Source organism: Nonomuraea sp. SYSU D8015 (genome assembly GCF_008065375.1).
Lineage (GTDB): Bacteria > Actinomycetota > Actinomycetes > Streptosporangiales > Streptosporangiaceae > Nonomuraea.
In genome coordinates this window covers 57,672-115,342 of record NZ_VJYI01000026.1, presented here as the reverse complement: position 1 = coordinate 115,342, position 57,671 = coordinate 57,672, and the positions used below count along the sequence as shown (strand labels likewise).

At 67.7% G+C, this 57,671-nt stretch carries 49 protein-coding genes and 1 pseudogene (1 of these 50 only partly in view); 24 read left to right on the top strand and 26 right to left on the bottom strand.

The window, feature by feature from the left end:
• Positions 1-801: 801 nt before the first annotated feature.
• On the top strand, positions 802-1,950 hold the full coding sequence (locus ID574_RS49920; RefSeq protein WP_223167890.1) for an alpha/beta fold hydrolase: 1,149 nt from the start codon (positions 802-804) through the stop codon (positions 1,948-1,950).
• Positions 1,951-1,960: 10 nt separating this feature from the next.
• Here the strand turns inward: ID574_RS49920 and ID574_RS62545 are convergent, their stop codons facing one another.
• Entirely contained in the window at positions 1,961-2,560 is a 600-nt protein-coding gene (locus tag ID574_RS62545) for an NUDIX hydrolase (RefSeq protein ID WP_336245630.1), read from the bottom strand.
• 293 nt (positions 2,561-2,853) lie between these two features.
• On the opposite strand from ID574_RS62545, the gene ID574_RS49910 reads away from it, so the two are divergent.
• On the top strand, positions 2,854-5,991 hold the full coding sequence (locus tag ID574_RS49910) for an NACHT domain-containing protein (RefSeq protein WP_188196119.1): 3,138 nt from the start codon (positions 2,854-2,856) through the stop codon (positions 5,989-5,991).
• Positions 5,992-6,291: 300 nt separating this feature from the next.
• Here the strand turns inward: ID574_RS49910 and ID574_RS49905 are convergent, their stop codons facing one another.
• The 4 genes from ID574_RS49905 to ID574_RS49890 all read right to left on the bottom strand — a co-directional run bounded on the left by ID574_RS49905 (position 6,292) and on the right by ID574_RS49890 (position 8,179).
• Entirely contained in the window at positions 6,292-6,453 is a 162-nt protein-coding gene (locus tag ID574_RS49905; RefSeq protein WP_188196118.1) for a hypothetical protein, read from the bottom strand.
• A gap of 106 nt (positions 6,454-6,559) precedes the next feature.
• Positions 6,560-7,612, bottom strand: a complete 1,053-nt coding sequence (locus ID574_RS49900; protein ID WP_188196117.1) for a hypothetical protein — start codon at positions 7,610-7,612, stop codon at positions 6,560-6,562.
• The gene (locus ID574_RS49895) at positions 7,591-7,947 is read right to left on the bottom strand and encodes a hypothetical protein (protein ID WP_188196116.1); all 357 of its coding nucleotides are present in this window, start codon (positions 7,945-7,947) and stop codon (positions 7,591-7,593) included. Before ID574_RS49895 ends, ID574_RS49900 begins: the two co-directional genes overlap by 22 nt.
• A gap of 4 nt (positions 7,948-7,951) precedes the next feature.
• Positions 7,952-8,179: a hypothetical protein gene (locus ID574_RS49890; RefSeq protein ID WP_188196115.1), complete on the bottom strand. Its 228-nt coding sequence runs from the start codon at positions 8,177-8,179 to the stop codon at positions 7,952-7,954.
• Positions 8,180-8,693: 514 nt separating this feature from the next.
• On the opposite strand from ID574_RS49890, the gene ID574_RS49885 reads away from it, so the two are divergent.
• Entirely contained in the window at positions 8,694-9,149 is a 456-nt protein-coding gene (locus tag ID574_RS49885; protein ID WP_188196114.1) for a hypothetical protein, read from the top strand.
• Here ID574_RS49885 and ID574_RS49880 read toward each other — a convergent pair.
• The gene (locus tag ID574_RS49880; protein ID WP_188196113.1) at positions 9,146-9,694 is read right to left on the bottom strand and encodes a hypothetical protein; all 549 of its coding nucleotides are present in this window, start codon (positions 9,692-9,694) and stop codon (positions 9,146-9,148) included. The two genes, ID574_RS49885 and ID574_RS49880, sit on opposite strands and share 4 nt — an antisense overlap.
• A 336-nt stretch (positions 9,695-10,030) precedes the next feature.
• Here ID574_RS49880 and ID574_RS49875 point away from each other — a divergent pair, with 336 nt between their 5' ends.
• Positions 10,031-10,573, top strand: a complete 543-nt coding sequence (locus ID574_RS49875; protein WP_188196112.1) for a hypothetical protein — start codon at positions 10,031-10,033, stop codon at positions 10,571-10,573.
• A 146-nt stretch (positions 10,574-10,719) separates the two neighbouring features.
• Here ID574_RS49875 and ID574_RS49870 read toward each other — a convergent pair whose 3' ends face one another.
• Positions 10,720-11,280, bottom strand: coding sequence for a hypothetical protein (locus ID574_RS49870; protein ID WP_188196111.1), 561 nt, complete (start codon positions 11,278-11,280; stop codon positions 10,720-10,722).
• A gap of 402 nt (positions 11,281-11,682) precedes the next feature.
• Between ID574_RS49870 and ID574_RS49865 the strand changes: the two genes are divergently transcribed.
• Positions 11,683-12,147 (top strand): spore-associated protein A, encoded by a 465-nt coding sequence (locus ID574_RS49865; RefSeq protein WP_188196110.1) that lies wholly within the window; start codon positions 11,683-11,685, stop codon positions 12,145-12,147.
• A gap of 179 nt (positions 12,148-12,326) precedes the next feature.
• Here ID574_RS49865 and ID574_RS49860 read toward each other — a convergent pair whose 3' ends face one another.
• From ID574_RS49860 to ID574_RS60950, 5 genes are all read right to left on the bottom strand, one after another.
• Positions 12,327-12,449: a transposase gene (locus ID574_RS49860; RefSeq protein ID WP_188196109.1), complete on the bottom strand. Its 123-nt coding sequence runs from the start codon at positions 12,447-12,449 to the stop codon at positions 12,327-12,329.
• A gap of 89 nt (positions 12,450-12,538) precedes the next feature.
• On the bottom strand, positions 12,539-12,733 hold the full coding sequence (locus ID574_RS49855) for a hypothetical protein (protein ID WP_188196108.1): 195 nt from the start codon (positions 12,731-12,733) through the stop codon (positions 12,539-12,541).
• A gap of 162 nt (positions 12,734-12,895) precedes the next feature.
• Complete coding sequence (locus ID574_RS49850) at positions 12,896-13,888, bottom strand: winged helix DNA-binding domain-containing protein (protein ID WP_188196107.1); 993 nt, start codon at positions 13,886-13,888, stop codon at positions 12,896-12,898.
• 312 nt (positions 13,889-14,200) lie between these two features.
• Positions 14,201-14,461, bottom strand: coding sequence for an MFS transporter (locus ID574_RS49845; protein WP_188196106.1), 261 nt, complete (start codon positions 14,459-14,461; stop codon positions 14,201-14,203).
• A complete protein-coding gene (locus tag ID574_RS60950; RefSeq protein WP_223167889.1) occupies positions 14,458-14,823 on the bottom strand; it encodes an alpha/beta fold hydrolase in 366 nt (121 codons plus the stop codon). The genes ID574_RS49845 and ID574_RS60950 overlap by 4 nt, the downstream gene beginning before the upstream one ends.
• 71 nt (positions 14,824-14,894) lie before the next feature.
• Between ID574_RS60950 and ID574_RS49835 the strand changes: the two genes are divergently transcribed.
• From ID574_RS49835 to ID574_RS49820, 4 genes are all read left to right on the top strand, one after another.
• The gene (locus tag ID574_RS49835; RefSeq protein WP_188196105.1) at positions 14,895-16,043 is read left to right on the top strand and encodes a pentapeptide repeat-containing protein; all 1,149 of its coding nucleotides are present in this window, start codon (positions 14,895-14,897) and stop codon (positions 16,041-16,043) included.
• Between the two features lie 430 nt (positions 16,044-16,473).
• Complete coding sequence (locus ID574_RS49830) at positions 16,474-17,112, top strand: hypothetical protein (RefSeq protein WP_188196104.1); 639 nt, start codon at positions 16,474-16,476, stop codon at positions 17,110-17,112.
• 7 nt (positions 17,113-17,119) lie between these two features.
• The gene (locus ID574_RS49825; RefSeq protein WP_188196103.1) at positions 17,120-18,445 is read left to right on the top strand and encodes a J domain-containing protein; all 1,326 of its coding nucleotides are present in this window, start codon (positions 17,120-17,122) and stop codon (positions 18,443-18,445) included.
• A 723-nt stretch (positions 18,446-19,168) separates the two neighbouring features.
• A complete protein-coding gene (locus ID574_RS49820; RefSeq protein ID WP_188196102.1) occupies positions 19,169-22,231 on the top strand; it encodes an AAA domain-containing protein in 3,063 nt (1,020 codons plus the stop codon).
• Between the two features lie 249 nt (positions 22,232-22,480).
• Here ID574_RS49820 and ID574_RS49815 read toward each other — a convergent pair whose 3' ends face one another.
• The 7 genes from ID574_RS49815 to ID574_RS49785 form a co-directional block, all read right to left on the bottom strand.
• Positions 22,481-26,914, bottom strand: a complete 4,434-nt coding sequence (locus ID574_RS49815) for a WD40 repeat domain-containing protein (protein WP_188196101.1) — start codon at positions 26,912-26,914, stop codon at positions 22,481-22,483.
• Between the two features lie 18 nt (positions 26,915-26,932).
• Positions 26,933-27,334 carry an effector-associated constant component EACC1 gene (locus ID574_RS49810; RefSeq protein WP_188196100.1) on the bottom strand — a complete coding sequence of 134 codons (402 nt, stop codon included), beginning with the start codon at positions 27,332-27,334 and terminating at the stop codon, positions 26,933-26,935.
• A gap of 391 nt (positions 27,335-27,725) precedes the next feature.
• Positions 27,726-28,187 (bottom strand): hypothetical protein, encoded by a 462-nt coding sequence (locus ID574_RS49805; protein WP_188196099.1) that lies wholly within the window; start codon positions 28,185-28,187, stop codon positions 27,726-27,728.
• Between the two features lie 417 nt (positions 28,188-28,604).
• On the bottom strand, positions 28,605-29,141 hold the full coding sequence (locus ID574_RS49800) for a hypothetical protein (protein WP_188196098.1): 537 nt from the start codon (positions 29,139-29,141) through the stop codon (positions 28,605-28,607).
• A gap of 666 nt (positions 29,142-29,807) precedes the next feature.
• Positions 29,808-31,730, bottom strand: a complete 1,923-nt coding sequence (locus ID574_RS49795; protein ID WP_188196097.1) for a copper-translocating P-type ATPase — start codon at positions 31,728-31,730, stop codon at positions 29,808-29,810.
• A gap of 47 nt (positions 31,731-31,777) precedes the next feature.
• On the bottom strand, positions 31,778-32,428 hold the full coding sequence (locus tag ID574_RS49790; RefSeq protein WP_223167888.1) for an alpha/beta fold hydrolase: 651 nt from the start codon (positions 32,426-32,428) through the stop codon (positions 31,778-31,780).
• A 235-nt stretch (positions 32,429-32,663) separates the two neighbouring features.
• A complete protein-coding gene (locus tag ID574_RS49785; protein WP_188196096.1) occupies positions 32,664-33,503 on the bottom strand; it encodes an alpha/beta hydrolase in 840 nt (279 codons plus the stop codon).
• 128 nt (positions 33,504-33,631) lie between these two features.
• On the opposite strand from ID574_RS49785, the gene ID574_RS49780 reads away from it, so the two are divergent.
• Positions 33,632-34,594, top strand: coding sequence for an AraC-like ligand-binding domain-containing protein (locus ID574_RS49780; RefSeq protein WP_188196095.1), 963 nt, complete (start codon positions 33,632-33,634; stop codon positions 34,592-34,594).
• 88 nt (positions 34,595-34,682) lie between these two features.
• Positions 34,683-37,196 (top strand): helix-turn-helix transcriptional regulator, encoded by a 2,514-nt coding sequence (locus ID574_RS49775; RefSeq protein ID WP_188196094.1) that lies wholly within the window; start codon positions 34,683-34,685, stop codon positions 37,194-37,196.
• A gap of 43 nt (positions 37,197-37,239) precedes the next feature.
• Here the strand turns inward: ID574_RS49775 and ID574_RS49770 are convergent, their stop codons facing one another.
• The 5 genes from ID574_RS49770 to ID574_RS49750 all read right to left on the bottom strand — a co-directional run bounded on the left by ID574_RS49770 (position 37,240) and on the right by ID574_RS49750 (position 44,906).
• On the bottom strand, positions 37,240-38,148 hold the full coding sequence (locus ID574_RS49770; RefSeq protein WP_188196093.1) for an alpha/beta hydrolase: 909 nt from the start codon (positions 38,146-38,148) through the stop codon (positions 37,240-37,242).
• Positions 38,145-38,837, bottom strand: coding sequence for an alpha/beta hydrolase (locus ID574_RS49765; protein ID WP_188196092.1), 693 nt, complete (start codon positions 38,835-38,837; stop codon positions 38,145-38,147). Before ID574_RS49765 ends, ID574_RS49770 begins: the two co-directional genes overlap by 4 nt.
• 55 nt (positions 38,838-38,892) lie before the next feature.
• Positions 38,893-40,206 (bottom strand): MFS transporter, encoded by a 1,314-nt coding sequence (locus tag ID574_RS49760; RefSeq protein WP_223167887.1) that lies wholly within the window; start codon positions 40,204-40,206, stop codon positions 38,893-38,895.
• 47 nt (positions 40,207-40,253) lie between these two features.
• Entirely contained in the window at positions 40,254-43,139 is a 2,886-nt protein-coding gene (locus ID574_RS49755) for an AfsR/SARP family transcriptional regulator (RefSeq protein WP_188196091.1), read from the bottom strand.
• Positions 43,140-43,346: 207 nt separating this feature from the next.
• Positions 43,347-44,906 carry a serine/threonine protein kinase gene (locus ID574_RS49750; protein ID WP_188196090.1) on the bottom strand — a complete coding sequence of 520 codons (1,560 nt, stop codon included), beginning with the start codon at positions 44,904-44,906 and terminating at the stop codon, positions 43,347-43,349.
• 475 nt (positions 44,907-45,381) lie between these two features.
• On the opposite strand from ID574_RS49750, the gene ID574_RS49745 reads away from it, so the two are divergent.
• Positions 45,382-45,528, top strand: a complete 147-nt coding sequence (locus ID574_RS49745) for a hypothetical protein (protein WP_188196089.1) — start codon at positions 45,382-45,384, stop codon at positions 45,526-45,528.
• A 131-nt stretch (positions 45,529-45,659) separates the two neighbouring features.
• On the opposite strand, the gene ID574_RS49740 is transcribed toward ID574_RS49745, so the two are convergent.
• Positions 45,660-45,938: a hypothetical protein gene (locus tag ID574_RS49740; protein ID WP_188196147.1), complete on the bottom strand. Its 279-nt coding sequence runs from the start codon at positions 45,936-45,938 to the stop codon at positions 45,660-45,662.
• On the opposite strand from ID574_RS49740, the pseudogene ID574_RS49735 reads away from it, so the two are divergent.
• Positions 45,892-46,074: pseudogene (locus ID574_RS49735) on the top strand (hypothetical protein); the annotation flags it as partial. The gene ID574_RS49740 and the pseudogene ID574_RS49735 sit on opposite strands and share 47 nt — an antisense overlap.
• Here ID574_RS49735 and ID574_RS49730 read toward each other — a convergent pair.
• Positions 45,993-46,487, bottom strand: a complete 495-nt coding sequence (locus ID574_RS49730; RefSeq protein WP_262496159.1) for an NAD(P)/FAD-dependent oxidoreductase — start codon at positions 46,485-46,487, stop codon at positions 45,993-45,995. The pseudogene ID574_RS49735 and the gene ID574_RS49730 overlap by 82 nt on opposite strands.
• 125 nt (positions 46,488-46,612) lie before the next feature.
• Here ID574_RS49730 and ID574_RS49725 point away from each other — a divergent pair, with 125 nt between their 5' ends.
• The 11 genes from ID574_RS49725 to ID574_RS49680 form a co-directional block, all read left to right on the top strand.
• Positions 46,613-47,002, top strand: coding sequence for a hypothetical protein (locus ID574_RS49725; protein WP_188196087.1), 390 nt, complete (start codon positions 46,613-46,615; stop codon positions 47,000-47,002).
• An 83-nt stretch (positions 47,003-47,085) separates the two neighbouring features.
• Positions 47,086-48,396: a response regulator transcription factor gene (locus ID574_RS49720; RefSeq protein WP_188196086.1), complete on the top strand. Its 1,311-nt coding sequence runs from the start codon at positions 47,086-47,088 to the stop codon at positions 48,394-48,396.
• A 145-nt stretch (positions 48,397-48,541) separates the two neighbouring features.
• A complete protein-coding gene (locus tag ID574_RS49715; RefSeq protein ID WP_188196085.1) occupies positions 48,542-49,726 on the top strand; it encodes a nitroreductase family protein in 1,185 nt (394 codons plus the stop codon).
• Positions 49,727-49,947: 221 nt separating this feature from the next.
• Positions 49,948-51,558 carry a TOMM precursor leader peptide-binding protein gene (locus ID574_RS49710; RefSeq protein WP_188196084.1) on the top strand — a complete coding sequence of 537 codons (1,611 nt, stop codon included), beginning with the start codon at positions 49,948-49,950 and terminating at the stop codon, positions 51,556-51,558.
• A complete protein-coding gene (locus ID574_RS49705; protein ID WP_188196083.1) occupies positions 51,555-53,414 on the top strand; it encodes a TOMM precursor leader peptide-binding protein in 1,860 nt (619 codons plus the stop codon). The genes ID574_RS49710 and ID574_RS49705 overlap by 4 nt, the downstream gene beginning before the upstream one ends.
• Before the next feature lie 276 nt (positions 53,415-53,690).
• Positions 53,691-54,995 (top strand): glycosyltransferase family 2 protein, encoded by a 1,305-nt coding sequence (locus ID574_RS49700; RefSeq protein ID WP_188196082.1) that lies wholly within the window; start codon positions 53,691-53,693, stop codon positions 54,993-54,995.
• Positions 54,986-55,282 (top strand): ATP-binding cassette domain-containing protein, encoded by a 297-nt coding sequence (locus ID574_RS62095; RefSeq protein ID WP_262496157.1) that lies wholly within the window; start codon positions 54,986-54,988, stop codon positions 55,280-55,282. The genes ID574_RS49700 and ID574_RS62095 overlap by 10 nt, the downstream gene beginning before the upstream one ends.
• Before the next feature lie 2 nt (positions 55,283-55,284).
• Positions 55,285-55,983, top strand: a complete 699-nt coding sequence (locus ID574_RS49695) for an AAA family ATPase (protein ID WP_262496156.1) — start codon at positions 55,285-55,287, stop codon at positions 55,981-55,983.
• Positions 55,980-56,762, top strand: coding sequence for an ABC transporter permease (locus tag ID574_RS49690; RefSeq protein ID WP_188196081.1), 783 nt, complete (start codon positions 55,980-55,982; stop codon positions 56,760-56,762). The genes ID574_RS49695 and ID574_RS49690 overlap by 4 nt, the downstream gene beginning before the upstream one ends.
• Position 56,763: 1 nt before the next feature.
• Complete coding sequence (locus tag ID574_RS49685; RefSeq protein WP_223167886.1) at positions 56,764-57,552, top strand: ABC transporter permease; 789 nt, start codon at positions 56,764-56,766, stop codon at positions 57,550-57,552.
• 65 nt (positions 57,553-57,617) lie between these two features.
• Positions 57,618-57,671, top strand: the 5' portion of a protein-coding gene (locus ID574_RS49680; RefSeq protein ID WP_188196079.1) for an AfsR/SARP family transcriptional regulator. The gene runs 1,752 nt beyond the window's last position; only the first 54 of its 1,806 coding nucleotides appear in the window; it begins with the start codon at positions 57,618-57,620; its stop codon lies beyond the right edge, outside the window.

The following is a 57,671-nucleotide window of genomic DNA, read 5'->3' as shown; positions in this document are numbered from 1 at the left end:
TTCTGGCATCGCCTCGTCTCCTGACCGATCACATCGCCTGGGCTGACTTCTGCGTAGCCAGGCTGGGACGCTGCTGGCGTGCGACTTCTTTGAGGTCCGTACGCTCGCCGGTGCGCGGTCGCATGTCTTCGCGTACCCCGTCCGCACCCTCGGCCACCCGTACCTCGACCGCTGGCGCGGCCGGGAGGCCGACCTCGCCGCCGATCCCCAAGCCCTTCAGGACTACCAGGACGACGTGGCACGCGGCGCGATCCCCCCGCAGCCGGTTTGGGCGGGAGAGGCCGTCGATCTCATCACCGACCTGCCCTCGGCGGAGGACTTGGTCACCGCGATGGCTGCCCAGGCCGAGGATGCACTGACTCGAGCGGGACGCCGCTGACCCACCGACCGTCAGCACCGTTTCGGTTCGTTCGTCACTATCGCGGTGAAACTACCGAGCCATAGCGGTCACTCGGGCCGCTGAGACCCGTTTATGATCGTTTGCTGCGCTGCGTCGGCCGATTCATGCACCAGGAGCCGGCGCTGCGCTGTGCCCTACGCACTCGGCGGCGCCCGTACGGGCGCCGCTGCGTAACAGCATGCAAGAGATGCGTCGCCCTCGGTCCTGTGTCCCCGCGCCTGACGGCGATGTGGTCTGGCCTCCAGGGCGGGCGAGGCCGAAATTTGACCGACGACCTCCGACCCAAAGGTAAAAATTTCGGTCTGCTGCTATGCCCGTGACACACCTGGCCGTTAACGTTGCCGAAACTTTGGTGCACCTATGACCGAAGTAGGGGAGGGATGGGCGAACGCCCTGTCACGATGTTGAACGTCCTGTCGTTGTCCTCAGTGGCATCTGCGTTCACGCCCATCACTCATCTTGGGGCCGATGTGCTCCAGGCAGGGACGCAGGTCGTCGGGAAGATCTGCGACTGGGCGGGTGGACTGCCGGCTGCGGTGCTGGCGATGCCCGTACCGCTGGTCAACCGTGGCAGGACCGTTCCGCCTGCGGTTTCCTCCGCTACGGGATCTTTTGTGGAAGTACGCTCGGCGGATCTGGCCCCGATGACCGTGGCGTACGAGCGGCGCGGAACCGGAGAGCCGGTGGTCTTGCTGCACGGCCTCGGGTCGAACCGGCAGGCGTGGGACGCGGTGGTGCCGTTGCTGACGGTCGAGCGCGACGTGATCACGGTAGATCTGCCGGGCTTTGGTGAGTCCCCCGATCTCCCCGACGGTCAGCCCCGCGACCTGGCCACCCTGGTGGCTGGGCTGGGCGCGGTGTTCACTGCGCTCGGGCTGGAGCGGCCGCACGTGGTCGGGCATTCCCTGGGCGGGTTGATCGCGTTGCGGCTGGGCCAGGCAGGTCTGGCCCGCAGCGTGACCGCGGTGGCCCCGGCCGGATTCTGGAGCCAGACCGAGCGGTGGTACGCCTTTGCCGTACTGAACGCGGCCCGTCAGATCGCGCGCCTGCCGGAGCCGATCACGGCATGGCTCTCGCAGACGATCCTGGGGCATGCGGCCTTGACCGGCACCCTGTATATGCGCGCTGACCAGTCAGCGCCGGAGGCAGTGGCGGCGTCGCTGCGTGCGCTGCGCCAGGCGGTCGCCTTCCAGGCCACCATGCGCGCCGGGCGCGCACGGGACCTGTTCGTCGGGGATATCCCCGATCTCCCGGTGACCATTGCCTGGGGCACGGCCGACCGTGTGCTGCCGGCGCGTCAGGCGGCACGTGCGGCAGCCATGATCCCCATGATGCGGATGGTGTGGCTGCCTGGATGCAGCCATGTGCCGATGAACGATGCGCCCCAACTGGTCGCGCAGGTCATCATGCAAGCTACCGCCCTAAGCTCCACGACAGAGCGGCGTGGCGCGGACTCCAGGGCGAAGATCGCCATACCCCGCCAGTCGACGGGCACTTCCTCATCGGTGCGCCACGTACGTTCCGCGGTTGATGGCCACACGGGATCATGAATCTGGGGCATCACCTGTGAAAACGCGGATATAGGGCGCTGGGGTGGCCGATGCCTCGTTCGGCTCGCGACGTTACAGGATGTCGAGGGCATGTCGCGTTTCTGAGACTCCGGCGACCTCGCGCTACCGATACAGGCCATGGCCCGGCTCGTCGACTCGCGAACGAAACCAGTTCACAAAGTTCACACTGTTCTGTCGCTGGTTCAGCGATGTGAGCGCTGCCTCCGTGGAGGTAGTGGCTGATCCTCAGCTGCATGGAGCGATGCATGCCGTAGTTGTCGAGCCCGTGCCGGGGTACCCAGCGGACTTCCCGAGGTTCCGTGCTCGGTGTTGGTCGGCCGCTGATGGCTCGGGCGGTGAGGACGAGGGAGAACGCCTGCCGGACCTCGCCGTTGCTGTTGTAGTGGATGACGTGGCGGGGGTCGCTAGAGGTGCCGACCAATCCCGTGACCTCGCAGGGGGATCCCGGTCTCTTCGACGGTCGCCCGGAGGCCGCCTGCGGGATCGACTCACCCAGGTCGATGGCGCTGCCGGGTAGGGCCCAGTTGTTGTCGTTGGAGCGGCGGATCAGCAGCACGTCGCCGGCCTCGTTGGTGACTACGGCGTTCACGGAGGGAACGAGGCTGTTGGCGGCGGGCGCGCTCGGGTCGTTGTAGTAGCCGATCCGCTGGCTCAGGTCCCAGGAGCCTACTCCGTCGTGGGCTCCTCCTTGGGGTCGTCGGTGCTCTTGCCAACGGGCGAGCGGAACTCAGCGGTTCAACCACTGGACATGGCTACTGCGGTGTGACTATGGAGCCCTTGCCCGGCCGGCGGCGGCAAGCGACGTCAGCGAAGCCAGCCTCTGTACGAGCCCCGCGGAGTCCGCGAGCATGATGGCACACGCGAAGGGCGAGGGAGGCTTCGGTGCCGAACGGTCTGAGCTACGCCGACGCCGTGAAGCTACTGGGCGGTTCCGACACCGGGTTGGTAGCCGCATTGGATCGGCTGACCGGCGGTGTCTTGCTGGCGGCGACCGGCGGCGGCTCCGACTTCGTGCTCAGCCTGTTCGACGCCAAAGGAGAGCTGGCACGGCTGAGCGGCGAGCTCGTGAGCGGCTTGGGCGACCGGTTGCGCGGTCTCGGCCGTTTCGACAGGACCGAGCGGCTCACCGCCGCCCACAAAGTGATCGTGCTCACCGGCTTCTTCGAAGCGTTGAACGCTGCCACTCCCGCGGAGCTACGGCTGGACAAAGCGGCGCAGGTGACCGTGGCGGGCAGTGCGCCGTCTTCCTCCAACCGGCTGCGCGACCTCGCCGGAGTGCTGCTCGATAGCGACATACCAGGCGACCCGCTGAAAGTCGGCGAGCACACCATGCATCCAGTGCTGCGGGAGTTCTACACCTCCTTGAGCGAGCGTCTCGTCGCGTACCTCCGGGAGACGGACGCCTGGGCCCAGGTCGGCTCCGTGGATGAGATGGAGCGATATCTGGAGATCGACGTACCCGACGCGGCGATACGGCGGTACGAGGAACACCTGCGACGCCTGGCCGGCGAGTTCCCTGAGGTGGCGTTCTGGGCGAACCGGCTTCACCACACCGCCACCCACGAGCAGTTGGTGCGGCTGCACGCCGGGCTGGAGGGGCTGGGACGGGTCCTCGGCGACATCGCCGCAGGCACGACGGTCGCCGATCATCGGCGTCTCGCGCTGACGAGGCGCTACCAGCGCGTCCTCGACCGGCCGATCCTGGCCACCGACGACGTGCCGGAGGGATTGGTCATTCCGTCACTGGCGGCGGCATACGTGAACCCCCGCTTCCGGGCCGCGGAGGTCACCCATGCCTCTCCGCTCGATCAGGAGCAATGGTGGCACCAGCATCCGGTCCGGGACGACCTCCAAGGGTTCTTGATCGGGTATCTGACGTCGATCAGGGCCACCCATGGCCCCCTGATCGTCCTGGGCCAGCCCGGTTCGGGCAAGTCGGTGCTCACGCAGGCCCTGGCGGCCCGCCTGCCCGCCGCGGACTTCCTGACCGTGCGGGTGGCGTTGCGCGACGTACCGGCCGACACCGACCTGCAATCCCAGATCGAGTACGCGATCAGGGACGAAACCGGCGAAACCCTGACCTGGCCAGCGCTGGCCAGAACGGCCGGCGGCGCCCTCCCGGTCGTCCTGCTGGACGGGTTCGACGAGCTGCTCCAAGCCACCGGCATCGGTCAGACGGACTACCTGGAGCAGGTCGCGCGCTTCCAGGAACGCGAAGCCGACCAGGGACGCCCGGTCGCCGTCATCGTCACCAGCCGCATCGCGGTGGCCGACCGAGCCCGCATCCCGCGCGGCGGCGCCACCGCCATCAAGCTAGAGCCGTTCAGCGACCGGCAGGTCGAACAGTGGCTCACGGTCTGGAACGACCACAATGCCGCCAGCCTGGCGGCGCGCGGGCTGCGGACGCTGTCCCTGGAGGCGGCGCTGCGCCAGCCCGCGCTGGCTGGGCAGCCGCTCCTCCTGCTGATGCTCGCCCTCTACGACGCCGCCGAAAACGCCCTGCAGCAGCCCGGCCAGCGGCTCAACCAGGCCGACCTGTACGAACGGATCCTGCGGCGTTTCGCCGAACGCGAGATCCACAAGACCAGGCCAGAGCTGGCGGGCGGGCCGCTGCTGGACGCCGTCGAACAGGAACTGTTGCGCCTGTCCATCGCCGGCTTCGCCATGTTCAACCGGGGCCGCCAGTGGGTCACCGACGACGAGCTGACCGCCGACCTCACCGCCCTCCTCGGAGAGTCCCCGAGCAACCATCGGGTGGCGGGCTTCCACGCCCCGCCAACGCCCGCCCAGCAGGTCATCGGCCGCTTCTTCTTCATCCACCAAGCTCAGGCGCTCCGTAAGGACGCCAGCCTCACCACCTGTGAGTTCCTGCACGCGACGTTCGGCGAATTCCTCGTCGCCAGGCTGACCCTTCGGGAATTGGCCGACCTGGCCGCCGCGACCGCGGCACGAAGTCGGCATTCCGTCGACGACGGTTTCGTGCGGGCGCTGCTGTCCTTCGCGCCCCTGACCACCCGTGGGCAGGTCGTCGACTTTCTCTCCGTACTCACCAGGCAGTTCACCGGTGATCAACGGCGGTCGCTCCGCGGCCTGCTGCTCACCATCTTCCATGGAGCTCTCGAGTCCCCCATGGACACGAGCCATGACAGCTACCAGCCTGCGCTGTTCACCCTGCCGGCACGTCATGCCGCCTATTCCGCCAATGTGCTGTTATTGATCGCGATGATCAGTGGTCCGGTGACGGGCCGAGAGCTGTTCCCCCGAGCGCTCTACCCGGCCTCGTCATGGCGGCGTCGTGCGTTGCTCTGGAGATCCGAGTTCAGCGCCGAAGCCTGGAGGAATCTGGCCGCCATCCTCTCCTTGGAGCGGATCTGGTACAGGGGCGATCGCGACGTGTCCATCGACGTGGCGCCGGAACAGGCCTGGAACGCCCCCGAACTCGACCCCTACTGGATCTTCTACGGGTCTGCGCACGCCATCAGCAGGGAATGGGAGGGTTGGCACGTGGTCCAGACCCAGCACCTGCTCCGGGAGAGCCATTTCACCTGTGACTTGGGGGCGGACATCGCCTGGCACGCCCTGGAGGCGATCAACCGCGAGTTGGACGGCGCCGACAGCGGGGGACCGGACGACTTGGATGCCACGAGCGCATTCGGCGTCCCCTCGCAGGGCCGGGCGCTTTCCGTCACGAACGCCATCACCAGAGTGTGGCTCGCCTCCAGCCGTCCCACCGGGGACGGCGATCTACAGCAGGCATACGAAGACTGCCTCCTGGTCATCCTCCGCAGCCGCGAGGACGGCGACACGGTGAGCCGCAACGCCTATCTGGCGAGGGTCCTTCGCCAACTCGCCGCCGATCGCGACCGCCTCTCCCTCGACTACCGCGCCCACGTCCTCGGCTTCCTCAGCTCGCTCAACGAATCGATCTTGGACGAGTCTTATCTGATCAGATTCCCCGTCGTACGGCGCTGGGCCGAGCAAGCCTTCGAAGACGTCGGCTGGCTGACTGCCTCCGAGTGAGGTGCTCAGGCCTTGCGATCTGCCGCAGGACAGCCTCGATCATCGGAAGGCTTTACAGGAAGCCAAGCTTGTGGAGGTAGGTGATGGCGGCGAAGTCGAAGCGGGGTGCGGCGGTCCCGTGCTGAGCGGGTTGGCGTTGACCATGAACAAGGCCGAAAACGCCTCTTGCGGGCGGTTCTCACCCGCCGACCGGGCCCCCAAGTCGATCCGGGCCACTGGCACCTGCTGGCCGTGCTCGGCCATCCAGCAGTTCGGGGTCAGGGGCGCCGTGAGCACCTTTGTCGGAGGTGAACTCCCTTGTTACTGCTCTCCGCCGCCGAACCTCTGCCGGAACCGCTCCATGACTCGCACTGCCTCTGCCTCGCTGATCTCGACTAGTTCTTCGCTCGACTCGCCACGGCGCCATTCTCCGATCACAGTGTCGGGATGCCATTGCAGGTCTTTTTGGAAGGTCTCGTCCACGATCCCTCCATTCGCCAGAATTCGCCGACGAGCCAACCCGCCAGGCTTCTCGCGAGTGTCACCGCTTAGCAAGAGCCCGTAGTACGTCACCTGCTCGTCCATTGGATCAGCCATCCTTCTTCAGTGTGGGGATTTTGGTCGCGCCAGGTGGTACGGGGACGGCCTTGAAGATCTCCTTCTCGTACTTCTCCAAACGCTCCACGTCCTCGGCTCCTAGGTAGCCCTTGTACTCGTACACCTCGTGCGTGACCTCCTTTGCCCACAGGCTCTGCGGCGTGTGGATCTGCACCTCTAACAGGTGCCCGTCAGGACTACGCCATCGCATATTGACACCTTTGTACGCAGATGGATCATCCCATGCCGGCTTCTGTAGCACCAATTTGAACCCCTGCCCCTCCATGGCTGTCTTGACATTCGCGACGCCATCGGCGTAGCGATCTTCGCTGAAGGTGAAGGTGTACCGGATGCCGTCGTGCATTTCCTTGCGAATGAGCTCCTCCGGCGTCCTGTTCGGAAAGCGCTTGATGAGCTTCGCAAGCTTCTCCTTGTAGCGGTCAGGGCCCTTGAGCACGTGTTTCGGGAATCCTGCCATTTCCGCGCCCACTTCCCGCCCAGCGGCCTGGACTCCGCGCGAAATATCAGGTTCAGCCTTTCGCGCCCTGGCAATCGCCTGGTCCGCCAGCGCATTGACATCCCGATCTAAACTAACCCCCTTCCACTCCCACGTCCCATCCGGCCTGATGCGTGCGGGAGCGACCTGTGGCCCCGCCTTCGCTTTGGCAACCTTCAGCAGGTCGGTGATCTTGTCGAGGGCGGTGACGGCTTTGCTCGCTCCCGATGCCGCGCTGCTCCCGCCCGCGGTCGCGGCGGCTGCCAGGAGGTCGGGGACGAGGCGGCCGAAGGCGCGATCGGGGTTGGTGGCCCAGGTGTCCCAGTCCGTGATGGCCTTGAGCATTTCGAGTGGGTTCTTGATCCCGTAGAGAATGCCTTTGGCGCTGTCTTCGACCTGCCGCTGCCAGCCGTCGGGGTCGATGGTCTTGCGTACCTCCGAGAACTCCCACAGCATCCCCGCGAGCCCGGTCGTGGTCTCCCAGGCTCCCTTGGCTACCTCGGCGGCGTGGTTTCCCGAGTTCTGGTTCAGATCGAAGGTGGATTGCACGCCTTGCCAGAGCCGGTCCCAGAACCCCCGACCGTGGGGATCGGCTTGCCGGGAGCGAACACCTCGGAGTTCACGAACACCGGCTGGCCGGGCCGGACCGCCGGGTCGTGCGCGACCAGGCGTTCCAGCAGCACCACGCGCCGGTGAATGTCGGGGATCTGCTGGCCGGCCCAGCCGGCGATTCTGCGGATGGTGTCGGCATGAGTAGTGGCCAGGCCCGCATGACGCAGCAGGCTCCACAACTCGTTCCCGCCGGAGTCCAGCATTGACTCCGCCTTGCGTAGCTCGTCCTGCAACGCCCGGACGCCGTCGGGCACCATGCCGTCGATGTCCACGGGGCTATCTCTCCGTTCGGGCGAGTAGGGCACGGAGTTCGTCCACCGCGGACGTGCAGGCGTTGAGCAGGACCTGTCGTTGTGCGGTCAGTTCGCCACCGAACCGGTCGGCCGCCGGTCCTGTCCAGACGCGCTGGCCCATCAACCCCACGGCGCGGTCCAGGCTGCCTCTGATCTGGCCGGTCAACTCCTCAGCCCGCCGTAATGCCTGCTCTATCTGCTCCCTGGTCATCGGCGTACTCCCCTCACGTGGAGGAATGAGGCTGCCGTGGTCGCGGCTCAACGAGGCTGAGACGTGCTCGGCAGGTGTAGAGCTCTTTCTGCTTTGCCGTCATCCGGGGATCCTCGGGTCGTTGGAGATCTGTTATCCCTGAGATCGCCGTGACGATAGATGGGCAGGGGGAATGCCGTCGCGGAGAACTGCCGAACCGGCATAGTGCCCATAGAGAGACCGAGCCACTGCATCCTCGCCTCGGGTCCCACGCTGGACGGGTGAAACATCATGACGGGATCCGAACAAGATCTGTGCCGTCATGAATGACCGTTTCAGCTGTAACGACTGTTGCGTAAGTGTCAGCGACAAAGGAGGTTGCGTGTCTTGGAACGGAATGACAAGCCGCAAATGAGCGTGGCCCGAACATGCACGTAACCTCGGCACAAAAGGAAGCGGTTCGACCGTATATCGATTTTCTGCATGAGGATGGCATCCCTCGACACGCCGGATGCAGGGGACATACCGTCAATCCATGCCAGAGTTGCACCCGGCGCTGGCCGAACAGGGGCGTCGAATCATCGAACACGGACTGGACACTCCGCACGATGCCGATCTGGTGCCCTTGTCCTGTGATGTCATCGAAGGCGACATCGCGGCGGTGCTGTTCTCTCACGGGGATGCTCTGGAGTGGGTCGTGTTCGAATACGACACTGATTGGCTTTCACGGGGCCTGACCGCGCTCCGAGTCGAGGACTCTCCTCTGCACGGGCAGGAGGCGCAAGTCGCCATACGATTCGAGACCTGGACGCGCAGCCGGACCAGACGCTGGAGTCCGAAGGGCCGGCACCTCGTCCACACGCGTGTCCTGCGCGCTCACCGGATCGCCCAGCTGCGCGTGGCCACACGAACCATCGCGACGCCGCACGGCTGGGCGATCATGGTATGGCGAGGTCGTAGAGCGCCCGCCATCTCGGTCGGGAACGCTTAGCAGATGACACGCAGGTAGTTCAGCGAGTAGGCATTCTTCCTCGCCCGCGAGACGCCCTGAGCGAACCCGTCGACCACCCAGCGGTACTCCTCGCTGCCCGTACCGGTACATTCCCACGCTGTACGGGTCTCCGCCCACCCTCCGCGAGACCAGGCGATGGTGGTGCGGAACACGTTCCGCCAGATGCCGAAACCCAGATAACGCTGCAGGGTCAGCCGTGGCCCTTGCGGGGCGTAGCCGGCCCCGTTGCACGATTGCCGGCCAGTGCCTTCGATGTGCCACCGGCCGTCGTGCTTCTCGAATTCCGGATCGCTGACGTACAGGAAGCAGCGCCACCTCGGCGCCGCGGCGCGCTGGTCTTCGGCCGTCGGAGAGCCGTCCTCATAGGTGGTGCGGCCTTGAGGCCCTGGCCTGTCCCAGGCCGGCACGAGCTCCGCCTGCGGCTCGGGGGCGGAACCGGCGTGTGCGGCTGCGGCCGGAGCGATGAGCCCTGCCACGGTCAGACTGAGCACCGCCATTAAGGCGATCTTGCCTTGGATGCGCATGGTGCCTCCATGGGTCGATGGGGCTACGCATGACCCAGGCGGCTGATGGGCCTGCAGAAGCAGATTCCTCCTTCCGATGACAACCGATTCGAGGGGCGGGTATCAAGACAGGTGGAAAACTCTGTATAGGCCCTGGTCGCTGAACGGGGTCCCGCACTCCGCCTCCGCCACTCTCGATCAGCTCGGCGCGCTGATCCGCACCCGGCTCTAGCGGATGCGGTATCGATCCAGTTCGCTGGACGCCTTCGTCACCCACACCGGCCTTCCCTCGCCTCCACCATGAGCCCGCTATGAACCCTGACCTCTCAACCTCTGTAGCGGGTTAGGGTCTGGCGTGTGGGTGTTTACCTCACCGAAGTCACGTTCGAGACGTGGAACAGCGAGCGGTTCCTCAAGCTGGGATCAGCGTTGGACCTCGCGCTCGCCGATCGTGGGCTGGCGCCGTTCATGCCCGAGCCGCGTATCCCTGAGCGGACGTTCGAAGAGAAGCTGATCTGGTCCATGGACGGCTTCGTAGACCTGTGTGAGCGTGAGTTGAGCCAGGAGGACATCGATGCGGTGTTCGACTGGAACATCCTCATCCCCGTCGAGTTCGACAGTCCTATCACCCTGCCCGTCCCATCGATGTACGGCGACACCACGACCGTCCGCAGTGCACATCGTGCCCAGGAGGTGATGCGGTCGTTCGTTGCGAAGGTCGGTCTTCCGCCAGGTGTGCCCATCGACCCCACTGGTCTAGAACTCACCACATGGTTCGATTCAGCCTCACCGCTCGACGCTCGCCGACAGGACGATCGCACCATCGTGTTCTACACGGCCTTGTTCCTTCGCGCCGCGGAGTACAGCCTCCGGCACGCCTGTGCCATCAGCGAAGCTTGATGGCGATCTGGGCGCGTCCCTCCAGGCCCTGGCCGCCCACGTCCCGGCCCTGGCCTCCCGCCGGAGCCGCCCGCCCGGCCGAGCAGAGCCGAACGTGAAAGGGCCGCGGCGACCCCGGGCCCTTCCCCCATTCTCGGTCGATCACATCAGCCCACGGCGTAGGCACGGATGACGGTCTGCTTGGCGGTCGTCCCCAACGTGTCGGTCGCCGTGGCCCTCAGGGAGACGAATCCGGGCGTGCGCGGGTCGGGCACGGCGGCCGTCCAGCCGGATCCGGTCGGAACGGTCGGCACGGGCAGCCAGTTCGCGCCGTCGTCAGCGGACATCTCCAGCCTGAGCGACGTCACCTTGGCCTGCGACGCGCCAGTGTTGCGCTCCACCCGGACGGGCACCCTGGTCACCGTGCCGGGACGGGCGCGGTTGAACGAGTCGAGACCGGCCGGGGCGTAGCGGACCGCGAACAGCGGGAGCGGCTTCGCCTCGGACGTCCGCCCGGATGTGAAGGTCCAGGCTGATTCCACGCTCGACGACAGCGCCGTGTGCGGCACCTGCCTGCGCATCGAGGCGGTGAGCGTGTACTGGCCCCGCCGCGAGGGCAGCGCGGCGGTGAGCTCGCAGGTCTTGAGCAGGCAGCCGGCGCGCGCGGTCTCGGCGATCGTCCGGCCGTGGCGGGTGAGGCTCGCGGTGCCGGTGGCGGCGTCGTCCACGCCGGTCCGGCCCTCGACGCTGTCGGCGAAGCAAGGCTTGCTGGTCGGCCACCATCCGCGGGTGGACGGCGTTTGCCCAGGTTGGAGGCATGAATGATGCCCTGTGGGCGAACTCCGGTGTGACCCCTTGATCTGGGCGGCCTCTCGCTTATGGGTGCCGCCCGGGTCTCGGAATCGGCGAGCGACTCCTGTCGGTCGGGGCGATCTGACGGGGCCGGACGGCAACTGGGGCGCCACGTTCCCCGTCCGGGATGAAGAGTCGAGGCGCTCGCCAACGTTCGCTGCCGCCGATCACCGGGTTCGACACGCCAAGTCGAGATTCTGAACGGAAACCCGGAGAACTTCTTGATCGGATGCGCTCTCTAATCCGGTGTTCGATCTATGAAGGGAACCCACGTGTCCATGTCCGCGAAGACGATCGTCGCCGCATATCTCCTTGTCGCTGGAACGCTCGCCACCGCCGCGCCCGCGCAGGCGGCCACCGAGACGCCGCAGAGCGTCTGCGGCAGCGGCTTCCGCGTGGTGAAGGACGGCGTCCGGACGATCAAGGACAGGCAGGGCGTCGAGCTCGGCAAGGTCTTCCTGCTCTACAACAGGAGGACCGGCTACAACTGCGTAGTGACGTTCCGGACCCTGTTCGACACGGGCCACGCCAAGACCCGGATGAGTGCCACGCTCACCGTCCAGACCACCACTCCTCCGCTGACCTCCTCCAAGACGACCTCGGGCGTCTACAGCAGGCACACCAAGCCGGTGAAGCTGTTCGCGCGTGGCCTGTGCGTCAAGTACTCGGGCACCATCCAGAGCGTTACCCCCGCCTGGGCGGGGAAGGGCGGTCGCGACAAGTGGGGTAACTGCGGCAGGTGACCCTGTTCGGGGCGGTGTGCTCTCACCGCCCCGAACGATCGGCCGTGAGTTGGCTTGCCCGGTGGATGGCCTGCAGCTCGGTCTCCAACTCGGCGACGCGCCATTGCGCAGCGGCTAACTCGACCTTCTCCCTGCTGGTCGGGCCCGGGCTCCAAGCCGCGGTCGATGCAGTCTTGCCGTCAGGTGTAGAGGGTCTGGGTGCTGATCTCCAGATCACGGGCCAGCTCGGTGGCCGTGCGACCTGCTTCGAGCAGGTCCAGCACCTTGCGCCGGAACTCCGGCGGGTAGCCCCGTCGTCCCATGCCACTTTCCTCTCATCAAGTGGCACAAGAATCCAGAAATCCGCCTCCACTCAACCCGGGGCACACCACTCCAACAGACCCGGCGCGGTTCACTTCGCGCTGACGCAGCTCTTCTGTCCCTGCGCATGCGTTAATCCCTGTTGCAGCAGGGCGATGAGGATAGCCACGATGACCCCCAGGATCGTGGCCAGGGCTCCGATGCCTTGCCATTGGGGGAGGTTCAGGAAGCGGTGGCCGGCGTTGCCGAGCTGCTCTTCGGGCTGCTTGCTGCGCGGTTCGCCCATATCGCCCCCTGTGCAGCCCCCCAGGCCACGGGTGCCGCAAGCTCGTGCTGCGCGACACTCACAGATTCTCATGGGAGGCTTGCGCGTCACCGAGTGCGAGCGGCGGCGTGCTGTCCAGAACCGGACACGCAGGAAAGGCCGGACTGCCCTGGTCGTGGCGGTTTACACGATCTTGGCGGTGTGCGCATCGATGAAAGGCAGCATGCGTTCCGCCTCTGCGAGCACCGCCTCCGGGTCGGTCAGTGGCCGGAACGGTGAAACGAGCACGGTGCCGCCTTTCAGCGCCCAGGTGCCGCCGACGAAACCGTCCACAAGGAACGTCGCAACGCCGCCCGAGGCTGCCGGAGCGATGCGTTTGCGATCCTCCTCGCTGATCATCCGCCTCCGATCCTGATGACCGAGCAGAACGTTGTCGAACGCAGGCAAGAACCGCACCGGGGCCGGCAGGTCGGGATCCGCGAGCGTCGCTTCCAGCACGTCGAACAGTTCCTTGCCGTCTTCGTTCCGGTAGGCGCGCAGGCGCGGTCTGAGCCGCTCCATCACCTCGCCCAGGCGCGTCACACCGGCCCAGGCCTGTACGTCCATGACGCTCGCCGGCCCGAACGCTGCCAGGTAGCGCATGATCATCGTCTCGAGCCGCCGTTCCGCGGCCATGGGGATGCCCGTCCAGTCCTCGGCCAGGGTCACCTCGATCGAGGACCGGTTCTTCCACTTTCCCCAGACGCCGGCCGATGGGCCGTGGACGAGGGGCTCCAGCAGTTCGACCGCATCGGCGAGTCGGCCCGCATGGCGTCCGGGGAACCGTTCGCCGAGTAACCGGCCGAGGTCTCGCCTGGTGAGTGTTCGGCCGCCGAGCACCTCCCGGCCGAGCTGCGCCAGCTTGCCGAGGTCGAGTCCTTCGATCTCCCGGGCGTAGTAGGCGTGCCTCAGTGCGACGCTGACGATGGGCTCGACCGCGGGCCGCAGCCAGGCGAAGTCGTCGGCGCACACCAGGTGCACGGTCCTGCGGATCACCGTCGAACGCACCACGCTTCGGTCGTGGATCAACTGTTCCAGCTGTTCGTGCCGGAAGTCGTCGATTCGTGTCCACAGTCCGACGTACGGCCAGTTCGGTTCCTGTCCTTGAACGGCGACCAGATGCCGGACCACCTCCATCGGCGTGCGAGAGGTACGGCTCAGCAGGAACTGCCGGTCGAGGAGCGTACGGTTGAGGGTGCGCTGAGAAATGATCAATGCTCGGCCTTTGAGGATGAGACTGGAACGGAACGCTCTCTCTCATAATAGCAGAACGGAACGCTTCATTCCGCACAGTCCTTGAGAGCAATATGGGCATGCTGGTCGTCATGGTCGCCACCGCCGAGCAACCGACCACACAGATGTCCGCGCCGGGGCAGGGGTAGCATCTCCCGTGCCCGGCTGGGTGAGGAGACGGGCCAGCAGCGCGGTCGGGCAGTTGGGGGAGATCCATCAGGCGTTTCCCACCGCGAATAGCGCCATGGTCGTCACCAGCAGCCGGCGGCGATCCCAGCGTGCGATCATCGCCGCCAGCGGGACGGTCACGGCGATGATGAGCAGGGAGTACCCGCCCGTCAGAAAGCCGGTCCAGGCATGGGAGACCCGCAAGCTCTCGCTGATCTGGGGCAGCAGTCCCATCGGTAGGGTTTCGGTGGTGATGGTGGCCAGGGCCGCCGCGAACAGGACGGCTAGCCCGGCGGGCGATCTGCTCACTCCGCGGTCCAGACGCGTTTGAGGAAGCCGTCGATGAGCGGGGCGATCTGCGGCAGGTGGGTTTCGAGGGCGAAGTGGCCGGTGTCGAACAGGTGGAGTTCGGCGTCGGGCAGGTCCCGCAGGTAGGTGCGGGCGCCGGGCTGGGGGAAGAAGGGTGGCCGATGCCCCAGGTGATAAGGGTGGGCAGCAGGGCGCGAATGGTCTCCTCGGCGATGGCGGTTTCCGGGCGCAGTGCGATGAAGTCGCGCGCCGTCCGACAGGCGCTCGGCGTAGGCGTTGCCGTTTTGGGCGACCGGATCGGTGATCTGCTCGCGGTGCGACCAGAATGGGACTCCGCCATGTAATCCCCCCGACGTGATCACGAGGTGCTTGGCCGTGCTGCCACTCCGCGCGACAGTGGAAGCTCCCTGGAATCCCGATCCCTGGTGAATTCATGAGCCGCATCGAAGATCACACACCTCCTCTCCCCGGCCACCCTGTGCGAACAGACAAGATCGCACGCGACCGACACTCCTGGCGGCACCGGATCTCGGGCCCCTTCATCCTCACGGCACTCCTGGGAGTCGCCGCCGTGGCCGGCGCCCTCTTCCTCCCCCGCTACGTGCTCACATGGGACCTGGGTACGGCAAAGCCGCCGGCCGACTACGCCACCGCCGTGAACAACATCCGCACCGCCCTGCTCCAAGGGGTCGGCGGCCTGGTGCTCCTGATCGGCGCCTATCTCACCTGGCGCCAGTTACAGCTCAGCCGCCACGGGCAGGCCACCGAGTCCTTCGCCGCCGCCATCGCGCATCTGGGAGATATGAGCGTGGATGTCCGCCTGGGCGGCATCTACGCCCTGGAACGGATCTCCCGCGCCTCCACAGCCGATCGCCGGACCATCGGGGAGATTCTCGCCGCGTTCATCGGCAATCGAGCCCGCGATCCAGAACGAGGCACCCCGCACGCGCACCGGGCCACCACAGCGCCGGGCAGTTCGGTCAACCTCTCCCTCCGCGCCCCTGACATCCATGCGGCGCTGACCGTCCTCGGCCGTCGAGACCCCCTCCGGGGCCAGGTGCTCCGCCTCGACCGCTTGGTCCTGCCCAAGGCGAACCTCGCCTCCGCACGGCTTCGTGACGTGGACCTTCACTTCAGCGACCTGACCGAAGCCTCCTTCATCGGAACCGACCTGACTCGTGCGGATCTCACCGGCGTGCGACTGGCGGGGGCGATCCTTGCCGATGCGATCCTTTACCAGGCCGACCTGCGCGACGCCGTCCTGACCGGGGTCATCGCCGAGGGTGTCGACCTCCGGGGCACCGATCTGACCAAGGTCGACCTGCGAAACGCCAACCTGCGCGGCGCCCGCCTGGACTACGCCGACCTCCGCGGAGCCACGCTGACCGGAGCCGTCCTGACCGGTGCATCGCTGAAACGCGTGGTCTTCGACGAGACCACCGTATGGCCCGGCGACTTCGACGCCTCGCGCATCAGTCCAGCACGGCTGCGATCGCTCCCGCCGATCCGCACCAGGACCTACGCCGAGTTCGCCGTCCAGCCACCCAACGCCGAGAACGACCCGCAGATCAAAGCCGAATAGGCCCACCAGAAGGAATTTCCGCATGGCTACGATGCTTCGCCACTGAGCGCACACGGTGGGACCTATCCGCCTCGCGCTCCCGCCAAGGTCACGAGCGGCACACCAACCGAGCACACGTCCAGCCCTGCCCGAGGAGCGAGCAGATTCAGCAGGCGAAGTACAGGGGTGAGCGTTGGAAGGGCAGGTCAGCCATTGGGCACGAGGTCCAACGTCCCGCAGGGCGGAGCAGAGATCGGGAACAGGTAGCGAGCGCGATCCGGTCCATACCAGAATTGCGATCACTCTTTTCTCCCCGGTGTCAGAGATCGGAGGCTCAGATCCCGTGGATCGCCTGCCTGCTGTGAGCTCTGGCGATGGCTTGCGGCGACCGGCGCAGCCGAACACGCTGAATCGCACCGCTCCATCCGTCCCAACGCATTCCGCCGGTCCGATGGGATTCGACCACGGTGTCCGATTGCGGGAAGAGTGCTGGAAATCCCTCGGTGAGCGTGTAAGGGCGAGATTAGAGGAGCTCACCGGGCGGACGCTGGGCTGGTATGCGACGGAAGACCGCTCCGATCCAGGTGACCGCCGCAAGGCGGTTGTCTTCGGTGAACGGGGATTGTGCCTCGCGGAGCCCCGTATTGACACCCAGCACCGACCGGTGTACTCGATCACCGGCTACCTGCTCGATCCGACGAGTTTCCGGAGCAAGCAGATCGACCACAGGCCGGCTCCGGATCGCGATGCGGCCGCTCCGGACGGCTTCGAAGCCCGCGGGGGTCCTGGAGGACGGGAGGCGATCTCGGGGTTGAACACGACGGCGCTGGGAGTGCTGGGAAATCTGCCGCCCAAGGCCCAGGAACTCCTGCAGGCTCCCCTCCTTAGGGACCAGCGAGTACAGGACTGCGGATGGCATTACGAGGGGTTTGAGCACTACCTGAAAGTGTTCGTGATGTTCCTCGCGGGGCACCAGGACGTGACAGTGGCGGTCGGGCAGCGGGTCATTCCGGTGGGTCACACGCCTCGGACGGCGCACTGGTCCCTGACGTGCTACCGAGCTTCCGTGGTCCGCCGCATCGGGAGATAGGGGCGGGGTGGACAGGAGGTTCAATGACCTTGAGGGGCATGACGCCTACGAACTTCTCGGTCTGACGGAAGGCTGCTCCGACAGACTGGTGAACCAGGCGTATCGCAGGCAGGCGCGTGAGTGGCACCCCGACAAGAACCAGCGCCCCAGTGCCCGCGCGGCGACCGAGCGGAAGATGCGTTTGCTCAACGCCGCGAGAGACGTCCTGCTGAATCACCGGACGGATTACGATCTCTACCGGAGAGCGTGTTCCGAGCCGGAAGAGCCTACGGCTGATCTACAGGACGACCCCTGGGACGACGCCCGGACGGACGTGTTCCCGACGGCCGATCCCAACCAGGACGCCGGAGCCGGCGCACGACAGCCAGGCAAGGGCGCAGCGGATCATCTCTGGAACGGGGCCGGTTACGACGACGGCTCTTCACGAGTCCCTCCGCATCCACACCCTCCTCCATGGGATCAGGTCCCCCACGGGCATGGTGCATTCCGGCAGCCGACGGTGGAGGAGCCCCGCACCACTCCGGCATATGACAGGTATGCGCCCCCGTCCCGGTTTCAGCAGGTCCCCCAACGGAATCCGCCTTTCCCGGCTCCTCCGTATCCGAGCCGGCAGCGCAGACTGAAGGATTCACGCATCGGCTGCCTGTGGGGGACAGCGCTGGCCATTATTGTGTTTATGACTTGCCTTGCGGTCTCATTTGTCGTGGTAAGCAAGTATTCCTTCCAGGTGGAAGTCCCGGTGGAGTTGTCCGGAAGCTGGGTGGGCTCCGGTCTTTACCCCGGCACCGAGCAGCTATACGTCGTCAGGATCTCCCTGCAGAGTGGGAGCAAGAACGGCAAGGTGGATTATCCCTTGCATTCCTGCACCGGGACAATCATTCCTGCCAAGTTGAGCAACGGAAGGCTCGCGGTCAGGCAGCAATTCACACAGCATGACGGATGTGTCAACCGAGAAATGGAACTGAGCAGGCGTGACGATGGAAAGCTGAACTTGTTCCGCGAAGGTCAAGTCGTCACGCTGAATCGGGAGCCCGACGCCGGCCCCTTCCGACTCCCGGAGTCCCTCGTCGGATCCTGGGCGGCCGATGGAGTGGAATTAATCCTCGACGACAAGACGGTCGGGACTTCTGGGACGGTGGAATGGGAAGGGAAGAAGTGCATTCTTGTTGCCGTGGCCTCCGGCGACGACAGCGCGACCTTGGCAGTCGGTGGAACTAACTGCAAACGCCATGGCATCTGGTCGCTGACCGTCCGGAAGGGCCGGCTAATCGCCGACTTCAAGGGAACGGATGGCCGAAACATTGACGACTGGTCGGCATCCCGTAAGACTTGAGGGACATCCCCGGTACGGCACTGGCCGCGCGGTGACAAAACCCTATACCTTGCCTGGCCTGGCAATCGCTGCTGGTACTGGCCCGACTGCGCAACGGCGACACCCGCGTGCGCGGCTTCGGTGTCGGCAACTCCACGGCACAGTGCTGTCCGCGAAAGGCGTCGCAGCTTGTCGGAGATGGCCGTTACTCAGAAAAGGGCTCATGGGATATTTTGCTCTGCCGAGGGCTGACGTATTCAGGCGAGGCCCCTTCTAGGGATAACCGACAAATGGGGGCCAATCTTCGCGTTGGGGAGGCTATCAAGGTGAAAATAAGTTCGAGTGGAGCGTTATCCTCGCGTCATGGGCAGAGTGCGGATGGTGTTACTGTTGTGGGAGCTTGCAAAAGCCTTTCGCGTGTGATAGCTGCGCTATTCATCGCCTCGTTGTGGCATCGGCACTCTTGTGCGATCGAGCCCCATGGTGGCCTGGGCGCATTGGGGCTATTCGGATAGGCCGATATCGCAAGGCCTGACGCGACTGTGCCGCCCAGAACGGATTCTCCGTATGCGACGACCTGCTGGCTTTCCCGTGCTCATTATGGGCTTGATGGGCCCCGTACCCTCATCGACGTTGTCCTTGTGGAGTTTATACGGGCGAAAGGTTCCGAAGTGTAGCCCGCAAGGGTACGTTACTAGCCGCACGCATGCTGCATCCGACCTCCTTAGCCCCCGAAGGAGCGCAATGAACGGCCAAGGCTCGCGGCAAAAGCCCTTCCCCGTCGATGATTTGTCGCGCGCCGTACGTCTGGAGATTGCCGCCGAACTACATGCGGACGGCGAGGGCGAGAAGGTTTCCTTGTCCGCCGGGCGACGGGTCGGCGGCGACGGAGAGACACGCGAGTACCTGTTCACGTGCAGATCGTGGAAAGACGCATTCTCTGGCGAGAAGCTGCTCATCCGGCTGTCCCGCTCCCGGACTCCCTGGGAGCGCGCCGAGGCGACCCGAATGCCTGACGGCAAGGTCAGAGTCCGTACCACGGCGAATCTGGGGCACGATCCGGCCAACGCTCAACTACGCAAGGACGACACGGTAGGGCTGGAGTCCATACTCGACCGGCTTGAGGGCGCGAAAGACGGCGACAATAGCACCGTCAATGTCACGACTGCGGGCTGGCTGCTCGGTCAGGGCAAACCGCGCAACGGCCGCTGCACCACACCTAACCACTTCATCCGGAACTATCAAGACCGCCTTCTCAACGCCAAGCAGCGGCAGGCAATCGAACAGGCCCTTGGCAGTGAACTCACCTTCATCTGGGGCCCACCGGGAACGGGCAAAACGGACGTAGTCGCCGCCATCGCGGAGGGCTGTTACCGCCAACAGTTGCGGGTCCTGTTTCTCGCCCCCACCAAGGTGGCCGTGGACCAGGCGCTGGAACGCATCTGCGACCTTTTGTCAGGCGAGGAAGCCTTCGGCGAAGGCCTCGTGCAGCGTGCTGGGGAGATAGAGCTGCCCTCGCTGTCCGCCAAGTTCGGCGATCAGATCGATGCGGGCAAGATCGCTGAGCGGCTATCGGCGTCAGTCTCCGACAGGATCGCCGCCGTCCGCGAACAGTTGGAAGCCAGCCGAAGGCTCCTCGCCATCCACGCCGAAGCGGAACGCGTCGGGGAAGAGCTGCGGATCGCGTCCGCTCAACGGGACGACACCAGCCGGCTCATCGCAGCCCTCCAACAAAAGCTCCAGTCAAGCCGCGCTGCGATCATCGACATCGAACAGCAGATCCGAGACATCGGCACCCCATCGGGCCTGTTCGCGAAGAGAAGACAGGCCAAACTCGACGAACTGGGCCGCGCCCACTGGGAACACCGCAACGCCCTGGCCGAACTTGACAAGAAGCTGAGCGACGCACGTTCCTCCCAGCAACACTACGCGGGCGAATCCGGCGCATTGGAACGGGAATTCGCTGTCCTAAGCGACCAACTCCGCGCTATCCCACCCGCAGGACCTGTTCGCAGAGCCGCTGAACAACTGCAAAAGGACCTCACGGCCCTGGAGCAGGACCTGCAGAAGATCAACGAGGCGGTGCGCAGGAACTGCCGGGTCATGGGCGCCACGGTTGCGAAGGCAGTGCAATCCCGCAACCTGCTCGATTCGCCAGACGTGGTGATCATCGACGAGGCCGGCATGGTGAACCTTCCGTCGGCCTGGTGCGCCGCGGGCCTGGCGAGCCGGCGCGTGGTCATCGCCGGCGATTTCCGTCAGCTCCCCGCGGTGACCCGCGCCTCTGGACATCGGGACGCGACACCCCAGGACAGGGACCACGCCAAGCTCTGGATGGACCGCGACGCCTTCGCGACAGCGGGCCTGGTGGACGCCGCGGGCTCGGCTCGTCGCAACGACCCCCGCATGGTGTGCTTGGACACTCAGTACCGCATGCGGCCGGCCATCTGCGACGTCGTCAACGTCGTCGCCTACTCGGACGCACCACTTCGCCCTGGCCGCGACGACCTCAGCAGGCTCCCGTCATCACCGCTGCTGGCTGGCCCGCTGATCCTCGTCGACACCACACCGCGCCGCCTCCCTAACCCCGAAGGCCGGTACGGTGCACACACCACCAACTCGGTCCACGAGGCGGTCATTCACGAACTCATACGCGGCCTGCAGTATGACGACGTCCTTCCGGCCCGCAAATGGACGGACCAGCGGCCGACCGACCGAATGGCCGTCATCGCCCCGTACAAGAATCAGGTGAGAGCACTCCGCGGGAGTCTCGCATGCCGGTTCGGCGAGGACTACGAGGGCCTGGTCGACACCGTCCACCGATTCCAGGGCAGCCAGCGCCCCCTCGTAGTGATCGACACCGTCGCCGGGGCCGGCGGCAAGCTCGGCTACTTCTACGACGGCGTCGGCCTGGCCTCTCACACCTGCCGCCTGCTCAACGTGGCCCTCAGCCGAGCCCAGGATCATTTGGTGGTCGTCGCGGACACGGAGTTCCTACGCTCCAGGTTGAGACCGGGCAGCGAGGCCGGCCGCATGCTTGACCGTCTGGAACGCCACGCCCATAGGCTGCCGGTCGACGAACTCGTACCGTTCCGCGCCGCGGGAGACCTAGCGAACCTGCCCGAGGACGAATTGTCCCGACCGGCCTTCTTCCCCGCCGACGAGGTGCCCCGAGCCGTCGAATGGGACATCGACCGCGCCCGCCGCAGCATCGACATCTTCTGCGCGTTTCTCGACCCGCGGCCCGTACGGAGGTGGCTCGGCCGCCTCACTCCGCGGATCCAGGCCGGTGTGCAGGTTACCGTCCATACCCGTGATCAATCGGAGGATCCGCGCAGGCAAAGTCTCGTCCGTGATCTCGAAATGGCCGGATGCCGGGTGGTTGAACGGGAGCGTATGCACGAAAAGGTCCTCATCATCGACGACAACGTGCTCTGGCACGGCTCGCTCAACCTCCTGGCCAATATCGGGCCCACCGAGCTGATGATGCGGATCACAGACCCGACGGCCTGCCAGCGGGTACGGCATATCGTCGAGCGCGCCCGAATGGAACGTCCCGCCCGGCCTTGGCGCCAGGGGCCGACAGGGCGCCAGGGACCGACGGACGGTGCCGACGTGGAGTCCGGCGGTGTCCTGGACGGCCGTCGGTACATTCGTGTCGATTACCGCGACAAGGAGGCGTTCAAGGAGACGATGCGCGCCGCTGGGGTGTGGTACGACTACGACAAGCATCGGAAGATGTGGCACATCGATGCCTCGGTCCCTCGCCATCTCATCCAACGTTGGCTTCCAGCAGACGGTGCTTGACTGGAAGACGTGAATTCGACCGGGTGATGTCGAGCTCGTCAGCTCATCCACTTCGAGCGACGTCAGCCGTTGGAGAGCCGCGTGATTCCGCTGAGCAGCCAGGGTCGCGCTCGATCACACGGCCAACGGTCAGCGCGTTCTTGCGCAACGGATCATCCCGATCGGCGACCTCGCCGGACGCGGAAGGCCGGGCAAGGCGATTGCGGTGCAGTTCTTTCACAGTGCCTGCTGGGTCCGATAGATCACCGCCTATGAGCCCGCACAGCCTGGCTCGTAGGCGACGCCGGGGGCATACTGCTCCCATTCGCTGGCCCTCAATCCGTGTCCGGCCAGCACGCAGCCGCGTTCGAGCGGATTGGTCACCATGTCGTCGAGCGCCCTGACGTCCCACAAGGCCAGGTGGCGACCGCTGGACACGGCGATCAGCCCTCGCCCGTCCGGTGTGAAGAGGTGCGGCGGGTACAGGTCCTGCGGTCCTCCCATGGCGGGGATGCGGCGCGGCGCCGACGGTGCCGTGACCACGTAGAACAGCGCCGATTCGGCGCGTCCCCAGCGATCATCGTCGGCGGGTGGCGCGCCGAAGCGTGTCCGCTGACGCCAGATAGCCTCGGTCCCCACGACCAGGACGTCCCCCCGCGGGTTGAAGGTCAGCGCGTTCACCGGGTATGAGCTGGTCAGGAGGGTGGCGAGGGACGGGCGGCGAAGGTCCCCCAGGCTCCACAGCGCCACCGCGTTCCCGGGCTGGCTCACCGCGAGCAGCCGTCGGCCGCCGCGACCGCCGAACGCCAGAGTTCCTGGCGCAACCATGCCAGGCAGGTCGATCCCGCGCGGGGCGGAGGGACGGGACACGTCCCAGAGGAACGGCGACCGGCCGGTGTCGGATGTGGCCAGCAGCGTGCCGTCCGCGTCGAATGCAGGTTCGCCGCCGGAGCCGGGCAGTGCGGCGAGCCGTCGGGGGCGTGCGGCCTCCCGTACGTCCCAGAGCGCTACCGGACCCCTGTCCTCGGTCACGGCCAGGATGCTCGCACGTGGGTGGAAGGTCGCGGACGACTGCATGGGTTGTGCCCGGACCGGCAGTGCTCCCACGCGTCGCGGGGTGGTGGGATCGCGTACGTCCCACAGCGTGAGGTTGTTTTCCTCGGCGTACGACACCACGGCCAGGGTGGAGCCGTCCCCGCTGAACGCGAGCCATGCCGTGTGCTGGTCCATGTGCAGCGTGGTGAGCCTGCGAGGGGCCTGGCGCGGGTCCCACAGGTATAGTTCCAGGCCGGCAGTCGTGGCCAGCACTGAGCCGTCCGGGCTCTGCGCGAATTCCTGCTCGAAATTGGGGATGAACCCGCGCGGGCGCGGGGCGGCGGGGGAGGTCAGGACCAGGAGGCGTATCCGCCCGTCAGCGCCGCCGGCGGCGAGCAGCCGCCCCTCTGGGTCGAAGCCGAGGCCCATGACGTCGGTGGGAAACGTGAGCGAGGTCTGCTGGACGCCCGCGCCATCCCATACCACAACCGTCTTGTAACGGGTCTCGTACGTGAGCAGCCTCTTCCCTGTAGGGCTGAAGGCCACCTGCGAGATGTCGTCGGCACGCATTCCCAGCCCGCCGATGAGACGAGGTTTGTCCGTGTTGGTGACATCCCAGAGCCCGAAGGGCGGCGTGCCCAGGGGATGCAGGTTGCGGCCGGCGATCGCCAGCCGTGTGCCGTCCGGGGCGAACGCCACGGTCAACGGCATGACATTCCTGTCCCTGATGGTGACAGTGGCACGCGGGCGTCCCGGCTCGGACAGATCCCAGAGCCTGACCCCCGCATCCGGAGCGGCGGTCACCAGGAGGTCGTCGTCGGGGGAGATCGTCACCGCGGAAATGGGCTCGCCGCGGCCGCCGAGCCCGGCCACGCGGTGCGGCCGCGCCGGGTCGCGCAGATCCCAGAGCGTGGCCCGCCCGTTCGCGCCACCGGTCGCGAGGATCGGGGTATACCGGCCGAAGGCCACCGACGTGACCGCCCCGCGCACGGGCAGCGTCGCCATCTGCCGCGCATGCCGGGCGTCCCAGATGAGGAGCTGTCCGCTCGTGTCCGTGACGGCCAAGATCGATCCGCGGGGGCCGAAGCTCAGCGAGGCCACCTTGCCGCGGTGCCCGTGCAGGGTTGCGATTCGCCGGGGCACCGGCGGATCGCGGACGTCCCACAGATGAACCGCCGAGTCCTCGCCTCCCGTCGCCATCAGGCCGCCCGCCGGGTCGAACGCCACCGCGGTCACCGGGCCCTGATGGGCCGCGACCGGCGCGGGCAGCCCGCTGTCCAGCACGACGGCGGTCAGCGCGCCGGTCGCCTCGTCGCGTACGGCTCCGGTGCGTGGGGCGAGGTCGTAGGCGGCGAGGTTCATCCTGAGCGCGGTGGCGGGATCACTGTCCCTGCGGACGTCGGCCTCCGCGACCAGCCGCCGGGCGGTCGCCACCCGATTCCTGTCCTCTGCCACTTCCCGCTGCTCGTTCGCGGTACGCCACTGGACTGCGGTGAACGTGAGCAGCAGCGACAGCGCCAGAAACCCGGCGATCACCGCATTCCTGCGCCGCCTGGCCCTGCGGACAGAGAACTCGGCGAAGGCCCTGGTCAGGCCGTCGAGCATGGCCAGCCGCCCGGGCTCGCCCGACCAGTCGCGGACGATGGCCAGCGACGTCCCCTTGGCCAGGTCGCCGGGCCTGCGCCCGCCCCGCTCCCACGCCGCCGCCTCGTCCGACAGGCGCTGCCGCACGCGCAGGTCTGCTCGGTCGGCGTCGATCCAGGAACGCAGCCGGGGCCAGGAGTGCAGCAGCGCCTCATGGGTGATCTGCACGGTGTCGCCGTCCACCGTGACCAGCCGGGCGTCGTCCGCCAGTAGCGCGTCCAGCGCCACCCGCGCCATTCCGGGATCGGGCGCCCGGTCCACGAGCCGGTCGCGGGCGACTCTGGCGCGAGTGTCGTCGGACCCGTCGCCCACGTGCACCAGGCGCAGCAGCAGGTGGCGGGCCGCCTCCCGGCCGCGCTCGTCCAGACGGTCGAGAGCCCGATCGGCCGTGGCCGCGAGCGCCCGGTAAATGCCGCCGATCCGGCGGTAGGCGTCCACGGTGAGCATGCCGTCCTCGCGCAGCCGCCACGTCGTGCGCAGAGCGTGCGCGAGCAGCGGAAGGCGGCCCGCCTCGTATGACAGCTCGTCGCGCTCGCGTACCCCCAGGTCCGTCAGCAGTAGCTCGGCCAGCCCAGGCTCCAGCGTAAGCCCGGCGCGCGCCGCGGGGCGCACGATCGCGTCCCTCACCTCGCCGGCCGCCATGGAGCCGACGACGACCGTGTGCCGTGACACGGTCTGGGCCAGCTCCGGATATTCCGCGCAGCGGCCGAAGAAATCCGCACGGACCCCGATGACGACCAGCGCCACCGGTTCCCCGCCGAGCCCGCTCCAGGCCGCATGCAGGCCGCTGAGGAACGCCCTGCGCTCGGCCTCGTCCGCGCACTGCGTGAACACCTCCTCGAACTGGTCCACCAACAGCACGGCCCGCCCGCGACCCAGCGCGGCACGCAGCGCCTCTGCCAAGGCCTCCGGCCGCCGTGCCAGTTCGTCCGCCTGACCGGCGTCCACGAGCGGCGCGACGGCGGCCGCGAGCGCCGCCACGGGATGCGCGGTGGGGGTGAACGCCACCACCGGCCAGCCGGACGAGCCCGCGATCGCGAGATCGCCCCGGCCGACCGCGGGGATCAGCCCCGCACGGAGAACGGAGGACTTGCCAGAGCCCGACGAGCCCATGACGAGCAGCGAGCACGGGTCGTCGTACCGCCTGGCGAGTTCTCCGACCAGCTCGCCCGTCAGCTTCTCCCGCCCGAAGAAGAACGCCGAGTCGGCGGCGGAGAATGCCTCCAGCCCGGGGTAAGGGCACACATCCTGCCCGGGTTCGCGGGCCCGCGGGCGTGCGAGGTCGCGCGTGCCGCGCGAACGCCAGGCCCGGTTCGGGGCGAGGACCAGGCCGCCGGCCAGACCCTGCCAGCGGCCCACCGGGCGCGGGCAGCCTTTCGTCGGGAGGACGCGGCTCAGGTGCCGGAACACCGCCTCGACGGTGAGGTGCTGCTCGCCCTCCGGGTCGCCGCGCTCGATCAGCTCGATCAGTGCGCCGAGAAACGCCGTGTGCCGCTCTCCGGGCAGGACGAGAGCGTATTCGTTGCGTTCCGCCGAGGTGAGCACGTACGTGCCGGCGATCTCGGCGGCGTTGCCGATCTCGTCCGTGCCGAGCGCGCCGATCGCCTTGCCCGAGAAGCAACAATCGAGGATCACGACCTTGGTCCGCGCCCTGCTGTCGAGGACATAGCGCCGCAGGATCGCGTACGGCCACGCCGTGTGCTCCACCCGGCCGTCGCCGCCGCTCTCGCGCGTGGCAAGGTAGAGCTGCCCTTCGGCGTTGGTCAGGCCATGGCCCGCGTAGCAGACCAGGAGAACGTCATCATCGGCCGCCCGTTCGGTGACCCCTTGCAGGGCGTCACCGAAGTCGCGGGGCGAGGGCGGGTCCGCACAGATGGTCAGCGCGTTGCCGGGTACGCCGCACCGCTCGACCAACACCCGCCCGAGATCCTGGACGGTGCTCGCCACCGCGGGCTCGTCGCGCAGCCGCGAGCGGGGAACATGCGTGGCCGTCCCGATGAGCAGGACCTGTGCTCGGTGAAGCACGCCGTCACGACCGTCCGCTCACCGGGGTTCCTCGCCATCGCGTTCGACCTGAGGCACAGGCGTGTCCTGTCCCTCCAGCCATTTGGCCAACGCGGTGGTGATCTCCTGGACCCGCTCGCCGTCGACCGCCCGTACAGTCTCGGCGCGAAAGCGCAGCTCGGAGCGGTCTGGGCGGCGCAAGGTGATCTCCACGGACCGGCGCCTGTTACGGATCCAAGTGATCACGACGGCGGCGGCGACGCTGGCCGCGCCACCCGGAGCCAGCGCCACGATCAGCGCGTCCACCACGCCGCCGCTCAGGGCACCGGGAGGAGGGGACACCGTGTGCTCGCGTACGACGCCCGCCAGCTCGATCTCGTCGTCGAACTCCTTGCGCAGGGAATAGAGCTCCTCGCCCCGCACCGTCATGACAATGTCCACGTTCGGCCCTTCCTCAAACGGTCGCGCCGCATGCCGGTCACCGAAAAAGAACCACTGTCAGCGTGCCCTGTAAAGGGCTCGACGACTTGTCCTGCCCAGTTCGGCCGGCGGCGGCCAACAGGCGCCACCTGAAGACGCGCGTCTCCCCAGCTCGGACACGTCGCGATCCCCCACTTGCGCAGCGCCACCACCGGTATTCATCCCAGGGTGAGCGGGGTCTCGGGATTCAACTCGGGTCAACTTCTCCGAGTTGCGCACGTAGTAGAGGCCGGTGATGCGGGCGTCCTCGACACAAACCGCCAGGACGCCGTCGATCTCGCCGTCCACGCGTAGGGGAAGTGCCGGGCTACCGTTGATCATGGAGGGCGCAGTCAACGTAAATACTAAGCTCTCAGCCGTACCAGAATATTAAGACAATACCTACTATGTTCGCGATGATCCCGATGAGGTTCACGAGCGAATAACCCCATCTCTTGCGTGATGCGTAGTCCGGTGCCGAGCGTGTCAGCATCCACGAATCGAGTGCCACCGCCAACACGACGGTTGAGACCAGAATGATCAGTGCAACCTCCTCCGCTACCCTCGTTGTTACCGCGAAGACAGCACCGATCACCGGCAGAAGGCTAGCGGGAATGATCTGAACGGTGTCCGCCGCATACTCGACATAATCTTTAATCATTTGGGGAGAGAGATGCGGAGGGATGGCTGTTTGAGTCGTTACGCCGTACCTTGCGGCATCCTCAGCGATTTGCCCAGCAAGTACTTTCTGAATCTTAGCTGTGCTGAGCGGAGTCAGCAGGTAGAGAACGATTGCGACGCCCAGGGGGAAAACCGCCCCAAGCATCTCGGTCATTTGGTCACGACCTGCACGTACACCGACTCCGATCCACCTCTGGACCAGGTGACAGGGACATAGCTGAGGTCAGTCCGGATGCTCTCGTTCTCGGACTTACCCAAGCTAGTCAGCTTCTCGCTTGCATCACGCCGCGTGCAACCACCATGCCCAGGGCGAGGAGCGATGATGAACTGGGCTGGGTCCCAAGTTTTGTCGCGCCTGGCGTCGTCACCGTAGCGGACGTAAGGCGTTTCGCATTCCCCATGGATAGAGATCGTGTAGGGAAGCAGGCTTCGGTTGGAAACTTCAACTAGGTGCCGTGCCTGGTTAGTGGGGCTGACGCTCTTGAAGAGACCTTTGGTGACTATCCCACTCTTGATGCGCAATCCACTCGGTATATTGACCGCATGAACCACCATGGGAGTCCTCCCCCTGCTAGCTGCCCGAGGTAAAGTCAACCCCGTCGAAGCGGCGTGCCAAGGAACGCACCTGGTCGAGCGTTGCGGCACGGTTGACGCCGCTACTAGCCGTTGCGTCCAGCAGCCAGCCGATCTGATCAGCCATTCCCCCGGAGACAACGCAGGACGGTGTGGTGCCAATACCGGCGATGGTGAGGTCTTCGCTGGGAAGATCCTGCCAAGCGATACTGCGTGTAGGAGAAAGATCAAAGCGGAGGAGGCTGCATCTGGCCTCGAACCCAGCCGGATCCTCTTCAATAGCCCCAATTAGGCCACTGGTGACCTCGTCGAGTGTTGATCCATCATGCATCACCAGCAGCACTGGATCGTGTTCATGGGCGAGCACTAGTTCGTCCGTCGTACCCACGAAGCCTGTGACCGTCAGGCTGGTTGTCCAGTTAACAGTGATTACATCTAAATCGACATAAATCACAGCGATGTCCCGCTCACCAAAGCTGAGCCGTCGAGTCAGGCCCTCACGCGGGTCCGCGTAAGGGAAGTCGATCATCTCCATGACAACCCCATCCAGCAGTTACCACCCACGATCGCACAACCCCTTACTGATAGGGACCCGCCCAAGCCGTCCGATTATGGCCAAGATGGGATCTTCCACACTGCGGCGGCGTGGCCAACAGCGACCCGCCTGACGACCCCTCAGTGCGCGCATCCCGCAGGCGGACCACCCCGAGGAGGATGATCCTTGAGATCCGCTGTTGAGTGACAGGAAGAACTTGTCGCGAGCCAGTCGACCAGCGCGACGCATAGCTCAGGTCTATGAGCGTCATGCCAAAGGCGCAGGGTTGCGTCCGCGAGAGTGGTGTACGAGTTTGGCCTAGTCGCAGGCGTGGCGTCGTGAAATAGCGACGGCCTCGCGCGACCATTCGAGCAGCAGGATCAAGTCGCTCCTCTCCTGGAGCTCATCATCTCCCCGGTGGTCGACACACGCCCGGCGGTGTGGCTGCCGAGTGTCGACGCCAACCCTGGCCGCCTCGGTCCGAGTTCGCCTCTCCTCCCGATCCAGGCCAAGGACCTGCGCCAGTGTCCGAATGATGGTCGCGCCCGTGCCGCCGACGGCGCGAATGATGAAGCCAAGATGTCCTCTTTGACGGTGACCGGATGTGGGATCGCATGGGTAGGCTCCTGAACAGCGACAGGCGGCACGCGGGGGCCCGGGCCGGCGTCAGTGAGATTGTGCAGCGGGGGACAGCCTGAGGCGTCTGAGCGTTTGGGCGTTGAGGGCCACGACGATGGTCGAGGCTGACATCAGCAGCGCGCCCACCGCCGGGCTCAGCGCCACTCCCGCCCAGGCCAGCACGCCGGCGGCGAGCGGCAGGGTGATCAGGTTGTATCCGGCGGCCCAGGTCAGGTTCTGGATCATCTTGCGGTAGGAGGCCCGCGACAGCCGTACCACTGAGACGACGGCGCGCGGGTCGGACGACGCGAGCACGACGCCCGCCGACTCGATCGCCACGTCGGTGCCGGCGCCGATCGCCAGTCCCACGTCGGCTCGGGCCAGTGCGGGGGCGTCGTTCACACCGTCACCGACCATGGCCACCCGCAGCCCCCTGGCCTGCAGCTTGGCCACCGCCTGGTCCTTGTCCGCCGGAAGGACCTCGGCGAACACCTCGTCGATGCCGAGCTCGGCGGCGACCTTCTCGGCGACGGGCCAGGCGTCCCCGGTGATCATGACGATGGTGGGCACGCCCTCGGCACGCAGGCCCGCCACCGCCTCGCGGGCTTCGGGCCGGATCTCGTCGTTCAGTAGGAAGGCGGCGACCGCGTGCGGTGCCGGCTCCAGCTCCACCAGGTGGAGGACGGCCGCGCCGTCCGCCTCGACGGCCAGTGGGCCGGGGACCGTCGCGCCGGTCTCGCGCAGCAGCGCCGGGCCGCCGACCGCGTACGGCACGCCGTCCACGATGGCGCGAACCCCGCGTCCGGCCAGCGTCTCGAAGTCCCGCGCGGGGGACGGCCGGTCGGCGGTGGCGACGATGGCCCGGGCGAGGGGATGTTCGCTGACGCTTTCCACACCGGCGGCCACGCCGAGCGCCTGCTGCGGAGAGAAGCCGTCGGCGGTGACCACGTCGGTGACGGCGTGTGCCCCCTTGGTGAGGGTGCCGGTCTTGTCGAACAGCACGGCGCTGACGGTGCGCATGCGTTCCAGGGCCAGGCGGTCCTTGACGAGGATGCCCGCCTTGGCGGCGACCGCGGTGGACAGTGCGACGACCAGCGGGATGGCCAGGCCGAGAGCGTGCGGGCAGGCGATGACCAGCACGGTGACCGTGCGGACCACCGCTTCCTGCGGCTCGCCGATCAGCGACCAGACGGTGAAGGTCAGGACCGCGGTGACCGTCGCGACGTAGAAGAGGGCCCCGGCGAAGCGGTCGGCGAGCACCTGGGCGCGGCCCTTGGCCTCCTGCGCCTGCGCGACCAGCCGCTGCACCCCGGCCAACGCGGTGTCCGAGCCGACCGCCTCCACCCGGATCCGCAGCGCCGAGTCGGTGGCCACGGACCCCGCGACCACCCGGTCACCCGCTGTCCGCGCCACCGGCGTCGACTCGCCGGTGATCATGGATTCGTCGAGCTCGGCGCCACCCTCGACGATGATGCCGTCGGCCGGGATGCGGCCGCCCGGCCGTACCAGGACCATGTCCTCCACTCGCAGGTCCGCGGTCGGGACGCGGCGGCCGTCGGCGAGTTCGGCCTCGTCGGGCAGCAGCGCGGCCAGCGCCGACAGGGCACCCTGGGCCTGGCCGATCGCCTTGGTCTCCTGCCAGTGACCCAGCAGCATCACGGTGACCAGCGTGGCCAGCTCCCACCAGAAGTCCAGGTCGAACCAGCCGAAGGTGGTGGCCAGCGAGGCGACGTAGGCGACGGTGATGGCCATCGCGATGAGCAGCATCATGCCGGGGCGGCGACGGTGGATCTCGTGGAAGGCTCCGATGAGGAACGGCCAGCCTCCGTAGAAGTAGGCCACGCTGCCCAGGACCGGCCCGGCCGGCCACGGGCCGGGCAGGCCGAGACTCAACGCCACGAGGGGCACCGACAGCAGCAGGGACAGCCAGAACCGGCGGCGGAAGACGGCCGGATTGTGGTGATCGTGCACGGAGGGCTCCTAGAGAGGCGGGTCGAGGGTGATGGGGCGGGCCTGACTCAGCGGGTGGCGTAGTAGGCCGACAGGATCTGGCGGACCACCGTGTCGGGACGGGAGATCATCACCGCGTGCGAGGCGCCTTCGGCCTCGCGTACCTTGCTGCCGGCGCGCTCGGCCATGAAGCGCTGGGCGGCGGGCGGGATCACCTTGTCGGCGGTGGGGATCACGTACCAGGACGGGATGGCCTTCCAGGCGGGTGCGCCGCTGTGCCCGGACAGGCCGAACTGGGTGGACAGCTGCAGCGGGCTCTCCCCCTGGTCGGGGGCGAGGGCGGCGACGTAGACCAGGGCCTTGACGTTGTCGTGGCCGTTGGCGGCGTCGGTGATGACGGCGCCGCCGTACGAGTGACCGACCATGATCACCGGGCCGGGGATGGTGTCGACGATGCTGGAGACGTAGGCCGCGTCTCCTTCCAGGTCACGCAGCGGGTTGGCGGCGGCGATCACCGGGAAGCCGGCCGCCTGCAGCGCGGCGATGGTGGGGTTCCAGCCCGAGGAGTCGGCGAAGACGCCGTGGACCAGGACGACGGTCGGCTTCGCGCCCTCCGCGTTCGCCGAGGAGGGGACTGCCACAGCGGTAAGACCCAGAACGAAGAGGATCGCGGCCAGGAGACCTCTGCGCATCATTTCGTTGCCTTTCTCTAGGGTCATGGCCTCTATGACACGCTTTTCAGCGGAGAAGCGGCATTGCGCGAACGTACCAACGGCGGAAAGGCGCCCACCGTTTCGGTGGGCGCATTTCAGGCTGGAAGACGGAGCTCGCTGAAGGCCCTGGCGAAGTCGGCGACGGCGCGAGAGGAAGGCGGACACGGCGAACAGGAGGACGAGCGCGCCGACCGTGACGCCGGGCCACAGGACCGGGACAAGCCCAATGACCGCCGCCGAATCACACGAACCTCTGAATGAAGGCGAGCGCGGTGTCGCAGACCTCGCGCCACCCATTGTCGATGGTCAGTGAATGGCCACGGCCGGGCATTTCCACGATCTCGGTGACGGCGTGCTCGTTGCGGTTCTGGATTTTGTACGTGGCATTGGCGATCTTCCACGGCACCGTGTTGTCCTTCTCGCCGGAGATGATCAGCAGCGGGCCGCGGCTCTCGCCGGTGCTGTCGACCTTGGTCTCGCTCCACGGGTTGAAGTTGGCCACCGCCGCCTGGAACAGCGGCGCGCCGGGCGCCGGGACGGCGAAGGTCTCGTACAGCTGCCGCGCCTCCTCCTCACTGACGGCGTTGGCGAAGGCGAAGCGGAACTGGTCGTAGGTCAGCGGAACCGCGCGGTGGATGTTGGCCGGGTTCGACAGCACCGGCGCCGCCGCGCGCAGCGAGGAGAACGGCAGCGGCAGCACGCCCTGGATCGGGGCGGGGTCGATCGCCACCGAGGCGCAGGCCAGGCCGCGGCCGGCCAGGATCTGTGTGAGCAGCCCGCCGAAGGAGTGACCGACGATCGCGGGCTTGCGCTCCAGCTTGTCGATCAAGCCGGCGAAGTAGTCGGCGACCTGGCCGACCGTCTTGTGCGCGAAGACCTCGGGGTTGGCGTTGGCCTCCGCCACCGTCTCCGGGTCGTCGGGCCAGCCGGGGGTGACCGGCACCACACCGGCTTCGGCGAAGACCCGGGCCCAGCGGTCCCAGCTGCTCGGCAGCAGCCATAGGCCGTGGATGAAGACGACGGGGACGCGGCCGGTGGCATTGGCCTGCTCGATCTGCTGGAGGTCATGCTCTGCGGACATGGTGCCGCCCTTCTGGCTCGACGCGGTGGACACGACGACATCGCACACGCGCGGCGCAGATCCGGCATCGGTTGAAAGTACCAATCCCTACATAGAAGGCGGAGGCACGCAAAACTACAATGCGAACTGTGCTGATCTTCGACACGGACACGCTGCCCGTCGCGGACCGGCTGGATGCTTTTCACCACGCGCTGACCGACGGTCTCAGCCCCAATGACATCGTCTATGAGAGGCCGGCGTCCGGCGTCCGCGCGCAGCTGGAGCTCAGCAAGATCGGCACCCTCAGCATGTTCACGGTCCGCAGCACCGGATTCGAGGTCCACCGCACGGAACGGCACGTCCGCCTGCAGAGCAGCCGCCCGGGGATCTCGATCTCGTTGCAGGACAGCGGCGTGGGCAGGAGCGAGGTCGCGGGTGAGCGGCTGAGGCTCGGCGCGGAGGACATCACCGTCTTCCACCAGCTGACGCCGAGGATGCTCGGCTGGTCCGGATCCGGCGTCTCCCGGGCGATCGTCGTCGATGCCGACCGGCTCGGGATGTCGGTGGACGAGGTCCAGCGGGCCGCCTTCCGGCTGCGCGCCAGCCCGATGTACGACCTGGTCCTGCAGCACCTGCGCGGGTTGTGGATCGACCCCGATCGCATGGCCGCCGACCCCGGGGCACCCGCGGTGGCCCACGCGACGGTCGAACTGATGCGTGCCCTCATGGTGTCGGCGCTGAACGACGAGAGGTCCGGCGCCACCAGGTCGGTCATGGACGAAACCCTCCTGACGCGGATCAAGGCCTACATCAGCGCCAATCTGACCGATCCCGAGCTCACTCCCGAGCGCATCGCCCGGGAGCACGCCGTCTCACTGCGCCAGCTGTACACCGTGCTCAGCCGGGGCGGGCTGAGCCTGGAGCAATGGATCATCACCCAGCGGCTGGAGGGGGCACGCGCCGCGCTGGCGAGCCGGAGCTCGGACCATCTGACGATCGGCGCCATCGCCCGGCGCTGGGGTTTCGCGCGGGTGAGCCACTTCAACCGGCGTTTCCGAGAGGCGTACGGCGTGACGCCGGGGGAGTGGCGCCGCCTCGGGCGCAGCGCCTGATTTCCTGCAGACGCAGGATCGTTCTCCCTGAGTGCGGGACCGGCCGCTCGCACTGTCACCAGGTCGGCGCGCTCGCCAAGCTGAAAGCATGATTCTGCACGGACGCGAAGCCGAGCTGGAGCGACTGAGCCGGATTCTGTCCGCGGTCCGGGACACCGGCCACGTCGTGTTGGTCACCGGAGAGCCCGGCATCGGCAAGACCACGCTCCTGAACGAGCTGATCCGGCGCGGCGAGGGCATGGGCTTGTCCGTCGCGAGCGGGAAGGCCAATGAGCTCGACCAGATGGCGCCGCTGGCCTCCCTGATGACCTGCCTGCCGTACGGCGAGCACGTCCATCACCTGTCCACCGACCGGGACCACCGGATCTGGCTGGTGGAAGAGCTGGCACGCGTCATCGAAGCCCGTGGGCCCGTGATGGTGGCGCTCGACGACGCCCAGTGGGCCGACCCGCTGAGCCGCTTCGCCCTCACCCATCTTCCCGTCCGCCTCCGGACATCCCCCGTCCTGTGGCTGCTCACCGGCAGGAACGGCACTCTCGAGGAGTTCGCCCGGCTGGCCGACCGGGTGGAGGTCGACCAGATCGCCTTGGGGCCGTTGCCGAGCGAGGCCATGGACCGCCTGGCGCACGAAACGCTCGGGCATCCGCCGGACGCGCACGTCAGAGAGCTGATCGAGAGCGCGGGCGGCAACCCCTTCCTGGCCAAGGAGCTCCTCGGCGAGCAACGCGGGCTCCGCGGCAGGCTGAGCGCCCTGCCCACCTCGACGCTCCGCCTCCTTCAGGCAGGCGCCGTGCTGGGGCCCGACTTCACGCTGGCCGCGGCCGCGGCGCTGCTGGACACCCCGCAGATGGGACTGCTCACCGATCTGGAGGAGGCAGTCGGCAGCGGCCTGGTCACCGACCACGGGATGAACCTGGCATTCCGCCACGATCTCATCAGGCAGGCCGTCTACGCCGGCATCCTGCCTTCGGTACGCAACGCGCTTCACCGCACTGCCGCGACGCACCTGGTCGCCATGGGACGAGGCGCGGTCCAGGCCGCGGCGCATCTCCAGCTCGGCGCCCTTCCCGGTGACGAGGAGGCGATCTCTCTGCTGCTGCGGGCGGCGAGGGACGCGCTGCCCGTCATGCCGGCGACCTCCGCCGCCCTCGCCGTCCACGCGCTGAGCCTGGCCGAGGTGGCTTCGCCGCTGCGGTACGAGGCGGGCGAGCAGGCGATCGCCTGCCTCACCGCCGCCGGGCGCAACCAGATGGCCGTGGAGGTCGGCGACTCCCTGCTGCGGAGCCGGCCGCCGCTGGCGACGTTCGGCAGGGTGCAGGCCGCCCTCGGCCGTCCCCTCTGGGACCTGGGTCTGGTCGCGGAGCTGCGGCGCAGGGTGGAGGCGGCGCTCGGTGCGTGCGACTCGGGCACGCACGCGCGGCTGGTCGCCCTGCGGGCTCTCGCGCTGTCGTGTGAAGCCGAGCTGGGCCCGGCGCGTGAAGCCCTGGCGGGATCCATCGAGACCCGCGACCGTGACGCGCATGTGACGAGCCTGCTGGCGCTCGGCGAGACCGAGCTCAACGCCGGTGACGTCCGCGCCGCTCTCGCGCACTTCACCGCGCTCGGCGCGCTCGAGCCCGACTACACCGCCGAGAAAATACTGACATATCAGTACATGGATGACTTCGCGGCGAGCGAGAAACTGCTGACACTGGCCCAGAACTCGGAGTCGTCGCGCCAGGCCGCGTTGTCGTGGGCTCAGGCCGGACACCACCTGGGCCTGGGAAACCTGAACCAGGCGGAAGAGAGCCTGCTCTCCCTGGTACGGCTGGCGCAAAGCCATCAGGTGGACGCGCGCGTGACACTCGCCTGGATCGCCTGCCTGCGTGGAAAGCCCGACCTCGCCGCCACCCACCTGACCCCTGAGGCGGATCCCGCGATCACCTTCATGGAGGCGATGATCGCCGATCTGCGGGGCGACCACACCCGCGGCGTCGAGATCCTCAAAGGGCTGGATGCGCCCGTTTCACGCCAGCCGCTGCTGCGCACGACGCTACCCCGCGCAGTACGGCTCGCGATGAGAGGCGGCGCCCCGGCCCTGGCCTCGGATCTCGCGTCGCAGGCCGAGGAGCTGGCCGGCCGCAACCCCGGTGTCCCGTCGACGCAGGCGATCGCGGCCCACTGCGCCGGGCTGGCGCACAACGACCTGGAACGGCTGGCCGAGGCGCACACCCTCGCGACGAAAAGCCCGCGCCCGCTCGTGCGCGCCGCGATCGCCCGTGATCTCGGGTGGGCCCTGCTCGCCCGTGGCGAATCCCGCCGTGCCGCCCCGCATCTGAAGCGCGCGCGGGAGGTCTTCACCGAGCTGGGAGCGTACGGCGAGGCCGCCTCGACCATGCCGGTCCAGGACAGGCAGCAGCCTGTCCAGGGGTGGGAGGCGCTCACCGCCACGGAGCGGAAGGTGGCCGGCCTCATCGCGGCGGGTCACTCGAACCAGTCGGCCGCCGAGCACCTGGTGGTGTCCCCGCACACGATCAACACCCACCTCGGTTCGATCTTCCGCAAGCTGGACGTGAAGACTCGCGTCCAGCTCACCCTGGTGGTGCTGAGCCGGTCCGAGTGACCGCGTGAGGCCGGTCAGGCCTCACGCGGACGTGCTCGGGCCCCTACTTGAGCACGGTGGCCAGGAAGGCACTGGCCTGGTTGATGGCGGCTTCGGCGGCGTGGGTGCCGCGCAGGGCGTTGAGCATCACGAAGTCGTGGATGATGCCCTGGTAGCGGACCGCTGTCACCGGCACGCCCGCCTCGCGCAGCCTGTTCGCGTAGGCTTCGCCCTCGTCGCGCAGGACGTCGGCCTCGGCGGTGATGACCAGCGCCGGGGGCAGGCCCTCGAGCTGGTCCAGCGGGGCGCGCAGCGGGGAGGCGGTGGGCTCGTTCCGCTCGGCCTCGCTGGTGGTGTACTGGTCCCAGAACCACTGCATGCCGTCACGGCGCAGGAAGTAGCCTTCGGCGAACTCGTGGTAGGAGCCGGTGTCGAAGTTCGCGTCGGTGACCGGGTAGAACAGCACCTGGCCCTTGAAGTGCTCGCGGGCGACCAGGGTGAGCGCGGCGGCCATGTTGCCGCCGACCGAGTCGCCGGCCACCGCGATCCGCGACGGGTCGAGGCCGAAGGTGGCGCCCTGCTCCAGCACCCATTCCAGGGCGGCGCGGTTCTGCTGGTTGGCCACCGGGTAGCGGGCCTCGGGGGAGAGGCTGTAGTTGACGAACACCACAGCCGCCCGCGCGCCCAGCGCCAGCTCGCGGGCCAGGCGGCCATGGGTGTGGTCGTTGCCGAAGACCCAGCCCGCGCCGTGGATGTAGAGGATCACCGGCAGCGGGCCCTCGGCGTCCTGCGGGCGGAACAGGGTGAGGTTCCCGACGGTCTCGCGGGTCGTGCCCGGGACGTCGATCTCCGGCGACTGGGCCTCGTCGACCGCCTTGCGGCCCTCGTCGGGCGGCAGCTCGTACAGGTAGGGCGGGTTGGCGGTCGCGTCGGCGAACGCCTGCGCGGCTGCTTCAAGAACCGGCTTGTTCATGATGTTTTCTCCTGTCGGCCGGCCGCGGCACGGATCATTCCGGCAACGGCACGGGGCTGGGATATGTGGATCAGGTGGGAGCCATTCAGATGCAGCTCGTGGGCTGCCATGCGTTGCGCCATGAAACGCTGGGCATGCGCGTTCAGGGCGCGGTCGCTCGTGGCGATCACGTACCAGCTGGGCAGCTTGGCCCAGGCCGGCGCGGCGGATCCGGCCGTCAGCGCGGATCGGGCGATGGGGCGCTGAGCGGCCGCCAGGACGGCGGTGCGCCGGGCCGGCAGGTCGCCCGCCAGCACGTCGCGAAAGCGATCGCAACGTACGGCGAGCTCGGCGTCGGAACGGCCGACGATCGCATCCGCGATGAGCGTGGGGGCGAAACGCCGGTAGACGTGGACGACGCTCTCGTTCCAGTCGAGGCCGAAGCCGGCGACGTAGACGAGCGCGACGACGTTGTCGGTCGCGACATTGGTGATCACCGCGCCGCCGTAACAGTGCCCGACGAGGACGACCGGATCAGTGATCCGCCTGATCGCGCCGGTGACATGGGCCGCGTCGATGGCCAGCCCGCGCAGGGGGTTGGCCACGGCTTCGGCCCCCAGCCCGTCGGCGTGCAGGTCCTCGATCACGCCCGCCCACGACGAGGGGTCGGTGAACGCGCCGTGAACGAGGACGATCCTGGGCTGGTGCATGAATCAAGCCAACCCCGGAGCGCGGCGGAGGGCATCGGGTGAACGTACCAACTGGTCACCGGGAGATGAGCTCGGGCTCCTCCACGGGTTCGATCAGGCTGGTCCGGCGGGTCTCGGGCGCGAAGAGGATCGCCACGAAGGAGACGGCCGCGCAGCCCATCAGGAGCAGCGCGATCGGCCAGGTCGCCCCGCCGGCCGCGGCGAGCAGGGCGGTGGCGACCAGGGGTGCGGGCCCGCTGGTCAGCGCCGCCGTCCACTCCCGCGCGATGACGATGCCGCTGTAGCGATGGCGCGTGTGGAACAGTTCGGTGTACAGCGACGCCTGGGCGCCGAGGATGCAGGCGACACCGACGCCCTGCCCGAGCGTGACGGCGAGGATCACCAGGATCGGCACCCGGGTCTCGATCAGCCAGAACAGGGGAAACGCGAAGATCGCCATGAAGGCCGCGCCGCCGAGCCAGACAGGGCGCCTGCCGACGCGGTCCGTCAGCATCCCGGCCACCGGTGCGGCGACGACCGCCACAGCCGTGGCGACCACGTTCGCGACCAGGCCGACCATGGCCGGCAGGCCGAGGTTCCTGGTCACGTACGAGAGCACGAAAATCTGGATGATGTAGCTGATGGGGCCCACGGGCGCGTTGGCCGCGAAGGCGATCAGCAGGTTCTTCGGCTGCCTCCTGATGACCTCCAGCATCGGGAAGCGGGCGACGCCCCTCGCCCGCTGCTGCTCGAACACCGCGGACTCCGCCGTGCCGAGCCTGAGATACAGGCCGACCCCGGCGCCGACGAGGCCGAGCAGGAACGGCACCCGCCACCCCCAGCTCTCGAACCCCGGCAGCGCCGAAGCGGCGGTGAACACCAGCGTGGCCAGCAGGGCGCCGGCGTAGATGCCCGCCCCCGGCAGCGCGGCCCACAGTCCTCGCCTCGGGGAGTCGCTCGACTCGGCCACCAGCACCAGCGCGCCGACGTATTCCGCCCCGGCCCCGAATCCCTGCACGACCCGGAGCAGAACGAGCAGCGCCGGAGCCAGCAGACCCACCGACTCATAGGTGGGCAGCAGGCCGATGGCCGCGGTCGAGCAGCCCATCAGCAGCAACGTGATGACCAACATGCGCCTGCGGCCGACCCGGTCGCCGTAATGGCTCAGCACGAACCCGCCGACAGGCCGGGCGACGAACCCGACGGCGAAGGTCGCCAAGGCCCCCAGCGTCCCGGCGACAGGGCTGTCCGCGGGGAAGAAGTGGGTGGTGAAAGTCAGCGCGGCCGCGAGGCCGAAGAGCGTGAAGTCGTAGAACTCGATCACGCTGCCGATCACGGCGACCTTGGTAAGACGCTTGGCGGTCATAACCCTCGTAGGTACGGCGGTCACGGCCTTCACGCTAAGGACGGCCAGTGACCATCGAGTGACCGGCCCGATCAGCGTCGGCGTCGGGCGTGGGAGAGCGCCAGCATCACTTCCCGCATCGTCGGCGGTGGCTCGGGAACGGGGTCGAGCGCGGCCAACCGGTGTCTGGCGGCGTCCCGTTCGCGCATGGTGTCGCTGAAGTGCGTGCCTGCCAACCCCTGCTCGGCCTCGCCGGTCTCCGACAGGCTCCAGTACTGTGCCCAGATCTCGCGGGCCGTGTCGTGCTCACCGGTGTCCCAGACCGCGTCGCCGTACAAAGCCAGAAAGGGGACCTTGAAGGCCAGATTCTGCTGAGCGGTGACGAGGTCCACGGCTTGGCGCAGGTGATCCGCCGCCGGCTTGGCGTGGCCGAGGGCCAGGTGGGCCTGTCCGGCGCACGCCAGCAGCCACGGGACCGCGTAGGCGATCTGTGCCTCTTGCGCGATCTGCTGAGCCTCGGCGACGACAGCGAGGGTCTCCTCGAACAGGAGCAGGTGGTCCAGCAAGGTGGCGAGGTCGGCGAGGCAGACCACCAGAGTGGGCCGGTCACCCGAACGGCGGGCGGCCTCGACCGCGCGACGCCCGATCTCAATCGCGGTTTCCAGGTCGTCCTGGTAGTTGTGCGACTGGGAGAGGTTGCGAAGGGAGTGGGCTTCACCGACCGTGTCGCCGATTTCCTGAAAGAGCTCAAGCGCCCGGGACAGGTGTCGCTGGGCGCTGTCGTGGTCATTGCGCAGGGAGTCGCTGGTGCCGACAGCACGGTGGGCTTCGGCCAGCATGGGCAGCTCTCCGACGCGCTGGGCGGCCTCCAGACAGAGGCGGATGTAGGGATCGGCGTCCGCCAGGGTGTCCATGGCCTGGCTCATCGGCCGCCAGTCGAGGACGAGGTGGACGACGGCGGCGTCGAGCCGGGCGCTGTCGGCGGCCTTGACGACGTTGTGCAGCACCGCGCGTTCGTGCTGGTACCAGTCGTTGGCGGCGGTGACGTCGGCAGGGCGTTCGGCGATGATGCCCGGCCCGGGGGGTGCCGGCTCGCCGACCGGGGGACGGCCGTAGATCAGGTAGGCGTTGCGGACCGAGTGCGTGTAGTGCTGGACCAGCCGCTCCAGCGCGGTCCGCTGCTCGGCGGCGGAGGACAGCTCCTGAGCGTAGGCGCGTAACAGGTCGTGCAACGCGTACCGGCCGGGGACGGGTTCTTCCAGCAGGTTGGCGGCGCACAGGACGGCCAGCGCCTGCCGTGCCGCACGCTCGGGGAGTCCGGTGAGGCTGATCGCGGCAGGGAGGGAGATGTCGGGGCCCGGATGTGCGGCGAGCTGCCGGAACAACGTGGCCGCTGCTTCCGGCAACGTGTGATACGACCAGGAGAACACCGCGCGCAGATCCACGGTGTCCTCATCGACGGTGAACGCGTCCAGAGCCGACGTGGTGCGGGCGAGCTGCTCGGCGAGGGTCGCCAGATCGAAGGAATTGTGCGCGGCCCGGGCGGCCACGAGCGCCAGTGCCAGCGGGAGGCCCGCGCAGTGCTCGATGATCCGCCCGGTCGCCTCGGCATCCTCCTCCACCCGGTCCCTGCCCAGGCGACGCCCGAGCAGCTGGCGGGCCTGCTCGCCCGGCATCGGCCCGAGCCGGACCGGGAGGGCGCCGTGCCGGGCGGTCAGCCCGGTGAGCCGGTTGCGGCTCGTCACGATCACCCCGCAGCCCGGTGTGCCCGGCAGCAACGGCTCGACCTGCCCGGTGTCGCGAGCGTTGTCCAGGACCAGCAGCATCCGGCGGCCGGCCAGCATGCTCCGGAACCGCGCCGCCCGCTCCTCGAGACCGTCGGGCAGGTGAGCCGGGCTGGCGCCGAGTGCTTCCAGGAACCCGCCGAGCGCGTCGCGAGCCGCCACGATCCGCCCGTCAGGGTCGAAGCCGCGCAGGTTCACATACAGCTGGCCATCCGGGAACCGGTCGGCGACCTGGTGAGCGCATTGGATCGCCAGCGTCGTCTTCCCGGAGCCGCCCATGCCGCCGATCACCATGATCGCGACATGGTCTTCGGCGCTCTCCAGGTGGCCGGCCACGGTGTCCACCTCCGCTGCGCGGCCGGCGAACACGGCCGTCGCGGCCGGCACCTGCGCAGGCCTCGGCAACGCCGGCACCGGCTCCGTCTCTGGGACGGCGGTGACGGTTTCGGCCCGCAGCACGTCGTGATGGGCGTCCTGCAGCACCGGGCTGGGGTGGATGCCCAATTGCCGCGCCAGCCGCTCACGAACACCGGTGTAGAGGGCCAGCGCTTCCACGTGGCGGCCCACCGCCGCCAGCAGCCGCATCGCCGCCGCCTGGAGCGGCTCATCGAGCGGGTGAGTGGCGGCTATCCGCTGCAAGGCCGGTACGGCGAGCGCACCGGCACCATGGCGCAAGGCGACCGAAGCCGCCTCCACCGCCGCGTCCACGACCTCTCGCGCGACCGCGACAGCCGCGGGATGCTCACGCAACACCGGGACCCCGGCGGCCACCACGCCGTCAGCGATCTCGAGGGCCCGCACCCACGACTCCACGGCCTGCGCCGACTGCTCCGCCCGCGCCTTGGCCACCAGATCACGGAACGTCAGCAGATCCAGGCTGGTGGCATCGGCCGCGATCCGGTACGCCTCCCCGACCCGCAGCAGCCAGCGCCCGCTCGAACGGAGCGTCAGGTCCGGCTCCAGCACCCGCCGTAACGCGCCCACATAGCGATGCACCAGGTTCACCGCGCTCGGCGACGGATCCTCACCCCACAGGGTGTCCACGATCTCCGCCACACCGACCGGGCGGCCCGCGGCCACCAGCAGCAAGCCCAGCAGCGCCCGCTGCTGCGGCGGCCCCACTGCCAGCTCCGTCTCCGCCCGCCATACCCGGACGCCGCCGAAGACCGCAAACCGCACTTCCTGGCTCGCCATTCGCCCATCATCGCGACCCGACGCCCGAAACGCTAACGGTGTTTCCGCATGAGCACCCGACGGTGCGCCGGCCTCAGCGCCACGAGCCGACAGCCGCCCGGCCTATGCCCACGGCACCCCGATGGACGACCACGCCGGCGCCCCCCGCTCGCGTTGATCAGCACGCCGCTCCGTTGCCGACGGCGTATGCCCCGCTATCAGTTGCCCTCATGACAACCGGCAGGTCGCCTCGGGCGAGAACGCGTTCGGAGGCTGCTCGGCGACCGCGTTGCGGCCTTGGTATTTCCACTGGCAAACCGTCGTTGCGGTGATCTTCGCGCCGCCCAGGCACCACAGGTTGTCCCAGCTGCCGCCGGCCATATTCTGCCCCAGCGCCCTGCAGTAGTCGTGGGCGTCGTCGAAGGTGACCGTGCCTAGGGAAGGAGGGGCCGGCTCGTCGCTCGGGGGCGGCGCGGTCTTGGTCGTGGGCTTGCGGGTCGGCTTCATGTCGGGCGTGCCTGTGGTGATCTCAACCGGGGTTTTGGTGCGCGGCGGCTTGCGGGTCTGGCTCGGCGTGCCCTGGGGGATGACGCTCGTGTTGGGTATGGCCTCGGCCTCCTGCCTGATCGCCTCTGGAGTGGGCGTGCCATGCGCGGCCGGCGTCTCAGGCACGCTGGTGGAAGGCGAAGCCACTGGTAACGACACCACCGTGATCACCCCCACCGCTTGGTTGCCGGAAGCGCTGGGCGCGAAGGCGAAGTAGCCGGTCACCACGGTGGCGAGCATCGCCGCCGCGCTGGTCGTACCCATGATCAGGCCGCGCCGCCGACCGCCGGTTTTCTGAGCTGGTACGGCAGGGCCGGCCGAGACGGCCGCCCCTGGAGCGGTCGGGGCACCGGAGGCGGCCGGAACTCCGGGCGCATCCGGGACGGCGAGGCATCCCGGCCGGGCGATCGGAACGCCCTGCCAAGCAGGGGAAGGAAGAGCGCGCAGGCGCTCGATCACCTGGGCGGCGGTGGGTCGCTCGGCCGGGTCCTTGGCCAGGCACTCCTCCAGCAGCGCCCGCAGCGGTCCCTCCAGCCCGCCGAGGTCCGGCTTGCCCTGCAGGATCGCGTGCAGGATGCCGGGGATCGATTCGCCGACGAAGGCACGCTGCCCGGTGGCCGCGTAGACCATGGTCGCGCCCCAGGCGAACAGGTCGCTCGCAGGCCCGACGTCGCCGCCGGCGATCTGCTCGGGCGCCATGTAGGCGGGGCTGCCGATGGGCTGGCTGCTGACGACGGACTGGCTGAGGTCAAGTGCCCGGGCGATGCCGAAGTCTATGACGACCGGCCCGTCGGGCCCGAGCAGCACGTTGCCGGGCTTGAAGTCGCGGTGCACCACCCCCGCCTCGTGGATGGCGGCCAGGGCGGTCGCGGTGTTGATCGCCAGTCGCTGCAAAGCGGCCGCCCCGCGCGTCCCGTTGTCCTCCACGGCGGTCTGCAGCGACGGTCCGTCGACGAACTCGCTGACGATGTACGGCCTGCTCCCGTCGAAGCCGAAGTCGAGCACCTGGGCCGTGCAGAAGGGCGCCACCCGCTTGGCGGTCTCCACCTCGCGCAGGAAGCGTTGCCGCCCCCGGTGGTCGGCCATCAGGTGCGGGTGCAGCAGCTTGACCGCCACTTGCCCGCCGTCGCCGCCTCGCCCTGCGTAGACCGTGCCCTGCCCGCCCACCCCCAGCCGCCCCTCCAGACGGTAGGGACCGATCGCCCTGGGGTCCTCAGCCAACAGGGCCAACACCTCGGCCACCAAGCCTCCAGCCAGTCAGTGGGCGAAGATCGTATCAAGCTCGTCATGCCCAGTTAAGAAACGAGTCAGGGTGCTCGTCCCAGTAATCTGATCTTGCAACCTGCAGGCAATGCGCTCATTCCCGCGTACGAGACCTCACGTTCGGACATGGCCCGCTGGCGCGGTTGCGGTCGCCCCCCAGATCGCGGAGGCTATCTGGTCTGATTCGGCTCTCCCGGCGACACTGCCGGCGCGACGTCGCTGGTGGGAGGCGGCAGATCCGGTTGCACGGACCGCCAGATCCGGTCGGGCAGCACCTGCCCGGCCTCGTCGAGATCGATGTCCGGTGCGCCGGACAGCCACCGGCGCGCGGTTTCGGCGACCGGGCCGACTGCGTCAGCGTCGGCGCTGGCCGCTGAACGGGATCTGGGCAGTTGGGCGCAGGCCACATACCTCCCGAGGAAGGCCGTGTTCTCCCGGCGGTGGGAAGGCGCGGGTGTCGGGCCGGAGCGTCTACGCCGGCAACGGCCTGGTCGGCTTCCCCGATGCCCATCGCCGTCGGAACGTCCTGCCGTCGGTGTCGGCTCATGAAATCCTCAACCTGGCCCTGTTCTTCGACGTCTGCGCACACATCAACGGCTGAACGGCGTTCTGAGAGGGCGCGTGATCTGAGTAGATTGCGGCGATCACAAGTCTGCCCTGCCGATGACGACACGGGCTGCCCCCTCGGTCGAGGAGATCGCCGAGCGTTGGACCGACGCCGGTCGCGGCGCCTCAGGGCAGAGCCGGCACGGCAGGCTGGGAATTGGTCCAGCCGACCTCGACCAGCGTCTTGCTGTAGGACTTCTGCGCCAACGCCTTGTCGTTGACCGTGACCGTCTGGTCCTGGGACAGCAACACCATCCTGCCGGTGTCGACGATCAGCCTCAGCTTGGCGGAGGTCGCCGTCTTCCCCGTCCCGCTCGATCTGTCGATCACGACGGCGGCGCCGGATCTGCTCAGGTCGTCCCCGGCGCGGCTGGTGTCCGACAACCTGAAGACCGGGGTGGACAAACCCGATCTCTACGATTCGAAACTGAACCGCTCCTATGCGGAGCTGGCCGCGCACTACGGCACGTTGGTCGACCCGGCGCGTGCCGGCAAGCCCCGGGACAAAGCGCAGGTCGAGCCACCGGCGACCACCACCCGGCCGCCTTCCGCCAGCATGTCCAACCAGGCAGCGCCGTCGGCGAGCGTCTTGACCGGCGCCACCCCGGCATACCGCTGCCCGGTGCTGGAGATGGCCCAGTCGGGCACCACGGCCGACGCCCCGGTCGCGATCACCAACTCGTCGTAACCCAGCACCTGCTCCCCATAGGTGACGGTGCGCGCCTCCGGATCGACCCTGGTCACGGTGGCACCGAGCCGCAGATCGATCCCCGCTGCCCGATGCTCCTCGGCACCGCGAGCCACCAGAGCGTCGCCGCTGGCCACGTCCCCGGCGACCCAGTAAGGAATGCCGCACGCCGAATACGACGTATCACCCGTCGCCTCCAACGCCGTCACGGCCAACTCGACCCCGGCCACCCGGGCCGTGCGGATCGCCTGATGCGCCGCGCTCATCCCAGCCGCATCAGCACCGATGACCAGCAGACGGATCACATCATTCGAGGCCATGCCGTGGAGCCTACCCAGCGAGGCTGGACTCGGTGTACCCGTGTTATACCGGTTGTTCGTACGCTGCCGCCGTGAAGAGGTTTCTCGCATTATCGGTGGCCCTGTTCGCGGCGGTGTCCGTGCTCGTCCAGCCGGTGGCCGCGACCGCGCTTCCCGGTGGCAAGGCGAATTACGTGATGTCGCTCGGCCTCCTCAAAGCGGGCTCGTCGGGGGACAACTGGGTACGACTCGGGACTTATCGATTCGGGGTCGACGGAGCCGTACCTGGTGGTGGGATCAACGCAAGCCGGTCGCCCTGCTACCGCGGCAACTCGCACGTCTACCCGCTCCTGCAGATCATCGATGACAACGGCGGCTGGCGAGGCTGGGTCGGCGTCGAGGCCGCGTTCTACCCGTACAACGACGTGGCCGACCCGCGGTCACGCGACATGCTCTCTGTCTTCCGCGTCGCCAAGACCTAACCTCGCCGTGCTAGATCGCCTCAAGGTTCTTCCTAGCTCGTTCCGGAAGGCTGCATCTCGGCTTGAACGGGAGGAGTAGGCGGTTGCGGAGGTTACTGCTCATCGACAAGGACACCCGGCTCGCTGTGGCGTTGAGCAGTGCGCTTCGGCGGGCTGGGTTCCAGGTGTGGCACGTCCAGACCACGGCCGCCGCTTCCATGAGTGCCGGATGGGACTTGGTCGTCATGGACCCGCACGCGGACGGCGATGGGTTCAACGTGTGCCGGGAGCTGCGCAAGTCGAGCGCCGTGGGAATCGTGATGCTGTCGGCGCACGGCAGCGAGGAGGACCGGGTCAGGGCGTTGCGCAATGGCGCGGACGACTACCTCACCAAGCCGTTCAGCTTCGCCGAGCTTCATGCTCGCCTGGAGGCCGTGCTGCGCCGGATCCGACGGCCCACGCCGGAGATCGTCGATGTCGGACCGTTGCGCGTTGACATCGGTCGGCACCAGGCGTCCGTGGGCGCGGACCTGGTGGAACTCACGCGCAAGGAATTCGAGGTGCTGGCCATCCTGGCGCGCAGGCCGGGAGCTGTGGTCAAGCGGGAGGAGTTCGTCTCCGAGGTCTGGCCGACGCTGAACGGCAACGGCTCGCGCACGTTGGACGTCCACGTCGCCACGCTGCGCGCGAAGATCAAGGATGCCGTGCGGGTGGAGGCGGTCAGGGGTGTCGGCTATCGCATGGTCCCCCCGAGTCAGGACGAAACGGAACCCGAGGCTTGCTGGCGCCTGGTGGTGATCTCTCCGCGGTTCGCTGACGCGGTGGTGTGGGCGGCCGGGCTGATCCACCGGTACGCCGGTACGGTCGCCGTCGTCACCGTGTATGGCGGGATGCCGGAAGAGCGGATGCCGCCGACGGATCGGGACCAGATGTGTGGGTTTACCAGCGCTGCTGAAGCGGTTCGTGTGCGGGCCGGTGAGGATGTCGCGGCCTGTGCCGTACTGAATGCGGACACGATCCATCTGCCTCACCAGGAGGGCGATGACCTTGACACGCTAGGGGAATTCCTCACCGGCCTGCCAGCTGCGACGGCGGTGATCGCTCCGGCGGGCCTGACGGACGATCCCGGCTATCACCGGGTGCGTGATGTCACGTGGCAGCTCCTGCGCTCGGGGCGGGAGCGCAGATTCGGCTTCTATGCGGACCTGCCGGAGGCGGCGCCGGCCCATGCGACAGGAGTGGAGCAGCGGCTCCGGCTCGATGGGCGCGAGTGGAGTGCCAAGCGCCGCGCCGTTTGCTCCTATGCGTCCCAGCTTGGCTTGCTCGCCGGACGGATGCCCGGGCTGCTTGCCCACCCCGGTCCGCTGCAGCGTGAATCGATCTGGTGGATCGGAGGTCCTCATGAGCTGGCCTAGTACGCAGCCATACGCCGGTGGACGCAGAATCCGGCTGCCATGGCCTTCCCGACCGGATGGCCCGGCCGCGCTCGGTCAGATCCTGCTCGGTTGCGCGCCGAACAGAACCCATTATCGGCAGCTCATCGGAGCGCACTCCACGGGCGTGACCCATCTGTTCCGGGCGGTCCCGTCCGGTGGCGCCTACCATCCCAGCGAGCTGTACGTGAGCTGGCACGGCTCAGCGGACCTGCCCGCCGGGCTGTATTACTACAACGCCATCCACCACGAGCTGGTGGAAGTGGCCGGGGCAGCGCCCTTGCCCGGCGGGAAACCCAGCTACCTGCTCGCGTGCCGGGTATGGAAGAACTCAGCGAAGTACGGGCCCCTGGGCTACCGGTTGGGCTGCCTGGACATAGGTGTGCTCGCCGGCCAGCTCTTGGCCCTGGACACCGGCAACGACACGGTGAACTTCTTCTTCGACCAGGATGCGATCGACAGCGCACTCGCACTGGATTCCGGTGTCATCTCTGTCTACGCCATCGTTTCCGAGCCGCCCGACGGACGCGACTGGATCCGATGGATCGAGAACCGCGGATGGGCGAGGCCCCGTCAAATCGATCCCCTCCACGCCGATCAGGAGCTGGCAGACCTCGCGGATCCAGAGGTACGGCGACTGCACCAGATGGCGGGAATCGCCAAGCACTCGGGTTCCCACGCACCGGCCCAGCCCGTGGTGCGCACGCAGACGTCGATCGCCCTGCCCGACGCGCCCCCGATCGATGTGGCAGCCGAGGCAATTCACCGGCGCTCGGCGATCGCCTTCCAACCTTGCCCCATCCGGCCAGACCAGCTTGCCGCGCTGCTGGCACAGGCCGCCGCGGACATCCCATCGGATGTCATGGCCGCGACGGGCGAGGAGCCCGCACTATCGCTCTACTGCGTAGTCAACAGAGTGACCGGGCTCGAGCCCGGCGCCTATCGCTATGACCCGGCGACCAACACGCTGCTGCCATGCGGCACCGCGGACGCACCCGAGCGGCTGGCCGTGGCCATGTACGCCCCGATGGAGCTCACCCCCATCGGCGCGGTGCACGTCTTCGTGGCAGGCCCGTCGAAGAGCGCGACCACCCGCTGGCACCGGGTGCTCCACCTCCTGGCCGGTGTGATCGTCCAGCGCCTCTGCTTGGCCGCGCGCCCCGTCGGCCTCGGGGCGAGGCCGCTCCTGGGCTTCGACGCCGCCGACGTGGATGCCCTTCTGGCCATGCCGTCCGGCCACAACACGTTGGTCCAGGTCGTTTTCGGTACGGCTGGCGCCAGCCCAGAAGTCTTGGAACTGGAGCTTCGGTGACCAATTCTTCAGGAGAACTCATGACGAGTCCGAGACCAAGACTGCGCGACGACTGCTGGTACGTGCCCGTGGAGGACGGGCTCTACCTGCGTACACATACACAGACTCTGCGCTTGCAGGGCCGTGGCCTGCACTCGCTGCTGGGGCGCCTGGCACCCCTCCTGGACGGGACGCGGAGCGTCGCCGAACTCGTGGCAGGGCTACCGCCGCGACCCGCCCAGGTGGTGACCCAGCTCATGCAAGAACTGCTCCGCCATGGCCTGGCCCGCGACGCGGCCGCTGAGCTGCCACATGACCTGGAGCCATGGGAAGTGCGCCACTACGCACAGGAGATCGCGTTCTCCGAGGGAGTGAGCGGCTCAGGAGGACATCTCTTCGAGCGCTTCCGCCTCGGCAAGGTCCTCCTCATTGGGGCGGGCGACACCATGACGGCCTTGGTCCGGAGCATCCTTCGGATCGGCGTACGACACCCCACCGCCTGGACCACCTCAGAGGTCCCTACCGAGACGGATCTCTACAAGACGGCCCTTGCCGATCCCGCTCAGCAGTTGACCATGGTGTCGGAGCCCGATCCTGGCTCTGATCCGCAGAGCTTCGCCGGCTACGACGCCGTCCTCCACTGCAGCGACAGGCCGATGCTGGGCAGAGCGGCGATCATCGCCCGGGCGGCCCGTTCTGCCGGCATCCCGTCGCTGCACGCTCTGCCGATCGCGGGCGCGGCCTGGATCGGGTTGTCAGGTTGCATCGAATGCGCCATACGCCGGGGCCGTGGTGCGATATCCCCCGATCATGCCGATTGGGTCGCACTGGACCTCTCCGACCGGCCGGACGCGACCGAGACCTACCTGTCGGGACCGCTGACCAGCATGATCGCCGCCACGCTCGCGATGGGCTACTTCCGGCACATCGTCGACACCGAGGGAACCGCCGCCCGGATCACAGTGATCGACCTGGCGACCGCGACAGCGAAAGAGCAGCGGCTGTATCCCCATCCGTCCTGCCAAACCTGCGCACCTCCCGAGCTGCCGCCGGTGGCGGACCGGATATCTCACCTGGCGGCCCGCCCCGCTGTGACGGCGGAGGAACTCACCCGGCGCGCGGCGAACCTCCTGGACCGCCGGTTCGGACCCCTGCTCGACGTGGGCGAGGACGACCGAACGCAGGTCCCGCTGGCCGCTGTGGCTGCGACGATGGCCGACCCGGCTGCCCAGCCGTCCGGTCCGCTCGTCGCCGTCGCGGTTGCCCGGGACCGGGCGCGGGCACGTCAACGGGCCCTGATCGGAGGGCTCGAACTCGCTGCGCGCCGCTGCCTGCCGCCGTGTGACGAGCCGATCGAGGTCGCAGCCGGGTTCACCTGGAACGAGGCGGTCGGACGGGCTCTACTGCGCCATCTCGTACGGCTGTCGCTGGAGCGCCACGAGGAACAAGACTGGCGAAAGGTCGAGCCGGACACTCTCCTGGATTTCGCCGAGCTGCTCGGAACACCGCTCGAGGTCTGGCTGCGTGCCGGACCGATAGCGGAGGTCGCCGTACGTGCTGCGGGAGGAGAGCACCTGGTCCGCAGTTGCGCGTTGACAGCGTCCGCGGCCCTGGAAGCCGGAGTGGAAAGCGCCGTCGCCAAGGTCGTCGGCCATCCGATCTCCGCGCTGGCGATCCCGCAGGACCTGGGAGACAAGGACTGGGAAACCCACCTGGGCCCCCTGCTGCAGCGCCTAGCCGAGGGCGGCCATCAGGTTCAGGTGACACCAATCGACAGATGTCAGGAAATCACCGACGTGCTGCCGTTCCTGGCAGCGGTCGCAGTCACGCCCGGCCGGAGGAGAGCCCGATGACTGTAGATCGGCTGCTGAGCCAGGCCATCCAAGCCGATGAGTCGTTGGAGATCCTGATCGCGGACGACCCCACCGCGGAAGACATCGCCATAGCCGCGGCCCGCCGCGGCCTGCCGGTGCTCGTGGTCCGCGCCGCTCTCGGACAGGTCACGATCGGTCCGCTCGTGGCCCCGGGGAAACCAGGCTGCGACACCTGCCGCCGACGTCGAGAGGAAACCGCTCTTGCCGCCGCCCCCGAAGGCGAGCGCGACCTGTTCGGGGCGGTGTCGTCCGGCGCGCTCCGCCCGACTCCGCCGCCGTTGACCGCCGCGACGCTGGAGGCCGTCGCCGCCCTTGTCGCCGGTGAATGCGCCGCGCTGCGCGACGGCGCCGCCCCGCGTACCTCTCAGGCGGTGATGGAACTGGACACCCGCACTCTCGCGGTACGGCGACGCCGCTTCCTCCCAGACCCGTTGTGCCCAGATTGCGGGATATTTCCGGACAACACGCCCGCCGACGGCATGCTCGACCTCGCCCCCTCCCCCAAGCTGTCGCCGACCTCCTACCGGGTCCGCGATCTGATCGCCGAACGTGAACGGCTCATGGACGTCTATGTCGACTCCAAATATGGGGTGATCCCGAGAGTGCCGTCCGGCGAGGCCGGCCCCATGGCGATAGCGCAGGCGCTCGCCGGCCGTCCGGGATTCTTGTCAGCGGCCGACGGATACGGGAGATCCCCGAGCCACACCGCCAGTGCGGTGGTCGCGATAGCGGAAGCCCTGGAGAGGATGGGGGGACTGAACCCGCGCGCCCGCAAGGTCAGCGTCCACGCTTCGTTCGACGAACTCGGCCCGGAGCGAGCCTTGGACCCAGTGCGGCTGGGACTGCCTGATTGGCCTCCAGCGGATTCCGGATACCGGTCCGATCTGGAACTGGGCTGGGTCTACGCCTACTCCTTCGCACGTGGAGGGCCCCTCTTGGTGCCCGCCAACGTCGCCTACTACGGTGAAGGGGGCGAGCGCTTCGTGTTCGAGTGTTCCAACGGCTGCGCGCTCGGCGGAAGCCTGGCCGAGGCCATCCTGTACGGCATCTTCGAGATCGCCGAGCGAGACGCATTCCTGATCACCTGGTACGCCCGACTTCCGCTGCCCAGGATCGACCCTCGAACCTCGGCCGATCCGGTCAACCGCCTGCTGGCGAGCTGGATAGAGAGCGACAGCTTGTGCCGGCTGCACGTCTTCGACGCCACGATGCCGGAAGGTCTGCCCGCCGTGATGGTGGCGCTGGTCGACGAGGAAGATCGCCCAGGCGTGCCGAAGGCGTACTTCAGCGCGGGAGCCCACCTGGACCCCGACCGGGCGCTGCGCGGAGGACTGTCGGAACTCGCGAGCGCCTATCGGGACGCTGCGGACGAACTGCGCAGCGACCCTGAACGTGCGGAGAAGGTGGCGGCCGACCCCGAGCTGGTCCGGACGATGGAAGACCACATGGTCGCCTACGCCTCACCCCTGGCGTGGCCGCGACTCGAGTTCCTGTTCACGGGCTCGGACATGCGGCACATGGCAGAGGCCTTCCCGCCCGATGCCCTGCACCAGCCTGCCGACGATCTACGCACCGACCTCCGCCAGGTCGTGGACCGCTACCTGACCGAGGGCCTCGACGTGCTGGTGGTCGATCAAACCTCAAGCGAGCACCGCGCCGCCGACCTCCACTGCGTCAAGGTCATCATCCCCGGCACCCTGCCGATGACCTTCGGCCACCGCCACCGACGCGCCCGCGCGTTTACACGGTTGCGCACGGCTCCGGTACGGCTCGGCTACCGGAGCGAGCCCTTGCCCGAGGCCGAAATCAACGCCTATCCGCACCCTTTCCCCTGAGTGTTAAGCGAACGATAACCGCAGTGGATCAGCGAAGGCGTAGTTCATACCGTCATTACGCAATTGTCGATCACAAACACCCGGAAAGGAGGGGAGATCATGGCGATCACCATGCTCGATGTGGCGGACCTTGGTCTGGACGTCATCCGGGTGATCGAGCACCCACGGCCCTGGAGATGAACGATGCGGCCCGCGCCGGAAGGGGCGGCTGCGGAGGAGGCGGCGGCCTGACGTGCGCCCGGCTATCACCCGAGATATCCGGCGATAGGAGGACAGATGATGAACGACATCGAGCTCAGTGTGATCATTCCAACCCATCGTGACGCCGAGTGTCTCGAGATCATGCTCCGATCCCTCACCCGCCAGACCCTGGCACCCGAGCGATTCGAGGTGATCGTGGTCCGGGACGGCGACTATCCGGGATACGAGGCCGCCGAAGAGGCAGGCAAACCGCTGGACCTTCAGCTGATCACGCTCCCTGAACGGCGAGGCCGGTCTGCGGCCCGCAACCACGGCATCGCGCGCGCCCGCGGCCGGGTCATCCTGTTCCTGGACGCCGATTCCCACGCCTCACCGGAACTTCTGCAGCGTCACCTCGGCCACCACTCGAACGGTCCGCGCGTCGTGGTCGGCCGGCGACTGGAGATGGGACCGCCGCAAATGGAAGCCATCATGCGCGGCGAGCCGGCTGTGGACGTGGACCTGCTCTGCGACGACACCCGCTTCCCCAGCGGCGATCACGAGATCCCCATGGCGCTCCAGGTGCCTTGGATGATCGCGTGGGCAGCCAACGTGTCGGTCCCACGAGACCTGGTGGTGGCGGTCGACGGTTTCGACGAAGCGTTCGGCACCACGTGGGGATGGGAGGATCCAGAACTCTTCTACCGGATTTACATGGAGCTGAGTAGGAATGCAGAGGCCTTCACCTACGATCATGCGGCTCTCTGCCATCATCTGCCGCACTACCGGCAAATAGGTGATTGGTACAAGGACTATGAGGAGAACTTGTCCCGGGTCAAACGCAAGCATCCGCATCTGGTGTGGGAACTCACAGGATGGAGATCGTCCGCTGAGACCGCGATCGTGCTCGCCCACTACCAAAAGGTGATCGCGGAGATCGCGGAGTCCGGCGTCGGCCGCATCGCGCCCGTGCTGCCCTGGGTCACCAGTCGGCTCGAAGCCCTTGGCGCGGCACGCGTGGTGTGGATGGGCAGCGATACGGAGAGCCTGCCGATCGGAGGGGAGACGGTGACGTTCGACTTCAGCCGCCCGCCATCGGCGACCAACTTCCACCTCCTCGGAGCCGCCATGCCGCTGGAGGCCGCCGGCTTCGACGCCGTGGTGAACGTCGATGTCTGGCAGCATCTGGGCAGGTCGGAGTTCTACAACCTCGTGGACGAGTCCGTCCGGGTGGCGGGGACCTTGCTCCTGGTCATCGCCGATATTCCAGAAAGCCATGAAGTCGCGATGGAGAAGCTGGTCTTTTTTGCCCGCGGGCTCGGCAACCACTTCCGCACCGAGTTGCTGGCCGGGGATGAACAACTGGCGCTTCAAATCCAGACGGCAGGCGAATGTCGCTGATCGAGGCGTACGGCCTGACCAAGGTGTTCCGCCTCGCGGACAAGCCTCCCGGCTTCGCCGGTTCACTGCGCCACCTGATCCGGCCGCGCTACCAGGAACACGTCGCGGTGAGGGAGGTGGATCTGCGCATCGAGGCGGGCGAAGCGGTCGCCTACGGCGGGCCGAACGGGGCGGGGAAGTCGACGACCGTGAAGCTCCTCAGCGGCATCGTCGTTCCCACAGCGGGCGAGGTGCGGGTGGCGGATGCGTGCCACACCGGCAGCGGCGCGCCAACGCGCGCAGGATAGGAGTGCTGTTCGGGCAGCGCTCGCAGCTGTGGTGGGACTTACCGGTGCGCGACTCCCTGGAACTGCTGCGCGACATGTACGGCGTACCCGAGCGGCTCTACCGCACCCAACTCGACCGTTTCGACGCCTCACTCGCCCTCGGGGAACTCCTGCCGGTGATGGCACGCAAACTCTCGCTCGGGCAGCGGATGCGCGCCGACCTTGCCGCTGCGCTGTTGCACGATCCGGCCGTGCTCTACCTGGACGAACCGACGATCGGCCTGGACATCACCGCGAAGGACCAGGTGCGCGCCATGTTGCGGCGGCTGCGCGAGCTGGGGACGACTATCCTGCTCACCACCCACGACCTCGCCGACATCGAGAACCTGTGCCAGCGGATCGTCATCATCGACGCGGGCTCGATCGTCTTCGACGGACCCATCGCCACGATCAAGGACTTGCTGGCCACGGAGAGGACCGTTCACTTCGTCCTCGCCGACGCGGCGCCACCTGGCCTCGCGCGGTCGCTGCCCGGCGTCACAGCGAGCCTGGACAGCTCATCCCACCATGCGTCGATCACGTTCGACCGGCTGCTGTTCACGGCAGGCCAGGTGACCAAGGCGGTGGCGGCGCAGGCGGACATCGTCGACATGTGGATCGACGAGCCCAAGATCGAGGACGTCGTGCGGAGGATCTACGCCCGCGACTACGAACTCCGATGAAGGGATACGCGGGCCTCGCGCGCAACTCATGGACGTCGCTGCACGTCTACCGGGTGAACTTCCTGCTCATCCTGCTCGGAACCGTCGTGCAGGCCGTCGCGATGCTGGCGGTCTGGCAGGCGTTGCTGAGCGAGGCGAGCCCGGGTTTCACCTGGCACGAAGTGAAGGGCTACCTGCTGGTGTCCTTCGCCGCCAACACCCTGGTCTCGGGGTACACCGACCTGCTGCTGGCCGGCCGGGTGCTCTCCGGCATGGTCGCGCTCGACCTGACCAAGCCGGTGGACTTCCAACTGGCGCGCTGGGCCGAGACGCTCGGATTCCTGGGCGTGGAACTCCTGGCGGTCGCTTCAATCGGCCTGATGATGATCTCCGTGGCAGCCCCTGTGCCCATGCCGACCGGCTGGCAGGGGTTGCTGTTCGTCGCCAGCCTGTGCGCGGTGGTGCCGCTCAAGTTCGGCATCGTCTATCTGACTGGCGTCGCTTGCTTCTGGACCCAGAACTACCAGGGCGTCAGCTGGGCCCGGGCCGGGATCGCCGAAGTCCTGTCCGGATCGCTGGTGCCCATCGAGCTCTATCCGGCCTGGTTGCAGACGCTGTGTCAGCTGTCCCCTTTCCCGAGCATGGTCTCCACGCCTGCGCTGATCTTCGTCGGGCGGGTCAGGGACGGGGAGGCGGTCCTTTTGCTTTGCCTGCAGGTCGGCTGGATCGCCGCCTTGTGGCTCATCGGGCGCGTGGCCTGGTCACGTGGGCTGCGGCAGATCACGGTTCACGGGGGATGAGATGAGGCGGCTGCTCTGGCTGTACAGGCGATGCCTGAGGGTGCACTTACGAGCCGTCCTGGAGTACCGGACTGGCGCGATCTTGCTGGCCGCCGCGGCCGTCCTCACCCAGCTCGCCGGTCTGATCTTCCTGCTCACCGTGTTCTCGCACCTTCCCGTGCTGGCCGGCTGGAAGCAGTGGGAGGTCGTCTGCGTCTACGCCATGGTGATCACCGCCGAAGGCGTCTGCTCCCTGCTGTTCGAGGGCACCTGGCACCTGGCTTCGATGATCAACGGTGGTGGGCTCGACTACCTGCTCGTACGGCCGATGCCTGTCGTCCTTCAACTGATGAGTTCCGCCGTGGGGATGAACGGACTCGGCAACCTCACGATGGGCGTTGTCTTGCTGGGCGCGGGCCTGGCCAATGTGGAGACTGACTGGACAGGACTTACGGTCATATGGGCGTTCATCCTGTTCATGAGCGCCATCCTGGTCAGATTGGGGATCAATCTCGCCGCCAGGGCGGCCTCCTTCTGGCTACTGAGCCCGTCGAGCGCCCTGGCTTATGCGACGCAGGCACTCGGCGACCTTGCCCGTTATCCGATCAGCGTCTACGGACCCCATCTGCAGACGGTCTTGACGATCGTGCCGGTCGCGTTCGTAAGGTTCTTTCCAGCCGCTTACCTCTTCGATCGAGGGCCGAACGGATGGCTGGGCGCGCCGACACCCATGGTGGCGATGGCTTGTTTGCTGATCGGCGGGCTGGTGTTCAGGGCGGGAGTGAGCCGATACGAGAGCGCAGGGCACTGACATACCGGCGGCATACCCCCGCTCGCTAGCCTCACTTTTGCTACCCGAAGCAGGGGGGAATGTGAATGGAGTTCCTCGTTCTGGGCGGTGTCGAAGCCCGCATAGGAGGCAGGCCAGTC

Excerpts from the sequence above, each read along its gene's own strand:
- ID574_RS49890 (WP_188196115.1), bottom strand. The coding sequence starts at position 8,179 with ATGACCAGGGAGCAGATAGAGCAGGCATTACGGCGGGCTGAGGAGTTG.
- ID574_RS49920 (WP_223167890.1), top strand. The coding sequence starts at position 802 with ATGTTGAACGTCCTGTCGTTGTCCTCAGTGGCATCTGCGTTCACGCCC.
- ID574_RS49820 (WP_188196102.1), top strand. The coding sequence starts at position 19,169 with ATGAACGGCCAAGGCTCGCGGCAAAAGCCCTTCCCCGTCGATGATTTG.
- ID574_RS49830 (WP_188196104.1), top strand. The coding sequence starts at position 16,474 with ATGGGATTCGACCACGGTGTCCGATTGCGGGAAGAGTGCTGGAAATCC.
- ID574_RS49705 (WP_188196083.1), top strand. The coding sequence starts at position 51,555 with ATGACTGTAGATCGGCTGCTGAGCCAGGCCATCCAAGCCGATGAGTCG.
- ID574_RS49835 (WP_188196105.1), top strand. The coding sequence starts at position 14,895 with ATGAGCCGCATCGAAGATCACACACCTCCTCTCCCCGGCCACCCTGTG.
- ID574_RS49755 (WP_188196091.1), bottom strand. The coding sequence starts at position 43,139 with ATGGCGAGCCAGGAAGTGCGGTTTGCGGTCTTCGGCGGCGTCCGGGTA.
- ID574_RS62095 (WP_262496157.1), top strand. The coding sequence starts at position 54,986 with ATGTCGCTGATCGAGGCGTACGGCCTGACCAAGGTGTTCCGCCTCGCG.
- ID574_RS49880 (WP_188196113.1), bottom strand. The coding sequence starts at position 9,694 with ATGCGCATCCAAGGCAAGATCGCCTTAATGGCGGTGCTCAGTCTGACC.
- ID574_RS49790 (WP_223167888.1), bottom strand. The coding sequence starts at position 32,428 with ATGACCCTAGAGAAAGGCAACGAAATGATGCGCAGAGGTCTCCTGGCC.
- ID574_RS49685 (WP_223167886.1), top strand. The coding sequence starts at position 56,764 with ATGAGGCGGCTGCTCTGGCTGTACAGGCGATGCCTGAGGGTGCACTTA.
- ID574_RS49770 (WP_188196093.1), bottom strand. The coding sequence starts at position 38,148 with ATGAACAAGCCGGTTCTTGAAGCAGCCGCGCAGGCGTTCGCCGACGCG.
- ID574_RS49765 (WP_188196092.1), bottom strand. The coding sequence starts at position 38,837 with ATGCACCAGCCCAGGATCGTCCTCGTTCACGGCGCGTTCACCGACCCC.
- ID574_RS49865 (WP_188196110.1), top strand. The coding sequence starts at position 11,683 with ATGTCCGCGAAGACGATCGTCGCCGCATATCTCCTTGTCGCTGGAACG.
- ID574_RS49805 (WP_188196099.1), bottom strand. The coding sequence starts at position 28,187 with ATGACCGAGATGCTTGGGGCGGTTTTCCCCCTGGGCGTCGCAATCGTT.
- ID574_RS49775 (WP_188196094.1), top strand. The coding sequence starts at position 34,683 with ATGATTCTGCACGGACGCGAAGCCGAGCTGGAGCGACTGAGCCGGATT.
- ID574_RS49850 (WP_188196107.1), bottom strand. The coding sequence starts at position 13,888 with ATGGAGGTGGTCCGGCATCTGGTCGCCGTTCAAGGACAGGAACCGAAC.
- ID574_RS49855 (WP_188196108.1), bottom strand. The coding sequence starts at position 12,733 with ATGGGCGAACCGCGCAGCAAGCAGCCCGAAGAGCAGCTCGGCAACGCC.
- ID574_RS49800 (WP_188196098.1), bottom strand. The coding sequence starts at position 29,141 with ATGGAGATGATCGACTTCCCTTACGCGGACCCGCGTGAGGGCCTGACT.
- ID574_RS49690 (WP_188196081.1), top strand. The coding sequence starts at position 55,980 with ATGAAGGGATACGCGGGCCTCGCGCGCAACTCATGGACGTCGCTGCAC.
- ID574_RS49885 (WP_188196114.1), top strand. The coding sequence starts at position 8,694 with ATGCCAGAGTTGCACCCGGCGCTGGCCGAACAGGGGCGTCGAATCATC.
- ID574_RS49700 (WP_188196082.1), top strand. The coding sequence starts at position 53,691 with ATGATGAACGACATCGAGCTCAGTGTGATCATTCCAACCCATCGTGAC.
- ID574_RS49730 (WP_262496159.1), bottom strand. The coding sequence starts at position 46,487 with ATGAGCGCGGCGCATCAGGCGATCCGCACGGCCCGGGTGGCCGGGGTC.
- ID574_RS49785 (WP_188196096.1), bottom strand. The coding sequence starts at position 33,503 with ATGTCCGCAGAGCATGACCTCCAGCAGATCGAGCAGGCCAATGCCACC.
- ID574_RS49860 (WP_188196109.1), bottom strand. The coding sequence starts at position 12,449 with ATGGGACGACGGGGCTACCCGCCGGAGTTCCGGCGCAAGGTGCTGGAC.